56 protein-coding genes (2 of these 56 running past the window's edge) are annotated in these 55,036 nt (G+C 71.4%); 32 read left to right on the top strand and 24 right to left on the bottom strand.

What is annotated here, in order from left to right:
* Positions 1-11, top strand: partial view of a 16S rRNA (adenine(1518)-N(6)/adenine(1519)-N(6))-dimethyltransferase RsmA gene (rsmA, locus tag ACLBYG_RS03165; protein WP_056522390.1) — the final stretch only. 868 nt of this gene lie to the left of the window's left edge; 11 of the gene's 879 nt are visible here — the last part of the coding sequence; its start codon lies beyond the left edge, outside the window; its stop codon occupies positions 9-11.
* Between the two features lie 43 nt (positions 12-54).
* Here the strand turns inward: rsmA and ACLBYG_RS03160 are convergent, their stop codons facing one another.
* The 3 genes from ACLBYG_RS03160 to ACLBYG_RS03150 form a co-directional block, all read right to left on the bottom strand.
* Positions 55-1,029, bottom strand: coding sequence for a TIM44-like domain-containing protein (locus tag ACLBYG_RS03160; RefSeq protein WP_447680567.1), 975 nt, complete (start codon positions 1,027-1,029; stop codon positions 55-57).
* A gap of 172 nt (positions 1,030-1,201) precedes the next feature.
* Complete coding sequence (locus ACLBYG_RS03155; RefSeq protein WP_447680566.1) at positions 1,202-2,299, bottom strand: two-component system sensor histidine kinase NtrB; 1,098 nt, start codon at positions 2,297-2,299, stop codon at positions 1,202-1,204.
* A 132-nt stretch (positions 2,300-2,431) separates the two neighbouring features.
* Positions 2,432-3,064, bottom strand: coding sequence for a S24 family peptidase (locus tag ACLBYG_RS03150; protein WP_012317556.1), 633 nt, complete (start codon positions 3,062-3,064; stop codon positions 2,432-2,434).
* Positions 3,065-3,380: 316 nt separating this feature from the next.
* On the opposite strand from ACLBYG_RS03150, the gene ACLBYG_RS03145 reads away from it, so the two are divergent.
* From ACLBYG_RS03145 to ACLBYG_RS03130, 4 genes are all read left to right on the top strand, one after another.
* Entirely contained in the window at positions 3,381-3,731 is a 351-nt protein-coding gene (locus ACLBYG_RS03145; RefSeq protein WP_020093554.1) for a DUF952 domain-containing protein, read from the top strand.
* Entirely contained in the window at positions 3,728-4,804 is a 1,077-nt protein-coding gene (locus ACLBYG_RS03140; RefSeq protein ID WP_447680565.1) for a quinone-dependent dihydroorotate dehydrogenase, read from the top strand. The genes ACLBYG_RS03145 and ACLBYG_RS03140 overlap by 4 nt, the downstream gene beginning before the upstream one ends.
* Before the next feature lie 199 nt (positions 4,805-5,003).
* Positions 5,004-7,301, top strand: coding sequence for an FdhF/YdeP family oxidoreductase (locus ACLBYG_RS03135; RefSeq protein WP_447680564.1), 2,298 nt, complete (start codon positions 5,004-5,006; stop codon positions 7,299-7,301).
* Positions 7,298-7,594 carry a hypothetical protein gene (locus ACLBYG_RS03130; protein WP_056522370.1) on the top strand — a complete coding sequence of 99 codons (297 nt, stop codon included), beginning with the start codon at positions 7,298-7,300 and terminating at the stop codon, positions 7,592-7,594. Before ACLBYG_RS03135 ends, ACLBYG_RS03130 begins: the two co-directional genes overlap by 4 nt.
* A 78-nt stretch (positions 7,595-7,672) precedes the next feature.
* Here the strand turns inward: ACLBYG_RS03130 and ACLBYG_RS03125 are convergent, their stop codons facing one another.
* Positions 7,673-8,566, bottom strand: coding sequence for an HpcH/HpaI aldolase/citrate lyase family protein (locus ACLBYG_RS03125; RefSeq protein WP_020093558.1), 894 nt, complete (start codon positions 8,564-8,566; stop codon positions 7,673-7,675).
* Between the two features lie 215 nt (positions 8,567-8,781).
* Between ACLBYG_RS03125 and ACLBYG_RS03120 the strand changes: the two genes are divergently transcribed.
* Positions 8,782-9,123, top strand: a complete 342-nt coding sequence (locus ACLBYG_RS03120) for a YMGG-like glycine zipper-containing protein (RefSeq protein ID WP_026604994.1) — start codon at positions 8,782-8,784, stop codon at positions 9,121-9,123.
* A gap of 27 nt (positions 9,124-9,150) precedes the next feature.
* On the opposite strand, the gene ACLBYG_RS03115 is transcribed toward ACLBYG_RS03120, so the two are convergent.
* Together ACLBYG_RS03115 and ACLBYG_RS03110 are read right to left on the bottom strand one after the other, a co-directional pair.
* Complete coding sequence (locus ACLBYG_RS03115; protein WP_447680563.1) at positions 9,151-10,515, bottom strand: MATE family efflux transporter; 1,365 nt, start codon at positions 10,513-10,515, stop codon at positions 9,151-9,153.
* Positions 10,516-10,657: 142 nt separating this feature from the next.
* Positions 10,658-11,011, bottom strand: a complete 354-nt coding sequence (locus tag ACLBYG_RS03110; RefSeq protein ID WP_020093561.1) for a DUF6460 domain-containing protein — start codon at positions 11,009-11,011, stop codon at positions 10,658-10,660.
* Positions 11,012-11,286: 275 nt separating this feature from the next.
* On the opposite strand from ACLBYG_RS03110, the gene ACLBYG_RS03105 reads away from it, so the two are divergent.
* The 3 genes from ACLBYG_RS03105 to pdeM are packed head-to-tail and all read left to right on the top strand — an operon-like array spanning position 11,287 to position 15,592.
* A complete protein-coding gene (locus tag ACLBYG_RS03105; RefSeq protein ID WP_056522365.1) occupies positions 11,287-12,243 on the top strand; it encodes an alpha/beta hydrolase in 957 nt (318 codons plus the stop codon).
* Positions 12,240-14,837, top strand: coding sequence for a ligase-associated DNA damage response DEXH box helicase (locus ACLBYG_RS03100; protein ID WP_447680685.1), 2,598 nt, complete (start codon positions 12,240-12,242; stop codon positions 14,835-14,837). Before ACLBYG_RS03105 ends, ACLBYG_RS03100 begins: the two co-directional genes overlap by 4 nt.
* Positions 14,838-14,878: 41 nt before the next feature.
* A complete protein-coding gene (gene pdeM, locus ACLBYG_RS03095; RefSeq protein WP_091680165.1) occupies positions 14,879-15,592 on the top strand; it encodes a ligase-associated DNA damage response endonuclease PdeM in 714 nt (237 codons plus the stop codon).
* Positions 15,593-15,601: 9 nt separating this feature from the next.
* Here pdeM and ACLBYG_RS03090 read toward each other — a convergent pair whose 3' ends face one another.
* Positions 15,602-17,062, bottom strand: a complete 1,461-nt coding sequence (locus ACLBYG_RS03090) for a methyl-accepting chemotaxis protein (RefSeq protein ID WP_091680166.1) — start codon at positions 17,060-17,062, stop codon at positions 15,602-15,604.
* A 208-nt stretch (positions 17,063-17,270) separates the two neighbouring features.
* On the bottom strand, positions 17,271-18,257 hold the full coding sequence (locus ACLBYG_RS03085) for a CorA family divalent cation transporter (protein WP_447680562.1): 987 nt from the start codon (positions 18,255-18,257) through the stop codon (positions 17,271-17,273).
* Between the two features lie 211 nt (positions 18,258-18,468).
* Here ACLBYG_RS03085 and groES point away from each other — a divergent pair, with 211 nt between their 5' ends.
* Entirely contained in the window at positions 18,469-18,759 is a 291-nt protein-coding gene (gene groES, locus ACLBYG_RS03080) for a co-chaperone GroES (RefSeq protein ID WP_012317542.1), read from the top strand.
* A gap of 71 nt (positions 18,760-18,830) precedes the next feature.
* Positions 18,831-20,471, top strand: coding sequence for a chaperonin GroEL (gene groL, locus ACLBYG_RS03075; RefSeq protein WP_447680561.1), 1,641 nt, complete (start codon positions 18,831-18,833; stop codon positions 20,469-20,471).
* Between the two features lie 100 nt (positions 20,472-20,571).
* On the opposite strand, the gene ACLBYG_RS03070 is transcribed toward groL, so the two are convergent.
* The 8 genes from ACLBYG_RS03070 to ACLBYG_RS03035 all read right to left on the bottom strand — a co-directional run bounded on the left by ACLBYG_RS03070 (position 20,572) and on the right by ACLBYG_RS03035 (position 27,877).
* Complete coding sequence (locus ACLBYG_RS03070) at positions 20,572-20,862, bottom strand: hypothetical protein (RefSeq protein ID WP_447680560.1); 291 nt, start codon at positions 20,860-20,862, stop codon at positions 20,572-20,574.
* A gap of 295 nt (positions 20,863-21,157) precedes the next feature.
* Positions 21,158-21,670 (bottom strand): 5,6,7,8-tetrahydromethanopterin hydro-lyase, encoded by a 513-nt coding sequence (gene fae, locus ACLBYG_RS03065; protein WP_012317540.1) that lies wholly within the window; start codon positions 21,668-21,670, stop codon positions 21,158-21,160.
* Positions 21,671-21,908: 238 nt separating this feature from the next.
* Positions 21,909-22,748: a triphosphoribosyl-dephospho-CoA synthase gene (locus ACLBYG_RS03060; RefSeq protein WP_447680559.1), complete on the bottom strand. Its 840-nt coding sequence runs from the start codon at positions 22,746-22,748 to the stop codon at positions 21,909-21,911.
* Positions 22,745-23,653 (bottom strand): ATP-grasp domain-containing protein, encoded by a 909-nt coding sequence (locus ACLBYG_RS03055; RefSeq protein ID WP_447680558.1) that lies wholly within the window; start codon positions 23,651-23,653, stop codon positions 22,745-22,747. Before ACLBYG_RS03055 ends, ACLBYG_RS03060 begins: the two co-directional genes overlap by 4 nt.
* Before the next feature lie 121 nt (positions 23,654-23,774).
* Positions 23,775-24,749, bottom strand: coding sequence for a methenyltetrahydromethanopterin cyclohydrolase (gene mch, locus ACLBYG_RS03050; protein WP_020091841.1), 975 nt, complete (start codon positions 24,747-24,749; stop codon positions 23,775-23,777).
* On the bottom strand, positions 24,746-25,897 hold the full coding sequence (locus tag ACLBYG_RS03045; RefSeq protein WP_447680557.1) for an ATP-grasp domain-containing protein: 1,152 nt from the start codon (positions 25,895-25,897) through the stop codon (positions 24,746-24,748). The genes mch and ACLBYG_RS03045 overlap by 4 nt, the downstream gene beginning before the upstream one ends.
* A gap of 22 nt (positions 25,898-25,919) precedes the next feature.
* Complete coding sequence (locus ACLBYG_RS03040; protein ID WP_447680556.1) at positions 25,920-26,813, bottom strand: NAD(P)-dependent methylenetetrahydromethanopterin dehydrogenase; 894 nt, start codon at positions 26,811-26,813, stop codon at positions 25,920-25,922.
* Positions 26,814-26,899: 86 nt separating this feature from the next.
* Positions 26,900-27,877, bottom strand: coding sequence for a beta-ribofuranosylaminobenzene 5'-phosphate synthase family protein (locus tag ACLBYG_RS03035; protein ID WP_447680555.1), 978 nt, complete (start codon positions 27,875-27,877; stop codon positions 26,900-26,902).
* Between the two features lie 398 nt (positions 27,878-28,275).
* Here ACLBYG_RS03035 and ACLBYG_RS03030 point away from each other — a divergent pair, with 398 nt between their 5' ends.
* The 16 genes from ACLBYG_RS03030 to folK all read left to right on the top strand — a co-directional run bounded on the left by ACLBYG_RS03030 (position 28,276) and on the right by folK (position 41,995).
* Entirely contained in the window at positions 28,276-29,346 is a 1,071-nt protein-coding gene (locus tag ACLBYG_RS03030; RefSeq protein WP_447680554.1) for a formyltransferase, read from the top strand.
* On the top strand, positions 29,340-30,986 hold the full coding sequence (locus tag ACLBYG_RS03025; RefSeq protein WP_447680553.1) for a formylmethanofuran dehydrogenase subunit A: 1,647 nt from the start codon (positions 29,340-29,342) through the stop codon (positions 30,984-30,986). The genes ACLBYG_RS03030 and ACLBYG_RS03025 overlap by 7 nt, the downstream gene beginning before the upstream one ends.
* 27 nt (positions 30,987-31,013) lie before the next feature.
* The gene (gene fhcD / locus ACLBYG_RS03020; protein ID WP_020091835.1) at positions 31,014-31,961 is read left to right on the top strand and encodes a formylmethanofuran--tetrahydromethanopterin N-formyltransferase; all 948 of its coding nucleotides are present in this window, start codon (positions 31,014-31,016) and stop codon (positions 31,959-31,961) included.
* Between the two features lie 3 nt (positions 31,962-31,964).
* Entirely contained in the window at positions 31,965-32,759 is a 795-nt protein-coding gene (locus tag ACLBYG_RS03015; RefSeq protein ID WP_056521171.1) for a formylmethanofuran dehydrogenase subunit C, read from the top strand.
* Between the two features lie 84 nt (positions 32,760-32,843).
* Complete coding sequence (locus ACLBYG_RS03010; RefSeq protein ID WP_020091833.1) at positions 32,844-33,050, top strand: hypothetical protein; 207 nt, start codon at positions 32,844-32,846, stop codon at positions 33,048-33,050.
* A gap of 78 nt (positions 33,051-33,128) precedes the next feature.
* A complete protein-coding gene (locus tag ACLBYG_RS03005) occupies positions 33,129-34,787 on the top strand; it encodes an ATP-binding protein (RefSeq protein ID WP_447680552.1) in 1,659 nt (552 codons plus the stop codon).
* On the top strand, positions 34,784-35,488 hold the full coding sequence (locus ACLBYG_RS03000) for a response regulator transcription factor (protein ID WP_020091831.1): 705 nt from the start codon (positions 34,784-34,786) through the stop codon (positions 35,486-35,488). The genes ACLBYG_RS03005 and ACLBYG_RS03000 overlap by 4 nt, the downstream gene beginning before the upstream one ends.
* A gap of 224 nt (positions 35,489-35,712) precedes the next feature.
* The gene (gene pqqA, locus ACLBYG_RS02995) at positions 35,713-35,802 is read left to right on the top strand and encodes a pyrroloquinoline quinone precursor peptide PqqA (RefSeq protein ID WP_012317526.1); all 90 of its coding nucleotides are present in this window, start codon (positions 35,713-35,715) and stop codon (positions 35,800-35,802) included.
* A 33-nt stretch (positions 35,803-35,835) separates the two neighbouring features.
* On the top strand, positions 35,836-36,735 hold the full coding sequence (pqqB, locus tag ACLBYG_RS02990; RefSeq protein ID WP_447680551.1) for a pyrroloquinoline quinone biosynthesis protein PqqB: 900 nt from the start codon (positions 35,836-35,838) through the stop codon (positions 36,733-36,735).
* A gap of 186 nt (positions 36,736-36,921) precedes the next feature.
* Positions 36,922-38,007, top strand: coding sequence for a pyrroloquinoline-quinone synthase PqqC (pqqC, locus tag ACLBYG_RS02985; RefSeq protein ID WP_020091829.1), 1,086 nt, complete (start codon positions 36,922-36,924; stop codon positions 38,005-38,007).
* Entirely contained in the window at positions 38,004-39,149 is a 1,146-nt protein-coding gene (gene pqqE, locus ACLBYG_RS02980) for a pyrroloquinoline quinone biosynthesis protein PqqE (protein WP_447680550.1), read from the top strand. The genes pqqC and pqqE overlap by 4 nt, the downstream gene beginning before the upstream one ends.
* Entirely contained in the window at positions 39,146-39,871 is a 726-nt protein-coding gene (locus tag ACLBYG_RS02975; protein WP_447680549.1) for a hypothetical protein, read from the top strand. Before pqqE ends, ACLBYG_RS02975 begins: the two co-directional genes overlap by 4 nt.
* Complete coding sequence (locus ACLBYG_RS02970) at positions 39,852-40,214, top strand: hypothetical protein (protein ID WP_091678351.1); 363 nt, start codon at positions 39,852-39,854, stop codon at positions 40,212-40,214. Before ACLBYG_RS02975 ends, ACLBYG_RS02970 begins: the two co-directional genes overlap by 20 nt.
* A gap of 97 nt (positions 40,215-40,311) precedes the next feature.
* Positions 40,312-41,148, top strand: coding sequence for a dihydropteroate synthase (folP, locus tag ACLBYG_RS02965; protein ID WP_331297458.1), 837 nt, complete (start codon positions 40,312-40,314; stop codon positions 41,146-41,148).
* 2 nt (positions 41,149-41,150) lie between these two features.
* Positions 41,151-41,528 (top strand): dihydroneopterin aldolase, encoded by a 378-nt coding sequence (folB, locus tag ACLBYG_RS02960; protein WP_020091824.1) that lies wholly within the window; start codon positions 41,151-41,153, stop codon positions 41,526-41,528.
* Positions 41,525-41,995 carry a 2-amino-4-hydroxy-6-hydroxymethyldihydropteridine diphosphokinase gene (folK, locus tag ACLBYG_RS02955; protein WP_132366958.1) on the top strand — a complete coding sequence of 157 codons (471 nt, stop codon included), beginning with the start codon at positions 41,525-41,527 and terminating at the stop codon, positions 41,993-41,995. Before folB ends, folK begins: the two co-directional genes overlap by 4 nt.
* A 27-nt stretch (positions 41,996-42,022) precedes the next feature.
* Here folK and xoxJ read toward each other — a convergent pair whose 3' ends face one another.
* From xoxJ to ACLBYG_RS02925, 6 genes are all read right to left on the bottom strand, one after another.
* Positions 42,023-42,868, bottom strand: coding sequence for a rare earth element methanol dehydrogenase accessory protein XoxJ (xoxJ, locus tag ACLBYG_RS02950; RefSeq protein ID WP_244526844.1), 846 nt, complete (start codon positions 42,866-42,868; stop codon positions 42,023-42,025).
* A complete protein-coding gene (locus ACLBYG_RS02945; protein WP_020091821.1) occupies positions 42,868-43,479 on the bottom strand; it encodes a c-type cytochrome, methanol metabolism-related in 612 nt (203 codons plus the stop codon). Before ACLBYG_RS02945 ends, xoxJ begins: the two co-directional genes overlap by 1 nt.
* Before the next feature lie 133 nt (positions 43,480-43,612).
* Complete coding sequence (gene xoxF1 / locus ACLBYG_RS02940) at positions 43,613-45,418, bottom strand: lanthanide-dependent methanol dehydrogenase XoxF1 (RefSeq protein WP_026604740.1); 1,806 nt, start codon at positions 45,416-45,418, stop codon at positions 43,613-43,615.
* Positions 45,419-46,121: 703 nt separating this feature from the next.
* Positions 46,122-46,409 (bottom strand): hypothetical protein, encoded by a 288-nt coding sequence (locus ACLBYG_RS02935; RefSeq protein ID WP_447680548.1) that lies wholly within the window; start codon positions 46,407-46,409, stop codon positions 46,122-46,124.
* Positions 46,410-46,519: 110 nt separating this feature from the next.
* The gene (gene rnd / locus ACLBYG_RS02930) at positions 46,520-47,707 is read right to left on the bottom strand and encodes a ribonuclease D (protein WP_447680547.1); all 1,188 of its coding nucleotides are present in this window, start codon (positions 47,705-47,707) and stop codon (positions 46,520-46,522) included.
* A gap of 93 nt (positions 47,708-47,800) precedes the next feature.
* Positions 47,801-48,199, bottom strand: coding sequence for a hypothetical protein (locus tag ACLBYG_RS02925; RefSeq protein ID WP_170855122.1), 399 nt, complete (start codon positions 48,197-48,199; stop codon positions 47,801-47,803).
* A 144-nt stretch (positions 48,200-48,343) separates the two neighbouring features.
* Here ACLBYG_RS02925 and aspS point away from each other — a divergent pair, with 144 nt between their 5' ends.
* Genes aspS through ACLBYG_RS02905 form a run of 4 tightly spaced genes read left to right on the top strand, consistent with a single transcriptional unit; the run spans position 48,344 to position 52,483 of the window.
* Positions 48,344-50,188, top strand: a complete 1,845-nt coding sequence (gene aspS, locus ACLBYG_RS02920) for an aspartate--tRNA ligase (RefSeq protein ID WP_091978105.1) — start codon at positions 48,344-48,346, stop codon at positions 50,186-50,188.
* 20 nt (positions 50,189-50,208) lie between these two features.
* Positions 50,209-51,081, top strand: a complete 873-nt coding sequence (locus tag ACLBYG_RS02915) for a glycosyltransferase family 2 protein (RefSeq protein ID WP_447680546.1) — start codon at positions 50,209-50,211, stop codon at positions 51,079-51,081.
* Positions 51,078-52,154 carry an acyltransferase family protein gene (locus ACLBYG_RS02910; RefSeq protein WP_447680545.1) on the top strand — a complete coding sequence of 359 codons (1,077 nt, stop codon included), beginning with the start codon at positions 51,078-51,080 and terminating at the stop codon, positions 52,152-52,154. Before ACLBYG_RS02915 ends, ACLBYG_RS02910 begins: the two co-directional genes overlap by 4 nt.
* Entirely contained in the window at positions 52,151-52,483 is a 333-nt protein-coding gene (locus tag ACLBYG_RS02905) for a hypothetical protein (RefSeq protein WP_447680544.1), read from the top strand. The genes ACLBYG_RS02910 and ACLBYG_RS02905 overlap by 4 nt, the downstream gene beginning before the upstream one ends.
* Here the strand turns inward: ACLBYG_RS02905 and ACLBYG_RS02900 are convergent.
* Together ACLBYG_RS02900 and ACLBYG_RS02895 are read right to left on the bottom strand one after the other, a co-directional pair.
* Positions 52,453-52,704 (bottom strand): DUF3297 family protein, encoded by a 252-nt coding sequence (locus tag ACLBYG_RS02900; RefSeq protein WP_020091812.1) that lies wholly within the window; start codon positions 52,702-52,704, stop codon positions 52,453-52,455. The two genes, ACLBYG_RS02905 and ACLBYG_RS02900, sit on opposite strands and share 31 nt — an antisense overlap.
* Positions 52,701-53,363, bottom strand: a complete 663-nt coding sequence (locus ACLBYG_RS02895) for a CatB-related O-acetyltransferase (RefSeq protein ID WP_447680543.1) — start codon at positions 53,361-53,363, stop codon at positions 52,701-52,703. Before ACLBYG_RS02895 ends, ACLBYG_RS02900 begins: the two co-directional genes overlap by 4 nt.
* 66 nt (positions 53,364-53,429) lie before the next feature.
* Between ACLBYG_RS02895 and ACLBYG_RS02890 the strand changes: the two genes are divergently transcribed.
* On the top strand, positions 53,430-55,036 hold the 5' portion of the coding sequence (locus ACLBYG_RS02890; protein WP_447680542.1) for an NADP-dependent malic enzyme. The gene runs 721 nt beyond the window's last position; 1,607 of the gene's 2,328 nt are visible here — the first part of the coding sequence; its start codon is at positions 53,430-53,432; its stop codon lies off the right edge, out of view.

The following is a 55,036-nucleotide window of genomic DNA, read 5'->3' as shown; positions in this document are numbered from 1 at the left end:
CGCCGGCCTGACGGAGAGCCGTGGCTCCGGCCCGGAGGCCGGAGCGCTGCCGGGTCAGCGGGTCTGCTGGATCGCCGAGAGCACCCAGCCGCGGCCGGGCTGGCGCAGGAAGGTCCAGAGCTCCGTCGCCTCGGACGAGTCCGTGGAGACGACGCGGCCGCTCGCCCGCTCGATCATCACGTCCTTGAGGGCGTAGCGCATGGCCACGGTCGCGTAGTCGGTACGGTCCTCGCCCCAGGCCTCCGCGAGGTCGCCCTGCAGCAGCTTCACGTCCGAGATCTTGTTCACCACGCCGCGGGCCGCGTTGCCGCGCAGCTCCTCGTCGAAGTAGCTGACCATCTCGGGCGTCGACAGGTTGCCCAGCGTCACCCGATCCTCGCGCGAGTAGGCGTCCTGGATGTCGCCGAGCAGGCGCTCGAAGGCCTGGTAATCGGCCGGGCCGATCTGCACCGGACGCGTCTGCGGCGGGCGCTGCCCACCGCCGAACATGCCGCCGGGAGCCGGGCCGCCCGGAGCGCCGCCCATCGGGCCGCGGGCGCCCGGCTGATCGTCGAGCGACGAGCGGGCGTAGGGCGCGCCGGCGCCGGCCGGCTCGTTCCGGCGGCGGAAGAACCGCAGGGCCAGCATCACCACGAGCACGACGAGACCGACCTGGAACAGGAGTCCGATCATCGAGGCGAGGCCACCGAGACCGCCGAAGAAGCCGCCGCCGAGCAGCGCGCCGATCAGGCCGGCGCCGAGCAGGCCCGCGAAGAACCCGCCGCCGAAGCGGCGACCGGGCGCGGCCGGGGCCTGCATGCCGGGGCTGCCCATGCCGGGCGAAGGCGCGGTCTGCGAGCGCTGCATCGTCGTGCCGCCGCCCGGAGCGGTCGGCGTGGCGGAGGGCGCCGTGTAGGTGCGCGAGCCGCGGGACCCGACAGACCCGCCGCCGCCCGGACGGGCTTCCACGACGGGTGCCGCGACGGTCAGCGCAGCGGCCAGCGCCAGGAGGGCGGCCACACGCCGGCGGCGCGAAATCTCAGTAAACATGTACACGCCTCAGAGGACGAGAACCGGGTGGCGCGGAGCGCCAGTGACGATATGGGAACGGTCGGGCAGCGGTTTTAGTCCTGGCCGCCGTCGCCCGGGCGACGTTTTCCACCGGATCGCAGCGGCGCATTCCGAGCCCGCCCGTCGCGGCCATCGCGTGAATGGCACGGCGCTAGTGGAGCGTGCGCTCCGGGGCGGCCGGGAAGGAGAGGCGCACCTGCGTCCCCTCCCCGCTGCGGCTGTCGAGGGTGATGGTCCCGTTCTGCCGCTTCATGAGGCCGTGCACGATCGCGAGGCCCGCGCCCCGCCCCGCTTCGTGGCTGGTCTGGAACGGCGCCAGTGCTCGGGTGAGCATCTCGGGCGACATGCCCTGCCCGGTGTCGCTGACCGCGATCCCGACGCTCCCCTGGCCCGGCTGCTGCAGGGAGCGGTCGCCGGGATCCACCCGGAAGGTCGACAGGGTCAGCGTCCCGCCCGACGGCATCGCCTCGCAGGCATTAGCGACGAGATGCCGCAGGGCGAACTCGATCTGCGTGGGATTGCTGATCGCCCGCGGCAGGCCCGGCGTCGCCGCCACGGTGAGGCGGATCCCGGGCGGCAGGTCGGGCTCGAGGCGGGCGGCGAGGTCGGCCACGATGGCGTCGAGGTCGACCGACCGGACGTCCGGCGCGATGCGGCGCGAATAGGCGAGCAGGTGCCGGGTCAGGATCGCCGCGCGCTCGGTGGCGTCGGCCGAGCGGGCGATCGCCCGCTGGACGAACGGCTCCTGCCGGTCCCCGAGCCGCCGCTTGAGTCCGTCGATGTAGCCGATCAGGATCTGCAGGAAGTTGTTGAACTCGTGGGCGACGCTGTTGGTCAGGAGTCCCAGCGCCTCGCGCTGGCGGGAGAGCGCGAGTGCGCCCTCGGCCTCGCGCCGGGCCGTCTCGTCGCGGATCTGGCCGATGCGGAACGGGGTTCCGGGCAGGGGCGCCGTCTCCAGGCGGGCCCAGAAGCTCGTCCCGTCCGCGCGCGTGGCCAGGAATTCCTGAGGCTCGGCGCCGGCGGGATCGAGGGGGCCCGTGCGCTGCGCCAGGATCAGATCGAGTCCTTGCGCGACGAGCCGCTCCGCCGGGTAGCCGGCGATCCGCTCCAGGGCGGGATTGGCGTGGCGGACACGGCCCTGCGGATCGAGCACCAGGCTGGGCGTCGGCAGCGCGTCGAGGAGCGCGCGGGCCTCGTCCGCCAGCGACCCGCCTTCGGCCGCGCTGTGATCCGTCCCGGGCTGCGCCATGCTGCGTTCGCGCTCAGCGGATGCGGAAGGTCCGCGACGGGCCAGCGATAGCGATGAACGGCCTCACGGCCAAGCGTGGATCCGCGGGTGGATCCGCGCGTCGATCGGCGTGCCGACCCGTCCGGGCACCGCCTACTGGCGCACCCACATCACCCGGGCCATCCAGGCCACCTCGCCGAGATTAAGGACCCGGTCCTCGTGCTCGGGGTTCAGGGAGGCCAGTTCCACGGTCCGGGCGGTGCGCCGCCGCAGCTCCTTGGCCAGGACCTCGCCGCCGTGCAGGCGGACCACGACGCGGTCGCCCTTGCGCACGCTGGCCGTCGGCGACACGATCAGGACGTCGCCGTCCCGGAACAGCGGCAGCATGGAATCGCCCTGGATCTCCAGCGCGAAGGCCCGCTCCTCGCCGAGATCCGGAAACTCGATCTCCTCCCAGCCGGCGCCCCCGGTGGGCATGCCCTCGTCGGTGAACAGGCGGCCGGCCCCGGCCTGGGTCAGGCCGATCAGCGGCACCATCGTGCGGGCGGGGATCTCGCGGGCCTCGATGAGCCTCAGGAACTCGTCGAGGCTCGAGCCGGTGGCGGCCAGGACCTTCGACACGGATTCGGTGGACGGCCAGCGCTTGCGGCCGTCGGCGCCCACGCGCTTCGACCGGTTGAAGCTGGTCGCGTCGAGGCCGGCGCGGCGGGCGAGGCCCGAGGCCGAGTAGCCGTGGCGCTCGGCGAGCCGGTCGATGGCGTTCCAGATCTGCTCGTGCGACAGCATAGCGGGCTCGGAAGCTCAGCCTGAGCGGGCCGGCACCCCCGTCTCACCAGCCGGGATCCGGCTGCCTCGGAGGCACGGAGACGGTTCGCCCGCCGGGTCCGTTCGACACCCGCCGGGTACGCGCGGAGATACTTGACAATCTGCTTTCCGGATCCGCTCTGCCGGTCCGGACGGGGCTGTGTGACGTCCAGCCTAGTCGTAGGAAAGTAGAACTACGGGCGGCAGATTGCAATCGCTCCTCGAATCGGGCGGGGCGCGGCGCGGTTGCCGCCGCGGCCCCGCGCCTCTATCGCAGCGTCGTCTCCGAGGAGCTTCGATGCCGCTCATCTACAAGATCTGTCCGCGCCCTCTGTGGCGCGAGGCCGAGGCCGCGGGCCGGTTCACGGGCGCCCCGATCGATCATCAGGACGGCTTCATCCACTTCTCGACGGCCGCACAAGTCGCCGAGACGGCGGCCCGGCACTTCGCCGGGCAGGACGACCTGCTCCTCGTCGCGGTCGAGGCCGACGCCCTCGGCGACGGCCTGCGCTACGAGCCTTCTCGCGGCGGCGACCTGTTCCCGCATCTCTACGGCCCGCTACCGCTGTCCGCCGTGGTCGCGGTGGACGATATGCCGCTGGGCGCCGACGGCCGGCACGCCTTCCCGGCCGGGATCCTGCCGGCATGATCGCGGCCGCCTTCCCCCTCGTCAGACCGCTGCTGCACCGCCTCGACGCGGAGCGCGCGCACGACCTGACCCTCGCCGCCCTGGCGCTCCTGCCCGCGGGGCCGCGGCCGGCGGACGACCCGCGCCTCGCCGTCGACCTGCTCGGCCGCCGCTTCCCCAACCCGGTCGGCCTCGCGGCCGGCTTCGACAAGGGCGCGCGCGTTCCCGACGCGCTGCTGGGCCTCGGCTTCGGCTTCGTCGAGGTCGGCGGGGTCGTGCCGCGGCCCCAGCCCGGCAACCCGCGGCCGCGGGTCTTCCGCCTCCCCGACGACCGCGCCGTGATCAACCGCTTCGGCCTCAACAGCGAGGGGCTGGAGGTGGTGGCCGACCGTCTGCGCGCCCGGAGGGGGCGAGCCGGTATCGTCGGCGTCAACATCGGCGCGAACAAGGAATCCGCCGACCGCCTCGCCGACTACGCCGCCTGCACCGCAGCCCTCGCGCCGCTCGTCGACTTCGTCACGGTCAACGTCTCCTCGCCCAACACGCCGGGACTGCGCGACCTCCAGGGTGAGGCCTTCCTCGACGAGTTGCTCGCCCGCACGGTCGAGGCCCGGGACGCGGCAGGCGCCGGCGCGGCGATCCTCCTCAAGATCGCCCCCGACATGGCGCTCGACGCCCTCGACGCGGTCTGCGCGACGGCGCAGCGGCGCGGGGTCCAGGCCCTCGTCGTGTCCAACACCACGGTGGCCCGCCCGGCGAGCCTGCGCGAGCAGGGTCTCGCGCGGCAGACGGGCGGCCTCTCGGGGCGGCCGCTCTTCGGCCCGGCGACGCGGATGCTCGCCCAGACGCGCCTGCGCGTCGGGGACGCGCTGCCGCTCATCGGGGTCGGCGGCGTGGATTCGGCCGAGGCGGCCTGGACCAAGATCCGGGCCGGGGCGAGCCTCGTGCAGCTCTACTCGGCGCTGGTCTACGAGGGGCCGGGCCTCGTCGGGCGCATCAAGGACGGGCTCCTGCGGCGCATGAGCGAGGCCGGCATCGCCTCGCTCCGGCAGGTCGTCGGGCGCGACGCCGCCGACCTCGCCCGCGGGGACTGAGCCGGCGCGGGCGAGCCGTTCGCGGCGCCGCGCCGGACAATTTTTTTGGGGCCGCAGTTTAGAAAGGCTTTGCACAGCCGGAGCTTAGCCTGTGCCCCGTGCATGAGGGGCCTGCGCCGGCACGCCATTGTGAGGGGGTCGGAGAGGCGCTTATCTCGCGGTTGCGAGACACATCGCGTCAGCCAATCCAGGACGGTTCATGGCCCAGTCTGAAGGGTCCACCAAGCGCTCCTCCGCCGCCGGCGGCTGGGGTGCTCTGAAGAGCTGCGGCAAGCACCTGCTCGGCAGCCGCGCACCCCTCACCGGCGCCCGCGCGCTGCTGAAGGCGAACCAGCCCGACGGGTTCGACTGCCCCGGCTGCGCCTGGGGCGACCCGGAGCACGGCTCGTCCTTCGAGTTCTGCGAGAACGGCGTGAAGGCGGTCTCCTGGGAGGCGACCGACAAGCGCACGAAGCCGTCCTTCTTCGCCAAGCACACCCTGACCGAGCTGCGCACCTGGAGCGACTACGCCCTGGAGGGCCAGGGCCGCCTGACGCACCCGATGCGCTACGACGCGGCGAGCGACCGCTACCTGCCGGTGAGCTGGGACGAGGCCTTCGCGGAGATCGGCGCGACCCTGCGCGGGCTCGACCATCCGGACCAGGCCGAGTTCTATACCTCGGGCCGCGCCTCCAACGAGGCGGCGTACCTGTACCAGCTCTTCGCCCGCGCCTACGGGACCAACAACTTCCCCGACTGCTCGAACATGTGCCACGAGGCGAGCGGCGTCGCCCTGATCGACGCGATCGGTATCGGCAAGGGCACGGTCCTGCTGGAGGATTTCGAGAAGGCGGACGCGATCTTCTGCGTCGGCCAGAATCCCGGCACCAACCACCCGCGGATGCTCGGCGACCTGCGCCGGGCGGCCGAGCGCGGCGCCAAGGTCGTGGTTCTGAACCCGGTCCGGGAGCGCGGCCTAGAGCGCTTCGCCGACCCGCAGAACACCGTCGAGATGCTGCGCGGCGCCAGCCGCCCCATCGCCAGCCACTACCTGCAGCCGCGCTCGGGCGGCGACATGGCGGCCTTCCGGGGCATCGCCAAGGTCGTGTTCGCCCGCGACGCCGAGGCGCTGGCGGCCGGCCGGCCCTCGCTCCTCGACCGCGCCTTCCTCGAGCACCACACCGCCGGGCTCGAGGCCTACCGCGCCGCCGTCGAGGCGACGTCCTGGGACGCGATCCTCGACCAGTCGGGCCTGACCATGGACGAGATCGCCGCGATGGCGGACGTCTACCTCGGCGCCCAGCGGGTCATCGCGACCTGGGCCATGGGCGTGACCCAGCACCGCCACTCGGTGGCGACGATCCGGGAGATCGCCAACCTGCTGTTCCTGCGCGGCCATATCGGCCGGGCCGGCGCGGGCCTCTGCCCGGTCCGCGGCCATTCCAACGTGCAGGGCGACCGCACGGTCGGCATCAACGAGCGCCCGTCCGCCGCCTTCCTGGATTCCCTGGAGCAGCATTTCGGTCTCGCCATGCCGCGCCGGCACGGCCACAACGTCCTGGCGGCGATCCGGGCCATGCGGGACGGCACCGCGAAGGCCTTCATCGGGCTCGGCGGCAACTTCCTGCGGGCGACGCCCGACACGCCGGTCGTGGCGCAGGCGCTGGCCTCGTGCCGGCTCACCGTGCACATCGCCACCAAGCTCAACCACGCCCACCTCGTGCCGGGCGCGGTCGGCTACCTGCTGCCCTGCCTGGGCCGCACCGAGATCGACCGGGGCGCCGAGGGCAAGATCCAGATCGTGACCGTCGAGGATTCGATGAGCATGGTCCACGGGTCGGGCGGCATCAACAAGCCGGCCTCGAAGGAACTGCGCTCCGAGATCGCCATCATCGCCGGCATGGCGCAGGCGACCGTCGGCTCCGCCGCCATCGACTGGGCCGGCTTCGCCGCGGATTACGACCGGATCCGCGAGGCGATCGCCGCCACGATCCCGGGCTTCACCGGCTACAACACCCGTGTGCGCAAGCCGCGCGGCTTCATGCTGCGCAACCTCGCCGCCGAGCGGGTGTTCGAGACCGCCACCGGCCGGGCCACCTTCTCGGCCGACGCCCTGCCGGTCGAGACCGAGCACCAGGCCGCCCGGAAGACGCGCGACACGTTCGTGCTGCAGACCTTCCGCAGTCACGACCAGTACAACACGACGATCTACGGCCTGGATGACCGCTACCGCGGCGTCTACGGTGAGCGCCGCGTGATCTTCGCCCACCCGGACGACCTCGCGGAGATCCGCGACCGGCTCGGCGACCGGGTCGACGTCGTCGGCACGCACGACGACGGCATCACCCGCCGGGCGGAGGATTTCCGCCTCGTGCCCTTCGACATGCCGCGGGGGGCGCTGGCCGGCTACTATCCGGAGCTGAACGTGCTCGTGCCGCTCTCGACCTACGGCGAGAAGAGCGACACGCCGACCTCCAAGTCGGTGCTGGTCACCCTGCAGGCGCGCGCGGCCGCGTGAGCGCGGAGCCCGACGAGGCGGCGTTCGTCGCCGCCCTCGACCGGGTTTCGGCCGCCCGCCCGGATCTCGACCCGCTGGCGGCGGGCCTCCTGGCGGCGCTCGACCTCGGCCTGCCGGGCGACAGCCGCGCCTTCGCCCGCACCTTCGGGGTGGAGCACGCCCTGGTGCTGCGCGCCCTCTCGGGCCTGGACGAGGCGGGCCTCGTCGCCGTCACGGCCCGCGACGGGCGCACCCAGCGGACGCGCTACACGACCGCCGATTCAGGGCCGTCGGTGCCGTCATCACGCGCGTAGCGAAGTGAGCCAGGGACCGCGACAGTCTCGGGCGCGGCGCTGCCCTGGATCGCTTCGCTCCGGCGAGGACGGACGCGCTCAGAACCCCTTCGCCTTGATCGCCTCGGCCCAGGTGACCGCCCGCCGGTTCACGCCGAGATGCTGCCGCTCGTAGAGCCGGCCCTCTAGCTTGATCGCGCCGCGCTTGGCGTATTCCGGGCGCTCGAACGCCTCGATCACCAGCTTGGCGCGGCGCACCTCCTCCTCGGTCGGAGCGAAGGACGTGTTGGCCGGCTCCAGCTGCGTCGGATGGATCAGGGTCTTGCCGTCGAAGCCCAGGTCCCGGGCCTGCCGGCACTCGTCGCGGCAGCCCTCTGTGTCGGCGATGTCGTTGTAGACGCCGTCGAGGATCGCGAGCCCCTCCGCCCGCGCGGCGGCCAGCGCCATCATCATCCAGGGCAGCATCGGCACGCGGCCGGGGACGATCTTGGCCCAGGTGTCCTTGGCGAGGTCGTTGGTGCCGAGCACGAGGCAGGTCAGCCGGTTGCGCGGGTCGCGCTTCGCCCGGGCGATCTCCTGGATGTTGAGGATCGAGGCCGGGGTCTCGATCATCGCCCAGATCGCGATGCCGTCCGGCGCGTCGAGGGATTCGAGCCGGTCGGCGATGCTCTCCAGCACGGCGGGGGACGAGACCTTCGGCATCAGGATCGCGTCGGGCTCGGCCTCGATGGCGGCGTGGAGATCCGCCTCGCCCCACGGGGTCTGCGGGGCGTTGACCCGGATGACTAGCTCGCGGCTGCCGTAGGCGCCGCTCTTCACCGCGGCGCAGACCTGATCGCGGGCGAGCTCCTTCTCCTCCGGGCCGACGGCGTCCTCGAGGTCGAGGATGATGCTGTCCACCGGCAGGGACTTGGCCTTGTCGAGCGCCCGCTGGTTCGAGCCGGGCATGTAGAGCACGCTGCGGCGCAGGCGCAGATCGGTGGTCGTGGCCATCGGCTTCTCCCTCCTGGGCCGTCGCGCGGCCTCCCGTCGTTGCGCTGCACCCTAAAGCACGAACCCGGCCGCGCCACACCCTAAAGGTCGGGGCGGGTGAGTCCCCGCGCGGTTTGATACCGCGCCGTCTCTCCGCAGATCGAAGCCGCGGTTTGGTCATGTTCCGCCGCTTAAAGGCCGGACGAAACCAATTCTCGAAGTCCGGGATCTCTACGATGCGCAAAGTCTTGGTCACCCTCGCCTTGCTCGGAACATTGGCGGCACCCGAGGCGGCCAGGGCCCAGAGCCGGACCACCCTCGGCGTCGGCTCCGGCGCGGTCGCGGGGGCGCTGGTCGGCGGCCCGATCGGCGCCGTCGCGGGGGCCGTGGTCGGCGGCTTCGTGGGGAACTCGTCGGAGCGCGGGCGCCGGCACGTCCGCCGGGGACGCCGCTACGGCTACGCGGCCCCGCGCCGGTCCTACCCGCGGCGGGCGGAGGCCGCCGTACCGCGGACCACCGGCTCCGTGGCCCGCGCCGCGCCGCCGGCCCAGCCCACCACCTGGAAGGATCCGCGCTAGCGCACCTCCGGCCGCGCGGGGCTGCCGCTAGGCCGCGGTTTCGAGGGCGGCCGCCGCCGGCGTCCGGAACGTGTCCCGGGCGAGGCGCGGGAACGCGATCGCCTGTCCGAGGCCCCGGGCGCCCAGGAAGCTCACGAACGCCAGCCACAGCCCGGTATTGCCGAAGCCCAGGCTCTCGACGAGCGCGAGAATCGCGCAGTAGGCGACCAGCGCGCACACCATCAGGTTGCGCATCGCCCGCGTCCAGGTCGCGCCGATATAGATCCCGTCATACGCGAAGGGCGCCGCGGCGGCGAGCGGCGCCAGGGCGGCGAGGACGAGGTAGGACCGGGCCGCCTCGCGCACCGGTCCGTTCGTGGTCACGGCATCGATGAAGGCCGGGCCGCCCGCCAGAGACATCAGGCTGACCGCGAGGCCGAAGCCGAGGCACCAGCGCAGGCTCAGGGCGGCGGCCGCGTCGAACGCCTCCCGGTCCCGGGCGCCGACGGCTTGGCCGCACAGGGTCTCGGCCGCCGTGGCGAAGCCGTCGAGGAAGAAACCGCCGATCAGGAAGAGATTCCACAGGACCGAGTTCGCGGCCAGGACCACGTCGCCCTGCCGGGCGCCGAGCGCCGAGAACAGCACGATGCCGGTGATCAGCGCGAGCGTCCGCAGGATGACGTCGCCGTTGACGCTGAGCGTCCGGCGGAGCGCCGCGGCGTCGCGGAGGTCGCGCAGCGGCACCCGGAACGGTCGGGAGCCGAGCCGCGCCAGGAGGATCAGCCCGAGGCCGAGCCCGAGCGCCTCGGCGCCGAGGGTCGCCAGCGCCGCGCCGGCGAGGCCCAGGCCGAAGCCCAGGACCAGAATGAGCGTCAGCGCGACGTTGGTCAGGTTGATGGCGATCTGCAGCAGCAGGCCGAGATCGGTGCGCCCGCGCCCCAGGACCGAGCCGAGCACGCCGTAGCTCGCCAGCACGAAGGGCGCGGACAGGATGCGGATGTGGAAGTAGGTCGCGAGACCGGCGACCACCGCCGCGCTCGCCCCGCTGATCGCGAAGGCGAGCTGCGCGAGGGGACCCTGCAGGACCACCAGGACGAGCCCGATCAGCGCGCCCGCCGCCAGCGCCCGCGCCAGGATGCGGTCGACCTCGGCGTCGTCGCGTCCGCCGACCGCCTGCGCGGTCAGGCCGGCGGTCGCCATGCGGAGCGCCCCGAACGACCAGAAGATCGCGTCGAAGATCACCGCGCCGAGGGCGATGGCGCCGAGCAGCGCCGCGTCGCCGAGCCGCCCGATCACCGCCGCGCCGACGAAGCCGAGCATCGGCGTCGTCACGTTGGCGATCGTCATGGGCAGCGCCAGGGCCAGGACGCGGCGGTTCGTCGGGCGGGCGGAGCTGGCGACGGTGTGCATCATGCCGCACGCTAAGAAGCCGCGCCCTCCGCGCAAAGCGGGGTGATCGCATCGGCGGGTTGCGATGGCGGGCTGCCGAACTGCCCGAACCCCCGGCGCGCCGGGCCGTCGGGGCGCGACCGGACCGGATCGGCCCCGGACCCTCTCAGCGGGAGACGGCGAACAGGCGCGCGATCAGCCAGAGCGGCACGACGACGATCGCCCCGGCGACGATCCAGCCGCCGAAATCGTGGAGCGAGGCGAGCCCGACCTCCACCAGCGCCCGCGCCGAATCGTAGACGTGCCAGAACAGCCGCCCCGGCGTCAGGCCGAGCATCGACATGAAGGCGCCGACCAGCACCGACAGGAAAAGGAGCCGCAGGAACACGCCGGCCGGCGAGCCGCCGAGGAACCGCCGCAGGGCGGAGGGGCGCGACCGGTAGCTGTCCGCGCCGTAGGGGGCGTTCGGCGGGGCGCCCTGCTGATAGCCTTGCCGGCGCCGGTCGTGATCGACGAGCATTGCGTCCTCGTGAAGCCTCAGGGCCCTCGGATCGGCGACGAAGCGGGCGGAACCGTGACCGGCACACCACACCGCGTCGAAACCCGAGCGCGGATCAGGCGTTGGCGGGTTTCTCGCGCGCCGTGCAGATGGCAAGCGGCGTCGCGCGCGCCAAGATGCCGGACGGGGTGGACTACGCCGCGGGACTCTCGCGGCGCGGCCTCGGCCAAAGGGAGAACTCCCGGGAACCGGGATTGGTGTGAGAGGCTCTGAGTGCCGACGGGACCATACGCACGATGATCGACCACGCCCTGTTCGACCCGGCGACGATCGATCCCGAGACGCTCCGGCTCAACGCCGAGATCGTCGCGGCGCACGCCGCGCTGCCCGATCCCTGGTCGCTGCCGATCGCCGAGGTGCGCGAGCGGCGCCGTCTGGGCACCAAGGCGGCGCCCGCCATGCCGCACAGCGCCCGGGCCGAGTGGCTGACGATCGACGGGCCCGGCGGCCCGCTCAAGCTCCGCGTGGTCCGGCCCAAGCCCGGCACGAAGCTGCGCGGCGCCTACCTGCACATCCACCGCGGCGGCTGGGTCTGGGGCTCCGCGGACGAGCAGGATCCCTGGCTGGAGCGCATCGCCGACACCTGCGGCTTCGTCGCGCTGTCGGTCGAGTACCGCCTCGCCCCCGAGCACCCCTATCCGGCGGCGCTGCTCGACTGCGAGGCCGCGGCCCTGTGGCTGGCCGGTCCGGGCAAGACCGAGCTCGGCATCCACGCGCTGACCATCGGCGGCGAGTCGGTGGGGGCGCACCTCGCCGTGATGGTGCTCCTGCGGCTGCGCGACAAGCACAACCTGCCGCGGGCCTTCCGGGGGGCCAACCTCAACGCCGGCTTCTTCGATCTCGGCCTCACACCGTCCGTGCGGAACTGGGGCGAGGAGCGGCTGGTCGTGAACACCCGCGACCTGACCAAGTTCGCCGACGGCTACGTCCGGGAGGGCATCGACCGGCGCCGGCCGGACGTGTCGCCGATCTACGCCGACCTGAAGGGTCTGCCGCCGGCCCTGTTCACCATCGGCACCGCCGACCCTCTTCTCGACGACACGCTGTACATGTCGGCGCGCTGGGCGGCGGCGGGCAATGGCGGCCACACGGCGATCTATCCCGGCGGCTGCCACGTCTTCGCCCGCTACCCGAGCCCGATGAGCGAGCGGGCGCTGGAGCTGATCGACCGCTTCCTGATGGCGCTCGCCTGAGCGACCCGTCCGAGATCCTGCCGGAGCGGTTCCGCGCCTGGTTCGCCGGGCGCGGCTGGGCGCCCCGATCGCACCAGCTCGATCTCCTGCGGATCGCCGGCGCCGGCCGCTCTGCCCTGCTGGTGGCGCCGACCGGGGCCGGCAAGACGCTGGCCGGCTTCCTGCCGAGCCTCGTGGCCCTCGCCGAGCGTGGCCCCCAGCGGAAGGCGGCGGGCCTCCACACCCTCTACGTCTCGCCCCTGAAGGCGCTCGCGGTCGACATCGCCCGCAACCTGGACGCGCCGATCGCCGAGATGGCGCTGCCGGTGCGCGTCGAGACCCGCACCGGCGACACCCCCGCCCACAAGCGCACCCGCCAGATCAGCCGGCCGCCGGACATCCTGCTGACCACGCCCGAGCAGCTGGCGCTGCTGATCGCCCATCGCGAGGCGGCGGAATTCTTCTCCGGATTGCGCTGCGTGGTGCTCGACGAGCTGCACGCGCTGGTGACCTCGAAGCGCGGCGACCTGCTGTCCCTGGCGCTGGCGCGGTTGCACCGGCTGAGCCCCGGCCTCGCGGCGATCGGGCTGTCCGCCACGGTGCGGGAGCCGGACGAGCTGCGGAAATACCTGGTGCCGCAGGGGCCGCTTCCCCCTCCTCCCGCCGCGCGCGGGGACGGCGCGGCCGATCCTGACGCGTCTCCTCCCCCACCCCGGCCCTCTCCCGGACGGGACGGGGAGCCCGTCGTGCCGCCCATGGCCGATCTCGTGACCGTCGCCGGCGGCGCGAAGGCGGACCTGCGCATGCTCGATCTCGGCCGGGCGCTGCCGATCTCCGGCCACACCGCGTGGCACTCGATGCCGGCGATCTACGACCTCATCCGGGAGCACCGGACCACGCTGGTCTTCGTGAACACCCGCCTCCAGGCCGAGTACACGTTCCAGGAGCTGTGGCGGCTCAACGACGACGCCCTGCCGATCGCGATCCACCACGGCTCGCTCGACGCCCAGCAGCGCCGCCGGGTCGAGGCCGCGATGGCGGCGGGCCAGCTCCGGGCGATCGTCTGCACCGCGACCCTCGACCTCGGGATCGACTGGGGCGACGTCGACCTCGTGGTCAATGTCGGCGCGCCGAAGGGGGCGAGCCGGATCATGCAGCGGATCGGCCGGGCCAACCACCGCATGGACGAGCCCTCGAAGGCCTACCTCGTCCCCGGCAACCGCTTCGAGATGCTGGAGTGTCAGGCGGCCCTCGACGCCGTCGAGGAGGCCGCCCAGGACACGCCGGACGCCCGCCAGGGCGCCCTCGACGTCCTCGCCCAGCACGTCCTCGGAATGGCCTGCGCCGACGCCTTCGACCCCCTCGACCTCTACGACGAGATCGTCTCCGCCGGGCCCTACGCCGGCCTGACCTGGGAATCGTTCGAGCAGGTGGTCGATTACGTCGCCACCGGCGGCTACGCGCTGCGCGCCTACGAGCGCTTCGCCAAGATCCTGCGCGGGCCGGATGGGCTCTGGCGGGTGCGCGATGCCCGCACCGCGCAGGCCTATCGGATGAATGTCGGCACCATCGTGGAGGCGGCCCGGGTGAAGGTCCGCCTCGGCCGGACCCTGCGCGGCAAGCCCGGCACGGTGCTGCCGAAGACCGGCCGCGTGCTCGGGGAGATCGAGGACGAGTTCGCCGAGACGCTCACGGTCGGCGACACCTTCCTGTTCGCCGGCGAGACCCTGCGCTTCGAGGGACTCGCCGAGGACGAGTGCCTTGTCACCCGCGCGCCGGCCGGCACCGATCCTGCGATCCCGTCCTACGCGGGCGCGAAGTTCCCGCTCTCGACCTTCCTGGCCGCCCGGGTTCGCGCGCTGATCGCCGACCCGTTCGAGTGGGACCGCCTGCCCGAGCAGATCGGCGCCTACCTGCTCCAGCAGCGCCGCCGCTCGGTCCTGCCGGGCGAGCGCGACCTCCTCGTAGAGACCTTCCCGCGCGGCAAGCGCTACTATCTCACCGCCTTCCCGTTCGAGGGCCGCCTCGCCCACCAGACGCTGGGCATGCTGCTGACCCGGCGGCTGGAGCGTTCCGGCCTGCGCCCGCTCGGCTTCGCGGCCAACGATTACGGCATCGCCATCTGGTCGACCCGCGACGTCTCGGAGCGCGCCGCGATCGATCCGGACTTCATCGGCGACCTCTTCGCCGTCGACATGCTGGGCGATGATCTTGAGGCGTGGCTCGACGAATCCGCGATGATGAAGCGCACCTTCCGGCAATGCGCGGTGATCGCCGGCCTGATCGAGCGCCATCACCCGGGACAGAAGAAGTCCGGCCGGCAGGTCACGATCTCGACCGACCTGATCTACGACGTGCTGCGCAAGCACCAGCCCGACCACCTGCTGCTGCGGGCCGCGCGGCAGGATGCGGCAACCGGACTCCTCGACGTGAGGCGCCTCGGCATGATGCTAGAGCGCATCCAGGGGCGAATCATCCACAGGTCTCTCGACCGGGTCTCGCCGCTCTCCGTGTCCGTGATGCTCGAGATCGGGCGCGAGCGGGTCTATGGCGAGGGCGCCGACGAGATCCTGGCCGAGGCCGAGGCGGAGCTTCTCCAAGAGGCTCTGTCCTGACCGTCGATCCGCCCTCCCCCGACGACACCGAGGATGCGATCTTGGCGGCCGGCCTGAGACTCGAGAAGACTCCCAAGCACCCCACCCTGCAGCTCGCGGGGGAGACCCTGGTGCTCGACCTCTGCGGCGGCCTCTGGCTGCCGGAGCACCGGACGCTGATCGTGTCCGATCTCCACCTGGAGAAGGGCTCGTCCTACGCGGCCCGCTCCGGCCAGTTCCTGCCGCCCTACGACACCCGGGAGACGCTCGCCTGCCTGCACGAGGCGGTGGTGCGGCACGATCCGGCCCGGGTGGTGGCGCTGGGCGATTCCTTCCACGACGCGCGCGGTCCCGAGCGCATGGAGCCGGGCGACCGCGCCTTGGTGGCGGCCCTGCAGGAGGGCCGGGACTGGGTCTGGATCGCCGGCAACCACGACGCGGCCGTGAACGAAGGCGTCGGCGGCCGCTACGCGGACGCGCTGACGCTCGGCGGCCTCGTCCTGCGCCACGAGCCGAGCCCGGAGCCCGTGCCCGGCGAGATCGCCGGCCATCTCCATCCCTGCGGGAAGGTGGCGATGCGCGGGCGGGCGGTGCGCCGCCGCTGCTTCGTCACGGACGGTACCCGCCTCGTCATGCCGGCCTTCGGCGCCTACGCCGGCGGCCTGAACGTCCGCGACCGGGCGATCGAGAGCCTGTTCCCCGACGGCTTCACCGCCCATCTCCTCGGGGACGGGCGGGTCTTCGCCATCGGCCGAGCGCAGCTCGCCCGGGACTGAGTCGCCCGATCAGGCCGTCTTCATGAACCGGATCACGCTCTCCGACAGGCTCGTCGAGTGGCCGGCGAGGCTCTCGGCGATGCCCTGGACCGTCTGGGCGAGCTGACCGGTGGCGTTGGCGGCCTCGGAGACGCCGCCGATATTACCCGCCATCTCGTGGGTCGAGACCGCCTGCTCCTCGACGGCGCTCGCCATCGCCAGGGTGAGCTTGGACAGTTCGTCCACCGCGGCCGTGATCATCTCGATGGCGCCGACCGCCTCGCCGGTCGCGCTCTGGATCGCCGAGACCTGCTGCGTGATCTCGCCGGTCGCCTTGGCGGTCTGCTCGGCGAGCGCCTTCACCTCGGAGGCCACCACGGCGAAGCCGCGCCCGGCGGCGCCCGCGCGGGCCGCCTCGATCGTGGCGTTCAGGGCGAGCAGGTTGGTCTGGTCGGCGATCGACTTGATCATGCCCACCACCGCATCGACCTTGCGGGCGTTCTCGGCGAGCTGGCGCATGGTCGCGTCGGTGGTCCCCGCCTGGGCGGCGATCTGCTGCGCGCGCTCCGAGACCCGCCCGACCTGGCCGGAGATCTCCTGGATCGCGCCGTTCATCTGCTCGGAGTTCGACGCGACCGACGACGCCTTGTGGCGCGCGGATTCGGCCGACTGCATCAGGCCCACGGCCGAGCTCTGCATTTCCTGGATGGCGGAGCCGACGGCCTCGACGACCCGCTTGACGTCGGTCTCCATGTTCACCTGCGCGGTGACGACCGCCCAGGTCAGCATCGGGCCGAGGTACTGCCCCTTCTCGTCGTTCACGGCCGTGACCCGCAGGTTGAGGGTCTCGGGCCCGACCTTGATCTTGGTGCTGTGCGGCAGCCGGCTCGCGTCGGCCAGCATGGTGCGCTGGTGGCTGGGGTTCTTGTGGAAGATGTCGAACGAGCGGCCGAGCATGTCGTCGACCTTCACCGGCAGGTGCTGGTCGATCGTGCCGAGCGTCTTGCGCGACGTAGCGTTCATGTAGTCGATCTTGAAGTTGTCCTTCAGATCGGCCGTCATGACCGCCACCGGAACGTTGTCGATCATCGTCAGGAGCCGGTTGATCTCCTTCTTCTTCGCCGAGATGTCCGCGGCGAACTTGACGACCTTGATCGGCTTGCCGCGCGCGTCGAGGACAGGATTGTACGTCGCCTCGAGCCAGACCGAGTCGCCCTCCTTGTCGAGGCGCAGGAACTCGCCCGTGACGTACTGGCCGTCCTTCAGCTTGCTCCAGAACGCCGCGTAGTCGGCGGACTCGGCGTAGCTCTTGTCCACGAAGATGCGGTGATGGCGGTTCTGGACGTCGCTGAGGCCGTATTTCATCAATCGCAGGAAGTTCTCGTTCGCGTGAAGGACCGTTCCGTCCATCGAGAACTCGATGATCGCCAGCGAGCGGTCGAGCGCGTCGATCTTGGCCTGGGCTTCATTGAAAACAGTGCGATTGAACATGGTACGGCTCGCGTTCCCCCGGCGTGGGGTGTAGCCTCACAGCGTTAATGAATCCCTTATTCTGGCATTCGTCCAGTTTAAGAGTTGCCTGACGGAAATCGAATGCTTGGAGCGCCGCGCCGTCTGTGCGTCCGTAACCGGATCGATGCCATCGTCGAGATTGCATCTAGATGTAAACTTAGTCAGTGCCGAACCGTACTTGCGAATATCAGAACCAGCCGCGCATGCGAAAGTATACGATCGGCGCGACCGCGCTGATGAGGATCAGGCCGAGCGCGTAGGGATATCCGAGCGCCCAATCCAGCTCGGGCATGTGCTTGAAATTCATGCCGTAGATCGACGCGATCAGCGTCGGCGGGACGCCGACCACCGAGACGACGGTGAGGACGCGGAAGACGTTGTTCTGCTCGATGGTGATCAGGCCGAGGGCCGCGTCGAGCAGGAACTGCACGTTCTCGGCGAGCCGCGTCTCGAACTCGTCGAGGGATTCGATGTCCCGCTTGATCGTCTCGAAGCGCGCATCCTCCGGCAGGCCGAGGCTGTCGCAGGCCGCGGCGACGAACGGGATGATCCGTTCGAGCCCGAGCAGGCTCGACCGGATCTTGCCCAGAACCTTCCCGCGGTTGCTGATGCCGCGCAGGATCCGGCGCAGGGCGAGGTCGCGGCGCCGGGGCGGCGGGCTCTCCAGGCGCCGCCGCTCGGCACCGCGGACGTCGAAGTCGAAGATGCGGGTCGAGAGCGTGTCGAGTTCGGAGCCCATATCCTCGAGGGCGTCGGCGAGGCTGTCGACCAGTTCCTCCAGCACGACGAGGAAGATCTCGCTCGGCGTCGTGCTGCCGTCGCCGTCGGCGATACGCTTCGCGGATGCCTCGAAGGCGCGCAGGTCGTGGAAGCGGATCGTGACGAGGTGATCCTTGGTCAGCAGGAAGCCCAGCGGCTTCAGCTGCGACGCGCTCTGCTCGAACGTGATCATCGGGGTCGAGAGCGAGAGGCCGCCCTTCACCCGGCGCAGGCGGCTCGACGTCTCGACTTCCGAGAGCGCCGCCCGCGACGGCACCCGCAGTCCAGTCGCGGCCTCGACCGCCGCGGCCTCCTCCGGCGTGGGGTCGTTCAGGTCGAGCCACACGGTGTCGCGCGCGATCGGGCTGCCGGGTCGCAGCGCCACCGGGCCTTCGGGTCCGTGCAGGCTCAGCATGAGAGCGCGTTATCCATGAGGGGGAACGGGGCCGCCGGCGCGTCATCGCACCGTCGCGCGGGGGTGCGACAGCCTTGACTCGGAACCCGCCCGCGCCTATCTCGCGGCCGTCTTTGGCACTCGCCGAGACAGAGTGCTAACAGTCGAGTTTGCGAGCGGTCCCGCCGGCCGCATCAACGCCAACTCAAGACCTGAAGCAAGAGGGCAGCTCATGAAGTTCCGTCCGCTGCACGACCGCGTGGTCGTCCGTCGCATCGAGAGCGAAGAGAAGACCAAGGGCGGCATCATCATCCCGGACACCGCCAAGGAGAAGCCGCAGGAGGGCGAGGTCGTCGCCGTCGGGCCCGGCGCCCGCGACGAGCAGGGCCGCGTCAACGCGCTCGACGTCAAGGCCGGCGACCGCGTCCTGTTCGGCAAGTGGTCCGGCACCGAGGTCAAGATCGACGGTCAGGACCTCCTGATCATGAAGGAATCCGACATCATGGGCGTCGTCGCCCTCTGATCGGATCACCCGTCACCGCCCTTTGAGGCCGTCCCGGACTCGGGGTTCAATCACTAGCTAAGAGGCACACAATGGCAGCGAAAGACGTTCGTTTCTCCGCCGACGCCCGCGATAAGATGCTGCGCGGCGTCGACATCCTCGCCGACGCGGTGAAGGTGACGCTCGGCCCGAAGGGCCGCAACGTCGTGATCGAGAAGAGCTTCGGCGCCCCGCGCATCACCAAGGACGGTGTGACGGTCGCCAAGGAGATCGAGCTCGCCGACAAGTTCGAGAACATGGGCGCCCAGATGGTGCGCGAAGTGGCCTCGAAGACCAACGACATCGCGGGTGACGGCACCACCACCGCGACCGTGCTGGCCCAGGCCATCGTCCGCGAGGGCGCCAAGTACGTCGCCGCCGGCATCAACCCGATGGACCTGAAGCGCGGCATCGACCTCGCCACCCAGGCGGCCGTCAAGGACATCACCTCGCGCGCCAAGAAGGTCTCGACCTCCGACGAGGTCGCCCAGGTCGGCACGATCTCCGCCAACGGCGACAAGGAGATCGGCGAGATGATCGCCCACGCCATGCAGAAGGTGGGCAACGAGGGCGTGATCACGGTCGAGGAGGCCAAGACGGCCGAGACCGAGCTCGACGTTGTCGAGGGCATGCAGTTCGACCGCGGCTACCTCTCCCCGTACTTCATCACGAACGCGGAGAAGATGGTCGCCGAGCTCGAGGACCCCTACATCCTCATCCACGAGAAGAAGCTCTCGTCGCTCCAGGCCATGCTGCCGGTGCTCGAGGCCGTCGTTCAGACCGGCAAGCCGCTCCTGATCATCGCCGAGGACATCGAGGGCGAGGCTCTGGCCACCCTCGTCGTCAACAAGCTCCGCGGCGGCCTCAAGGTCGCGGCCGTCAAGGCGCCGGGCTTCGGTGACCGCCGGAAGGCGATGCTCGAGGACATCGCGATCCTGACCAAGGGCCAGATGATCGCCGAGGACCTCGGCATCAAGCTCGAGAACGTGACGCTCCCCATGCTCGGCCGCGCCAAGCGCGTGCGCATCGAGAAGGAGAACACCACGATCATCGACGGCGTCGGCGAGAAGTCCGACATCGAGGGCCGCATCTCGCAGATCAAGGCGCAGATCGAGGAGACCACCTCGGACTACGACCGTGAGAAGCTGCAGGAGCGCCTGGCCAAGCTCGCGGGCGGCGTCGCGGTGATCCGCGTCGGCGGCGCGACCGAGGTCGAGGTGAAGGAGAAGAAGGACCGCGTCGACGACGCCCTCAACGCCACCCGCGCGGCGGTCGAGGAAGGCATCGTCCCGGGCGGCGGCACCGCGCTGCTGCGCGCCAAGAAGGCGGTCGCCGAGCTGAAGTCCGAGATCCCGGACGTGCAGGCCGGCATCAAGATCGTCCTGAAGGCGCTCGAGGCCCCGCTCCGCCAGATCGCCCAGAACGCGGGCGTGGAAGGCTCGATCGTGGTCGGCAAGATCACCGACAACACCTCCTCGGAGACCTTCGGCTTCAACGCCCAGACCGAAGAGTACGTCGACATGATCCAGTCGGGCATCGTCGACCCGGCCAAGGTGGTGCGCACCGCCCTGCAGGACGCGGCCTCGGTCGCCGGCCTGCTGGTGACCACTGAGGCGATGGTCGCCGACGCGCCGAAGAAGGACAGCCCTGCTCCGGCCATGCCGGGCGGCGGCATGGGCGGCATGGACTTCTAAGTCCGAGCCATCCGCTGAGACGAAGGAAGGGGGTCGCCGCGAGGCGGCCCCTTTTCTCTTGGCGCCGGCCTGCCGCGGTGGCCCGCGGGGCGCGGGCCGGTCAGAGGCCGCGACGCGACGCTTCGGCCGCGAGACGCGCCCGCACGGTGGCGATCAAGGAGTGCCGGACGCGCTCCGTCGCCTGGAACGGGATATCGAAGTTCAGGCTGTGGTAGATCAGGGACCGGATGCTGTCCTGATCGGGATCGTCCGCGCCTGACTCGATGAAGTCGAGGATCCAGGCATGGATCGCCGCGTGATCGGACGTGTCGGGATCCGTGGCGAGGACCAAGTGGCCGCCGTGAATCCAGTCATCGCGCAGGGTCGCGGACACATCGTCCGATGCAGGCATGACCTCACCTCGCGGCTCTGCCCGGTGCGGCCGGGACGATAGAGTATCCGCGCGCGCCGATCCCGTTCTCCATCAGCGGCCGCGGAGCTTCGACGCCGCGTCACCCGTACGTCGGCGCCGCGCCCGGCCGCGATGTGGCGCGGCGGTCCGGGCGGTGGGCGATCAACAAAAAACGGGACGGCTCGCGCCGTCCCGTTCAGGGGCCTAATTATCGGCCAAGGAAGATCGAAGCCAGTCGCTGGAGCAGGCCCCGCGGTGCGGGCGGAGGCTCGCTCTGCCCAGGACCGTCCCCGATCTAAGCGTTGGCGGCGAAGGGGTGCTGCGCCGAGTTGCGCTGCTCGGTGACCGTCGAAGCCTTCGGCTCGCCGTTCACGGCGCGCTGGATCGACAGCTTGGTGGCCTCGTAGTTGTACTTCTGGATCTTGGCGTCGTCGGCCGCCTCCCAGTGGATGAACACGCCGACCAGGATGTACAGGTCGTCGGCCTCGTCCGCCGGGATGATGCCCTCGGCCACCGCGTCCTGCACGGCCTTGGCAACGCCGTGCTGGGCCGGGCCGAACATCTGGACGGCCTGACGGGCGTCGTTGATGGTGACCTTGTTGAACATCAGGGTGTTCGGCTTGCACGGCAGGTTCGGCGCGATGACCGCGAGCAGGCTGGTGAAGCCGTGCTTGTTGTTCACGAGGCCGTTGCAGAAAGCCGTCTCGGCCGGCGAACCGCGCGGTCCGATGATGAGGTCGATGTGGGCGACCTCGTTGCCGTCGCCGACGAGCGCTTCGCCGACCTGAACCTTGGTGATCTTCGCCATTCGGTGTCTCTCCCTGGATTCCGAAATAGAGCCGCGCGCCGGGCGGTGCCGCGGCCGGGAAGCCATCCTTGTTATCGGCGCCCGACCATGCCGGCCGAGCCGGTTGGGCCGAGCCGGTTGGGCCGGACAGCGCGGCGGACCCTACAGCGGGCCCCTGCGGCTCACAACCCGCGCAAGGCCCTGACACGAAGGAATTTCCATCCGCCCGGCGCTATGGACACCGGATCGTGCACGCGGCTCAGGCCAGCCGGGCGCCGGCGCCCGCGAGCGCGTCCCAGAACAGCGTCGCGACGGTGAAATCCGCGCTCGTGCCGGGATTGATCGACCGCGCCTTCAGCGACGCGTCGAGGGCCAGCAGCGCGTCGACCGGCCGCGCGGCGAGATCGATCCCGGCGAGTGCCGCCTCGACGTCCCGGCGGACGCCCTCGGCCGCGGCCGCGCCGTGCTTGCGCGCGACGTGGCTGTCCGGGACGGCGCGCAGGAAGGCGAGGTGGATCGCGGTCGTGCACCAGGTCGGGTCGAGCCCGGCGGCGCGGGCCTCGCGCAGGGCGGCGAGCCCGATCGCCGGCACGTCCGCGAAACCCGTGACGTAGGCGCGGGCGATCCGGTCCCGGTCGGCGGCCTCCGCCATGGCGTCGCGCAGGGCGCCGGGCGCCGCCTCGGCGACGTCGTGCCGAGGAGCTTGGCCGAGGCCGCCCGGATTCGCGCGGCGGATGCCCGCGAAGACGGCCTCCGAATCCGCGCCGTCCAGCGTGTCGAGCACCGCCGCGACGGTCCGGTCCTCCTCGGCCGCGACCGCGAGCGGCGCGCAGAGCAGCAGGATGCCGAGATTGGTGTTCTGGCCCACCGCCGCCACCGTGGCGGCGACGCCGTCGCGGACCCGCGCTCCGACGCCCGCGCCCGGGCGGGCCAGGGGCGGGGCCGAGACGTCGGCGCTCGTGACGAAATCCGCCAGCACCATGCGGTGGCCGGGCGCGTAGGCGTGGACGTTGCCGGGCTTGAGGGCGTCGAGCTCCGCGAGGCAGGCCGCCCGGTAGAGCGTGCCGATCAGCGCCGCGTCGAGGCCGGTCCCGCTCATGCCACCACGAGCCGGGGGCGGCTGGCGCCGCGGGCCGCGGCGAGGAAGCCGCGCACCACCGCGGCGGCGATGTCGGCCTCGCACACGGTCTGGAGCCCCGACCAGGCCGGCATGGAATTGACCTCGAGGACCGAGAACCCGCCCTCCCCGTCCTCGACGAGGTCGACGCCGGAATAGTCGACGCCGACCGCGGCGGCCGCCGCCTCGGCCAGCTCGGCGGCGGCGCGCGGCATCGCCCAGGGCAGCGGCCGGCCGCCCCTGTGGACATTGGTGATCCAGCCGTCGCCCTCGCGGATCATGCCGGCGATCGCCCGTCCGTCGCAGACGAACACCCGGTAGTCGCGCCACAGGCCGTCCCTGCGCGGCACGTAGCGCTGGAGGTAGTAGACCCGGGCCACCGTCTCCTCGTCGGGCAGGTCCTCCGGGCGCTCGATCAGGGCGAGCCCCTCCCCCTGCGAGCCGAACAGCGGCTTCAGGACCAGCGGCGCGCCCGGCCGCGCCTCGGCGGCGACCAGGGCCGCGGCCGCCTCGCGCTTCGAGAACACCCAGGTCGCCGGGGTCGGCAGGCCGGCCCGGTCGATCAGCAGCGAGGTCGCCGCCTTGTCGACCGAGCGCTCGATCGCGGTCGGCGCGTTCCAGACGGTGACCCCCGCGGCGACCAGGGCGTGCAGAACGCCGAGCCGCATCGTCGTCGCCTCGAAGGTGCCGCCCGCGATGGTCCGCATCAGCACGCCGTCCGGCAGCGCGTCAGCGAAGCCCGGCACGCGCAGCGGCTCGCCGCCGCCCGTGACCACGGCCACGTCGGCGAGGGAGAACAGCACCGGCTCCACGCCGCTCGCGCGCAGGGCCGCGAGCAGGCGGTTCTTGTGCCAGGTGCCGTTATCGGCCGCGAGCCCGATGCGCATGGGGGTCCTGATGGGGTCCTGATCGTCACGGGGCCGCCCGCCTCCGGGGCGGCCCGAGGTTCTGTCGCTCGGTGGAGCGGACTGGGGACCCCGCCGCGCGGGAGGGGCGCCCCGCATGCCCTCAGGCGAAGGACGCGTCGACCAGCGTCGGCTCCAGGCGGCCGCCGCGGTAGGTCGCGCCGGAGCGCACCGACGTGACGATCGCCTCGGCCGGCGAGAACAGGGCGCCGTCGATCTTGTAGAAGTCGCCGTTCACCCGCGCGAAGATGTCGGCGAAGGGCGCGCCGTGGTCGCTCGAGGTCGTGGAGGGCAATTGCTCGGCGAGCTGCTTCGCGTCGGCATCGTCGGCGTCCACGAAGAGCTGGACCCGGCCGCCGTAGATGATCGCGTCGTTGGTCCGGCCCATCGCCTTGATGAAGTCCGGGTGCGGCGGCGACAGCGGCGCCGAGCCGATCCCGTCCACGATGGCGTGCAGGTCGAAGCCGACCGTGTGGGCCTTGTGGAGGGCGACTTCCAGGACGCGGGCCACGACCTGCGTGGAGCCGGCGAGGCTCTGGGTCGGCGCGAAGATGAAGGTCAGGTCTTCGGGCTTGAGGCCGGAGGCCTCCGCGACCTTGGCGACGACGCTCTCGGGCGGTCCGCCGGCCGCTTCCAGCACGAGGGCGGTCTTGGTGGCGGAATCGCGGAAGCCGAGTTCCTGGTACAGCTCCTCGACGGCCGCAACCGCGCGGCCCGGGCCCGAGCCGAGGGCGAAGAAGCCGGAATCTCCGGTCTCGTCGGCGAGGCTCCAGCCCGCGTACTGGCTGCCGAGGCAGGCGAGCACCGGGTCGGCGGAATGGACCGTCACCGAGTACGGCCAGGACGCGATCGGCCCGCTCGGCGCGATCGTGACGGTGCCGAGGCCGCCGAGGCAGATCTCGGCGATGCGCCGCCCGGCCTCGATCGAGCCCCGCGCCTGCGCGCCGGCATCGACCATGCGGGCGCCGCCGGCGGCCTGCGACACGGACAGCCGCAGGGTCGCGGCGTCGGCCACGAGCCGCTCGACCAGGGGGCCGGAGAGCGCGTTGATGCTGGGATAGGACGGGCTGGCACTCATGACGGGGCTTCCTCGGGGTGTGTTTTCTTCGCCGCGCAGACGGCCCGCAGGTGTGCCGTCCGCGTTTCCAACAGGGCGAGCACCTCCGCCCGGTCCGCGCCTTCGGCCAGCACCGTGCAGAGCGGCGCGTCGCGGCGGACCGCCGAGCCGGGGCACGGGCGGTCGCGCACGCAGTCCGGCCAATCGAGGTCCGGCACAGGCGCAAGCTCACGGTCCGCGTAACAGATCTGCGCGGCCGCCGCACCCGCCGGATGCGGGCCGGGCTCCGGCATCGTGCCGAGGCAGGCCGCGATGTGGGCCGCGAGCAGCGGCGTCCCGCGCCGGTCGAGGACGTCGAGGGTCGCGCCGGGCCTCGGGTTGATCTCCGTGAGCCACCACTCGGGCCCGTCGACCAGCAGGTCGGCGCTGGCGAGGCCGCGCAGGCCGGTCGCGGCGACGATCCGCTCGGTCCCGGCGGCGACGGCCTGCACGACGTGGGCGGGGAGCGCCGGGGATTCGCCGGCGCCGCGGGCGAGCGCCCCGGCGTAACGGAACGGCCGGATCGGCGACGGCGCGCACCATTGCTCGGTGACCGCGAGGACACGGATCGTTCGGCCGTCGGCGAGGACGTTCAGGGCGTGGGGCCGCCCCGGCACGCGCGCCTGGAGATAGTGGCCCGCCGGCGCGGGCGACCGGGTGGCCGGCCGGATGTGGCTGCCGCCGGAACCCCCGATCCGCTTGACCAGCCAGCCCGCGGGGTCCGCCGGCGGCGCGGCCGTCACGGCCGGATGCGGCACGCCGAGGCGCGCGCACAGGGCCGCGAAGGCCACGGGATCCTTCAGGGCGGCGACGGTCTCGGCCGAGGCGCCGATGAGCCGGTGCCGCGCGGAGAGGCGCGCGATCAGGTCGGGCGCGTCCTCGAAGCCGCTGCCCAGGATCAGGCCGACCGGGTTCCCGGCCAGCGCCGCGAGGTCGTCGAGCGCCGCCAGGGTGGCGTCGGCGGCGGGGCCGGTGCCGAAGCGGCCCGGCAGTTGCCGGTAGGCCTCGGCCAGCGCGCGGGTGTCGGAATCGCCGAACAGGTCGGCGACGTAGGGCCGAAGCCCCGCGCGCCGCGCCGCCTCGGCCAGGGTGCGCCCGGCCTGCGCGGCGATCAGGACCGCGTCCGCCATCGGCATCCGGTCCGGGAGCGGCCTAGCCGGCGATCTCCACGGCGAGCTCGTAGGCGTCGCGGAAGTCGAGGCACAGCGGCGTGTCGGAGGCGAGCATCCGGTCGAACAGGCGCCGCTGCGTCTTGTACTTCACGTCGCCGACGGCCAGCGCGCCGATACCGACCCCCTTGCCGGTGGGCAGCGTGACGTCCACCGCGTTGACGTCGATCCCCGCGATGCCGGCGGGCGGCACGGCGTTGACGTCGGACGCCACGAGCAGCTTCGGCGCGGATTTCAGATCCTCCGCGGTGAGGATCGGGATGCCCGCCGGGCCGGCCGAGAGGATGACGTCGGCGTCGCGGATGGCCGCGCGCCGGTCGTCGGGCGTCGTGCCGTCGACGGCGCCGACCTCGATGCCGAAGCGCCACTTCATCGTGAAGGCGATCTTCGAGACGCGCTCCTCGCCGTCGTGGCCGACCAGGACTGTGGTCGCGCCCTGCAGGGCGCCGATCACCGCGGCCACGTAGGCGACGACGCCCGCGCCGCCGAAGATCACGATGCGCTTGCCCTTGAGGTCGGTGTTGAACTTCTGCCGCAGGGCGCGGGAGACCTGCGCCACCATGGCGGCGCCGGTGGTGAACGAGCCCGCCGGGTCGGCGAAGACGTGGTTCACGAAGGGCGGCACGAAGGCCTTCTTGGCGCGGTCGACCATGTCGAGGGCGTCCTCGGCGTTCTTGCCGCCGATGAAGATGCCCGTCCGCGTCCCGTCGGCCGGCGACCGCGAGAAGATCGAATCCTGCGTCAGGGTGACGACGTCGGCGAGGCTGACCTCCGCGTAGGTCACCACCGTCTCGAAGCCGGCATCCACGGCCATGTTCACGTCGAACGGGCTCATGTGCCGGAGCGGCGTCAGCATGTGGAGGATCGAGCGGGCCATGGAATCCTCGTGCGGCGCGCGAGAGAGGCGCCTTCCCTCCGTCCAAACCCGGAGCGGCGCCCCGGGTCAAGCCCGGGGCGGCCAGCTCACGCCGGACCGGTTACCGAAGCGCCACCGTTGCGGCCCCGGGCGATGACGAACCGGAGGGGGCCGCCCCGGTCGAGGCCGGCCACCAGGGCGCGGGCCTCCGCCTCGGACGGGACCAGCGCGAAGCCGGTCGGCCCCCAGGAGGACTGGCCGTAGCCCGCGACGCCCCGCGCGGCGACGCTGGCGAGCGCCTCCGCCACCGCGGCGCTGGCGTAGCGGCCGCCCTGATGGGGCGCGAAATGGTCGCCGATCAGCGTCTGGATCCGGGTGATGCCCGCGCCGAAGCCCTGCGGCTCCGCCAGGGCGACGGCGGGCAGCACCTGCATCAGCGCGATCCGGCAGATCTCGGCAGCCTGGGCCTCGGGGAAGCGCGGCAGGTCGCGGAAGGCCTCGACCTCGCGCGTCCCGTGCACGCCGGCCATGCTCGGATCGAGGATCAGGACGATCCGCCAGGCCTCGGGATAGGGCAGGCGCGCGATCACCGGCGGCGGCCCGCCATCCGCGCCGCGGCCGCCGTCGACGATCAGGCCGCCCTCCGTGAAGGCGCACAGGCCGACGCCGGACCGGTTGCCCCGGTCCAGGGTCGCCGCGAAGGCCTCCGCCGCGAAGGGCTCGCCGTTGAGGCGCGCCATCGCGGCCGCCACCGCGAGGGCGAGCTGCGTGCCGGAGCCGAACCCGGTATGGGCCGGGATCACCCGCTCGACATCGATGGCGACGTCCCCGCCGCGCCCGAGATGGGCGGCGGCGGCCTCGACGTAGCCGCGCACCCGGTCGGATTCCGGGCCCGTGACAGTGGGCCGGGTCGCCCGGCGGGCGGTCAGGACCAGGGACGGCGCGTCGATGGCCAGCCCGATGCTGCCGAAGCGGCGGCCGAGCCCGCCATGCAGGTCCAGGAAGCCGAAATGCAGCCGCGCCGGCGCCTCGACCCGCACGGTACCGTCCGCCGTCGCCTCGTTCCGTTCGGGGACCTCGCCCAACGCTCTTCCCTCGAATCCCGTCTCGAATCCCGCAGGTCCGGCCCCTGCGCGGCGCGCTTGTCACACGCGGCCCGGAACCGGGCAACGTGGACGCGCGCGGATCGTGCCCGCCGACGGCGCAGGACTGATCGATCGCGGAGAGCGCGCGCGGCGGTGAACCGATACCCGCGATTCACTTCCCGACGCGCATCGCCGCCGGACCCCCTTGCCGCGGTGCGCGGATGAAGGCAAACCTAGGCCCGCGACGGCGCGCCGAGTTTGCCGCCTGCCCGGACATGCCGGGCGGATGAGCCATTCCGATTCGGTGGGGAACCCTCGGGCTCGAGGGGCACCCGCTTCGTCCGGTCTTACGGCCGTCGCCCGCTCCGAAACCAAGCAAGAACGTTGCGAGAGGGAGCATGGCAGCCTGGGTGAAGGGTGGCGCGACGGACGCGGGCACCGCCATCGAGGCGGCCGCATCCCTCCTCGCCAAAGCGCGCGCGCCGGTGATCGCCGGCCTCAGCGCCGACGTGGCCGCGATCCGCGCGGCCTACGATCTCGCGGGGCGCCTCGGCGCCTCCGTCGACACCGCCGGCGCGGCCGGCACCTACGCGGACCTCGGGGCGCTGAGCCGGGTCGGGGCGCTGACCTCGACACCCGCCGAGGCCGTCGGGCGCGCCGACGTGGTGCTGGTGGTGGGCGCCGCCCCCTGGCAGGCGCCGCTCCTGAAGCGCCTCGTCGACGGCAAGCCCGGCCGCGGTCGCGCCGCCGGGTCGGACCGCACCCTGCTGGCCGTCGGCGCCAACGCCACCGCGTCCCTGTCCTGGCCGGCCGAGGGCGGGCTGACCGAGGCGGTCGGCGTGCTGCGCGCCCACGCCCGCGGCCACCTCGCCGGCGATGATCTGCCCGGCCAGATCGCCGCCCGGCTCGCCGCCGCGCAGTACGGAATCCTCCTCTACGACGCCGCCGAACTCGGCGAGGTCGGCATCGAGATGCTCCAGGGCCTCGCCATGGAGCTCAGCGAGACGACCCGCTGCTTCACCCTCGCGGTCGGCGGCACCGGCCAGGACCGGGCGGTGGTGCCGGTCTCGGCCTGGCTCACCGGGCAGGCGCCGCGCAGCGGCTTCGGGCGCCGCGTGCCCGAGCACGATCCCTGGCGCTTCGACGCCGCCCGGCAGGTCGCCGCCGGCGAGGTCGACGCCGTTCTCTGGCTCGGCGCCGTCCCGGTGTCGCGCCCGGACTGGCTGTCGAACGTCCCCTCCGTCGCGCTGGTCGCGGACGGTGAGGCCGGAGCCGCCGAGGTGGTGATCGCGGTTGGCCAGCCCGGCCGCGACCACGGCGGCGTGTTGTGGAACGAGCAGCGCGCCGCGCTGACCTTCTGGCCGGCCTCGGCGCCGTCGGATCTGCCGTCGGCCGCGTCAGTGCTGGGCGCCCTGAAGGAGCGCCTGGTCACGGGCCCGGCCGCGTCGAGGAGTGAACCCGCATGCTGAGCGTGATCCGGGGCGGGCGCGTCGTCGATCCGACCGCGTCCCGCGATTCCGTGGGCGACGTCTGGATCGAGGACGGCCGCGTGATCGATCCGCCGGGCCGCGAGCCCGACGCCGTGATCGACGCCGCGGACTGCGTGGTGATGGCGGGCGGCGTCGAGGTGCACTCGCACATCGCCGGCGGCAACGTGATCACCTCGCGGCTGCTCCTGCCCGACCTCTACGTCAGCGAGGCGGCGCCCGACGGCCATCCCTTCGCCCACGCGGGCGGGGCGGCGGCCTGGATCGGCTCGACCTACGCGCGGATGGGCTACACCACGGCCGTCGAGCCGGCGATGCCGCCGACCCACGCGCTGGGCACGCAGCTCGAACTCGCCGACATCCCGCTGCTCGACCGCGGCGCCCTGACCGTGATGGGCAACGACGACCAGCTCCTGCAGCTCCTGCGCGAGGGCCAGGGCGGCAACGCCGTGCGCGACCTCGTCGCCCTGTCGGTCGCCCAGTCGCGCGGCCTCGGGGTCAAGTGCATCAACGCCGGCGGCGCCTCCGCCTTCAAGGACGGGGCCCTGCGCCTCTCCCTCGACGACGAGATCCCCTGCTACGGGCTCTCGACCCGGCAGATCCTGGGCTCGCTCCTCGACGCGGTCGAGGAGATCGGCGTGCCGCACCCGCTGCACGTCCACTGCAACAACCTCGGCCTGCCCGGGGCCGACGACAGCTTCATGGCGACGCTGGACGCGGCGGAGGGACGGCGCATCCACTTCGCCCACGCGCAGTTCTACGCCTACGGGGCGGTCGACCCGGCCAATCCCGGCACCGGCGGCTTCCGCTCGGCCGCCGAGCGGATCGCGCAGGCGATCACCGACAACCCGAACGCCACCCTCGATATCGGGCAGGTCGTGTTCGGCCAGACCGTGACGGTGTCCCTCGACATCCTCCGCCAGTTCGCCGGCCGGAAGGGCGCCAAGCCGAAGAAGTGGGTCCTGAACGCGGGCGATGCCGAGGGCGGCGGCGTGGTGCCGTTCCTGTACCGGCCCCGGGGCCCGACCAGCTCGCTGCAATGGGCGATCGGCCTGGAGATCATGCTGCTCTCCACCGACCCGGAGCGGACGATCCTGACCACCGACCACCCGAACGGCGGCCCGTTCACCCAGTACCCGCGCATCATCCACCTGCTGATGGACAAGTCGGAGCGCGACCGCGAGATCGCGACGCTGCCGAGCGTGGTCGGTGAGCGGTCGAGCCTCCCGGGGCTGGAGCGCGAGTACACGCTCTCGGAGATCGCGCAGCTGACCCGGTCCGGACCGGCGAAGCTCCTCGGCCTCGCCGACCGCGGCCACCTGCGGGCCGGCGCCCGGGCCGACGTCGCGGTCTACCGCGACGACGCGAACCGCACCGCGATGTTCACCGCCGCCAAGCTCGTCCTCAAGGACGGCGTGCCGATCGTCGAGGACGGCGAGGTCGTGGAGTGGCGCGCCGGCCGCACGCTGTCGCTGACCGTCGAGTCCGACAAGGCCATGGCGAAGCGCGCCGACACCTACCTCACGGAGCGGTTCGGCGAGGGCCTCGACAGCTTCGCCGTGCCCGACGCGGCCTTCGGCGAGGGCCGGGAGAACTTCGAGGCGGTGCCATGCCGGGCGTGATCAGCGGGGCGAGCCGCGGGAAGTACGATGTCTGACCTCACCCTCAACGGCATCCCGGTCGTCGACACCTTCGCGGAGGCGTTCGACGTGGCCGGCACGGCCATCATCGTCACGAACGACACCGCCAAGTGGGCGATGATCGCCGCGACCACGATGACCGGCTTCGCCACCTCGGTGATCGGCTGCGGCGCCGAGGCCGGCATCGACGCCGAGCTGTCGCCCGAGGAGACGCCGGACGGGCGGCCGGGCGTGCGCATCCTGCTGTTCGGCTTCGAGCCGAACGGCCTCAAGGACCAGCTGATCAAGCGCGTCGGGCAGTGCATCCTCACCTGCCCGGGCACCGCCTGCTACGCGGGCGTCGACGGGCCGACCAAGATCAAGCTCGGCGGCGCGATCCGGTACTTCGGCGACGGGTTCGCGGTGGCCAAGCGCCTGCCCGACGCCACCGGCAAGGCCCGGCGCTACTGGCGCATCCCGGTGATGGACGGCGAGTTCCTCTGCGAGGATTCGGTCCGAGCCGTCGACGGCGCAGTCGGCGGCGGCAACCTGCTGTTCCTCGGGCGGAACCACGCCGAGACGCTCAAGGTCGCCGAGATCGCCGTCGAGGCCGCCAAGGCGGTCCCGGGCGCGATCCTGCCGTTCCCGGGCGGCATCGTCCGCTCCGGCTCCAAGGTCGGCGGCCGGACCAAGGGCATGATGGCCTCGACGAACGACGCCTACTGTCCGACCCTGAAGGGCCGCGCCGGCTCGGCGCTCCCGGCCGAGTGCGGCGTGGTGCTGGAGATCGTGATCGACGCCCTCACCTCGCAGGGCGTGTCCGACTCGATGCGCGCCGGCCTGCACGCCGCCACCGAGATCGGCGGCAAGCACGGCCTGATCGCCGTCACGGCCGGCAATTACGGCGGCAATCTCGGCCGCCACCACTACCACCTGCGCGACCTGATCGCGCGCGACAGCGCCAAGCCGGAGGGCTGAGCCGTGAGCACCCTCACCCTGCGCGCGGCCCCGCCCGAGCGCCTGGACCTCCTGAACGTCAACCCGCGGGCGCTCAGCCGCCTGTCCCAGGGCGAGGCCGAGCGCCTCGAGATCGGGACGACCCGGACCGGCGTGCGCCTCGGCGACTGCTTCGCGGTCGCGCTTGACGGCTCCGACACCCTGACCATCGAGGGCGGCCACGAGCGCCTCGACCGGGTCGGGGCGTCGCTGTCCGAAGGTACGATCCGGGTGACCGGCGATGTCGGCCAGCGCCTCGGCGCCGGCATGGCGGGCGGCAGCCTGACCGTCACCGGCCATGCCGGACCCTACGCGGCCTCCGGTGCCACCGGCGGTACGATCACCGTCGAGGGCGATGCCGGGGACTATGCCGGTGGCGCGGTCTACGCCGCGAAGGCCGGCCTCGACGGCGCGACGCTGATCATCCGCGGCAGCGCCGGCGCCCATCTCGGCGACCGGATGCGGCGCGGGACGATCGTGGCCGGGCGCGCGGGCGCCTTCGCGGGCTCGCGCATGATCGCCGGCACCCTGGCGGCGCTCGCGGTGGGCGATCATCCCGGCTTCGGCATGCGCCGCGGGACGCTCCTCGTCGGCAGCCACGGCCGGATGTCGCCGACCTTCGTGGAGACCGGGACGCACGACCTCGTGTTCCTGCGGCTGCTGGCCAAGGCCCTGCGCGGCCTGAGCGCCGAGCACGCCGACCTCCTCGGCAAGCCGCTGCGCCGCTATTCCGGCGACCTCGCGACGATCGCCAAGGGCGAGATCTGGGTCGCGGCCTGACGCCGCCTGGGCAAGGGGCGTGGACGCGTCCTATGCTCCCCGCCAAGCCGGCCCGCACGAGGCCGGCAGCCCGGGGAGGCGTCCATGCTGCTTCTGCTGTCGATCTGTCTCGTCGCCCAGCCCTCGACCTGCCGCGAGGACCGGATCGAGATGTCCTTCGAGAGATCGAGCCCCTTCGTGTGCCTGCGCAACTCGCAGAGCGCGCTCGCGACCTGGCAGGCGGCGCATCCGGAATGGCACGTGGAGCGCTGGCGCTGCGCCGCGAAGGGCAGCCTGCCGAAGGACCTGTGACGGGTCCTTGGTTCGGCGCTCCGGCGGTGCCATGCTCGGGCCCGCCTGCACGGCGGGATTGAGGGCGGGACGGGGACGATGCGCTCGCTGAAGGTCCGCTTCGCGCTGCTGCTCGGCGGCACCGCCATCGTGGTGGTGCTGGCCGCCGCGGCCGCGTTGGCGGCCATCGGGGCGGCGGAGCGCACCGTCGACCGGACCCTCGAGGCCCAGCGGCGCCTGGAGCTGCTGGCCGAGCTGTCCGGCCGCCTCACGCAGTTCGGTCTCGCGGCGGTGGAGACCGTCGGCAATCCCGATGGCCAGCCCGAGGCGATGGCGATCGCCCGCGACAATGCCGACCGCGCCCTGACCACCGTGGACGAGGCGCTCGCCAAGAGCTTTCCGCCGAGCGACGACCCGGCCGACCGGATGCAGTACGCCGCCCGCACCCGCCCCATGGCGCAGCTGCGCGCGGCGCGCGCCGTGCTGGACCGGCAGGTGTCGCTGATCAGCCGCCAGACCGAGCCGGAGCGGCGTCAGGACGCGATCAAGGGCGCGCTCAACGGTTTCGGTGCCATGACCGGCCAGCCGCTCTCCTTCCTGATCGAGGCCGAGCGGCGCAGCATGGCGCTCGGCTCCGAGGAGGCCCGGGCGCTCTCGGAGCGCCTGCGGGTGGCGGCCGCCGCTGCGGTGGCCGCGGCCCTCGTGCTGCTGGCGATCCTCTACCGCGGCGTCACCCGGCCGACCCTGGCCCGCATCGAGGAGGTCCGCCGCGCCGCGAGCGCCATCGGCCACGGCGCCCTGGACACGCGCCTCTCCGTCGCCACGCGGGACGAGCTCGGCCTGCTCATGACCAACGTCAACCGCATGGCCGCCCGCCTCGCCCGGCGGGAATCGCGGGTCGCGGCCGACCGGGCGGCGCTGGAGGACACCGTGGCGGCCCGCACCGCCGATCTGCGCGCCGCCAACGCCCGGCTCGAGGCCGTCGATCAGTCCCGCCGCCGCTTCTTCGCCGATGTCAGCCACGAGCTGCGCACGCCGCTGACGGTGATCCTGGGCGAGTGCGACCTCGCCCTGCGCGGCGCGTCCCGGGGCGCCGATCCGGGACCGGTCTTCGCGACGATCAAGAAGCGGGCGCAGCGCCTCAAGCTGCGCGTCGAGGACCTGCTGCGCGTCGCGCGCTCGGAATCCGGCGAGATCGCGTTCGACAAGCGCCGCCTGGGGCTGGCCCAGGTCCTGGCGGAGGCCGTGGACAACATGAGCTCCGAGGCGGCGCGCCGCCGCGTCGGTCTCACCCTCGATCCCGGCACCCGGGACGTCGAGTGCCTCGCCGACCGCGAGTGGATGCGCCAGACCGTCGAGAGCCTCGTCGACAACGCGCTCCGCCACGCCGCCGGCCTCACCCGGGTCGAGGTCGCCCTGTCGGCAGGGCCCGGGCCGGTCGGACGGATCACCATCACGGATGACGGACCGGGCTTCGGCGCGTCGGAGGACGCGCTGTTCGAGCGCTTCAAGCGCGGCTCGGGCGCCGGACCGGACGAGACCGGGTTCGGCATCGGGCTCGCGCTCGCGCGGTGGATCGTGGAGCAGCACGGCGGCACGATCCGGCTCGGCCCCGGGCCGGACGGGCGCGGGGCCCGGGTCACCCTGGACATCCCGGCTTGCGATCCGGCATGGGAGACGGGCCCGGTCGACGGCGCTGCCGTTGGCGCCCAAGTGGGCGCTGAAGTGGGCGCGCAGGTGAAGGAGTCGGCCGCATGACGCGGATCCTGATCGTCGAGGACGATATCGACATCCGCGGCCTCCTCGCCCGGGGGCTCGAGGCCGAGGGTTTCGAGGTCGGGACGGCGGCCTGCGTCGACGAGGCCCTGAAGGCCGCCCACGACCCGGCCCCCGGCGCCGTGCTGCTCGACATCAACCTCCCGGACGGTTCGGGCCACGACGTCTGCCGGTCCCTGCGCGAGGGCGGCTTCCCGGGCGCGATCCTGTTCCTCTCGGCCCGCGACGAGATCCGCGACCGGGCCGAGGGCCTGGCGCTCGGCGCCGACGACTACATCATCAAGCCCTTCGAGTTCGACGAGCTGGTCGCGCGCCTGCGGACCCACCTGATGCGCCGGGAGCAGGCGGAGGCGCCGCGCTCGCGCATCACCGCCGGCAAGCTGATGCTCGACCTCGAGACCCGGCAGGCGAGCTGCGGCGAGGCGAGCGCCCGCCTCACGCCCCGCGAGGCCGACCTGCTGGCCATGCTGATGGAGAATATCGGCAAGCCGGTCTCGCGCGCCGACATCTTCGACCGGCTGTGGGCGAGCCAGGGCGGGCTCTCCCTCAACGTGGTCGATGTCTATATCGGCTACCTCCGCTCCAAGATGGCCGATTTCGTGCGCTACGGCGGGCCCGGCCTCGTCACCGTGCGGGGTAAAGGATTCATGCTGGAATTGCGCGGTCCCGACTTCCGCCAGTAGGCCCCTGTACTTTAGTCGCAGGCCCGCCCATTTCGTGATGGTTTCCGGACGCTTAGGAAGTCTCTCACGAAAAATTTGGGAGGATCCGGCAACTTAGTGCTTGAAGCCCGCGCGTGAATCGTCGATACCTCTCCGGCGCCGGAAATGAGAGCGCCATCAGTGTCTTAGGGTCCTCTTAGGAACCGCGTGACACTCGGTGTAGATGTTGCCTGAGGAGAAACACCATGAAGTGGGCTGCCCCGATCGTGTCCGAGATCTGCGTCGGCATGGAAGTGACGAGCTACGAGTCAGCCGAGATCGACACCTTCAACTGAGTTTCACGGGCCGGGGATCTCGGGAGCCGCACCATGCGCGTCGTGATCCTCGGTTCCGCGGCCGGCGGCGGCCTTCCCCAGTGGAATTGCCGCTGCCCCATCTGCACGCTGGCGCGGTCCGAGCCGGACCGGGTGCGGCCCCGGACCCAGTCGAGCATCGCGGTCTCCGCGGACGGGTCGGACTGGCTGCTGATCAACGCCTCGCCGGATATCCGGCAACAGCTCTTCGACAATGCACAGATGCATCCGCGCGAGGGTCTGCGCCACTCGCCGATCCGCGCCGTGCTCCTGACCAACGGCGACGTCGACCATGTCGCGGGTCTGCTGACCCTGCGCGAGGGTCAGCCCTACACGCTCTACGGCACGCGCGGGATCCTCGATTCGGTCAATGCCAACCGCGTCTTCGACGTGATGGCCGAGGGCGTGGTCGCCCGTCAGCCGATCGGCATGGACCAGCGCTTCGAGCCCCTCCCCGGCCTGTCGGTCACCCTCTTCCCGGTTCCCGGCAAGGTGCCGCTCTGGCTGGAGGACGAGACCATGCAGATCGGCGCCGAGACCGAGACCACGGTCGGCGCCCTGATCGAGGCCGGTGGCCGGCGCCTCGCCTACATTCCCGGATGTGCCCGGGTGACGGACGGTCTGCGCGCGCGGATCGCCGGCGTCGACGCGCTGCTGTTCGACGGGACCGTCCTGCACGACGACGACATGATCCGGGCCGGCGTCGGCACCAAGACCGGCTGGCGCATGGGTCACGTGCCGATGCGCGGCGAGAACGGCTCGATCGAGGCCCTGGCTTCGGTCGAGATCGGGCGCCGCGTCTTCGTGCACATCAACAACACGAACCCGGTCCTGGTCGAGGGCTCGCCGGAGCGGGCCGATGTCGAGGCGGCCGGCTGGACCGTGGCGCATGACGGGCTGGGTCTGACGCTCTAGGACGCCGCGCCGACGGCCTGCCGGATCCCCGCGCCGCGGCCTTATGCGCGACGGACGCTCGCCGGCGATGGTTGGGCGCCCGCGGGGACGGCACTATATCGTGGCTGAGCCCGGACAGTCGCCCCGCGCACGAGGGCGGGATCGGAACACAGGAAACGCGACCTGAGGACGGACGCCGGACACGCCATGAACGCCATTTTCCCGACCCCCGATGCCGCCGACAGCCAGCGTCTCCTGAGTCCCGAGGAACTGGAGGCGGCCCTGCGCGACATCGGCGCGCGCCGCTACCACAACCTGCACCCGTTCCATCGGCTGCTGCACGACGGCAAGCTGTCGAAGGACCAGGTCCGGGCCTGGGCGCTGAATCGCTACTACTACCAGGCGATGATTCCGGTGAAGGACGCCGCCGTGCTGGCGCGGATGACCGACGCGTCGCTGCGGCGGATCTGGCGCCAGCGGATCGTCGACCACGACGGCGACCACGAGGGTGACGGCGGCATCGAGCGCTGGCTCAAGCTGGCCGAGGGCGTCGGCTTCGACCGCGACTACGTGCTGTCGACCCGCGGCATCCTGTCGGCCACGAAGTTCTCGGTCGAGGCCTACGTCCACTTCGTTTCCGAGCGGACGCTCCTGGAGGCGATCGCCTCGTCGCTGACCGAGATGTTCTCGCCGACGATCATCTCCGAGCGCGTGGCCGGGATGCTGAAGAACTACGACTTCATCACCAAGGACACGCTGGCCTACTTCGACAAACGCCTGACCCAGGCGCCGCGGGACGCGGACTTCGCCCTGGACTACGTCAAGCAGCACGCCACGACGCCGGAGCTGCAGCGGCAGGCGATGGCGGCGCTGACGTTCAAGTGCACCGTGCTGTGGACGCAGCTCGACGCCCTGTACTTCGCCTACGTGGCCCCCGGCATGGTCCCGCCGGACGCGTGGCAGCCCGGCGAGGGTCTGGTGGCCGAGGCGTCTCAGGCCAAGCCGGGAGCGGCTGGCGGGAAGATGGCGGCCGGCGACCGACCGCGGCTGCCGCGCGGCGTCCGGCTGCGCAACGACGAGACCCGCGGCAAGTGGGTCCTGCTCGCCCCCGAGCGCACCTTCGACCTCGACGACAACGCCGTGGCGGTCCTGAAGCTCGTGGATGGCGCGCGGAGCGTCGCCGACATCGCGGACGAGCTGGGCAAGACCTACGCGGCCGATCCCCGCGCCATCGAGGCCGACATCCTGGTGATGCTCGACGGCCTCGCGGAGAAACGGGTTCTCGAGCGATGAACGCGCTGACGCCGAACCGCCCCGACGCGCCGGCCCCGGTCGGTCTGCTCGCCGAGCTGACCCATCGCTGCCCGCTGCGCTGCCCGTACTGCTCGAACCCGCTGGAGCTCGACCGGCGGTCGGGCGAGCTCGACACGCAGACGTGGCAGCGCGTGCTCGGGGAAGCGGCGGCGCTCGGCGTCCTGCACGTGCACCTGTCCGGCGGCGAGCCGACGGCGCGCAACGACATCGTCGAGATCACCAAGACCTGCGCCGATCTCGGCCTGTACTCCAACCTGATCACGTCCGGCGTCGGCGGGGCGCTGGGCAAGCTGCAGGCGCTCTACGACGTCGGGCTCGACCACGTGCAGCTGTCGGTGCAGGGCGTCGACGCGCAGAACGCCGAGAAGATCGGCGGCCTGAAGAACGCGCAGCCGCAGAAGTTCGAGTTCGCCGCCAAGGTGGTGGAGCTCGGCCTGCCCCTCACGCTGAATTCGGTGATCCACCGCGGCAACATCCACGAGGTGGCGGGCTTCATCGATCTCGCGGTGAAGATGGGCGCCAAGCGGCTCGAGGTGGCGCACACGCAGTATTACGGCTGGGCCTACGTCAATCGCGCCGCCCTGATGCCCGACAAGGCGCAGGTCGACGAGTCGATCCGGATGGTCGAGGCGGCCCGGGAGCGCCTGAAGGGCCAGCTCGTCATCGACCTCGTCGTGCCCGACTATTACGCGAAGTACCCGAAGGCCTGCGCGGGCGGCTGGGGCCGCAAGCTGATGAACGTGACGCCCCAGGGCAAGGTCCTGCCCTGCCACGCGGCCGAGACGATCCCGGGTCTGGAGTTCTGGAACGTCAACGACCGCTCGCTCGGGGAGATCTGGCGCGACTCGCCGGCCTTCACGGCCTATCGCGGCACCGACTGGATGAAGGAGCCCTGCCGCTCCTGCGACCGGCGCGAGAAGGACTGGGGCGGCTGCCGCTGCCAGGCGCTCGCGCTCGCCGGCGACGCGGCGGCCACGGACCCGGCCTGCTCGCTCTCGCCGCTCCACGCCAAGGTGCGGGCGCTCGCCACCGAGGAGGCGGCCGAGAACCCGCCCGACTACGTCTACCGGACGATCGGCAGCAACGTCCGGTCGCCGCTCAAGGAGGAAGTGAACTCGTGAGAAGTCTTGTCGTGAGGGGCCTCGCCGCGACGTCGGTCGCGCTGGCTCTGGCCGCGCTGCCGGCCCTCGCCGAGGACGCGCCGAAGCCCGCCACCGTCTCCCCGGCGAACGCCGCCGCCCCGCCCTCCGCGGCGGATCTGCTGTTCGACCAGCCGCACATGAAGAACACCGCGCCAGGCTCGACGCTGACCTACGATTACCTGCGCCGCTCGGGGATCTCCAAGGGGCCGTTCGGGGCGCCGCTCGAGGACACGATCCAGCTGAAGGTGACGCCCGGGAAGACCGCCGAGGGCCGCGACATCAGCGTCGTGATGTTCTCCGGGCTGAACCGGATGCCGGCCGGCCCGTTCGAGGACATGGCGGGCAACCCGGTCGTCTCGCTCTTCCTCGAGAACCATCTTCGGGCCGTCGCGAAGGTGCTGGAGGCGAACCCGCGCTACCTCAAGCTCGCGATCCGCAAGGGCCTGCGCGAGAAGGCGACGGTGACGCCGACCAAGGTGGATATCGGCGGCCGCGAGGTCGACGGCTGGCGCGTGGTCACGAAGCCGTTCGCAGGCGACGCGATGGCGCAGCGCATGCGCGGCATGGACGATATGACCTATACCTTCGTCACCGCGCCCTCGGTCCCGGGCGAGATCGTCTCGATCGAGGCGTCGTCGAAGAGCCCGGACGGCGGCGAGCTGCTTGAGGAGAAGCTGAGCTATGATCAGAAGGCTGGCTGAACGGGGCGCGCTGGCCGCCCTCGCCCTGACGCTGTCGGGCCTGGCCGGCTGGGCCGCCGAGGAGAACGACTACCCGACCGACGCGCGGGTCGACTACGTGTTCGGCTGCATGGCCGCCAACGGCCAGACCCGCGAGAGCCTGCAGAAATGCTCGTGCTCGCTTGACCAGCTCGCCGCGATCCTCCCCTACGACAAGTACGTTCAGGCGAGCACGGTGCTCTCGATGCGGCAGGGCATCGGCAACCGGGCGAACGAGTTCAAGTCGACCAAGATCTTCGACGACAAGGTCGCGGAGCTGCGCCGCGCCCAGGCCGAGGCCGAGATCCGCTGCTACCACGGCTGACGCGCAGGTCTGGGCCGCACGGTGAGGCCGGCGTTGCGCCGGCCTCCCGATTCGCGCACACCGGCTCCCGAACCGCGCTCGTGAACGGGACCCGCCTGTGACCCCCTCTTCCCGCCTGTCCGACCTGCTGCCGGCGCTCGGCGGCCGCACGCTGGTCATGGGCATCCTCAACGTCACGCCCGATTCCTTCTCCGACGGCGGGCTGTTCGCCGGGGAGGCCGAGGCCGTGGCCCAGGCCGAGCGGCTGGTCGCCGAGGGGGCGGCGATCCTCGACGTCGGCGGGGAATCGACGCGGCCCGGCCACGTTCCGGTCCCCGCCGAGGAGGAGCAGGCGCGCGTCGTGCCGGTTATCCGGGCCGTGGCGCCGCGGCTGCCGGTGCCGATCTCGATCGACACCTACAAGGCCTCGACGGCGCGCGCCGCGCTCGAGGCCGGCGCGCGGATCGTGAACGACGTCTGGGGCCTCCAGCGCGAGCCCGACATCGCCAACGTCGCGGCCGCCCACGGCGCGCCGGTCATCATCATGCACAACCGCGAGACTATCGAGCCGGAGCTCGACATCGTCGCCGACATGCTGGCCTTCTTCGAGCGGTCCCTCGCGATCGCCCACCGGGCGGGCCTCGCGGATTCCGAGATCGTGCTCGACCCGGGGGTCGGGTTCGGCAAGACCTGGAATCAGCATCTCGAGGCGCTGCGGCGGCTGCCCGAGATCCGCGCCCTCGGCTTTCCGGTCCTCGTCGGCGTCTCGCGCAAGTCGCTCCTCGGTCGCCTGCACGACCGCGAGACCCGTCCGGCGGACCGCCTGCACGGGTCCCTCGCCGCGCACGCCGTCGCGGCGACCCTCGGGGCCGACATCGTGCGCGTGCACGACGTGGCCGCGCATATCGACGCGATGCGCGTCGTCGACGCCGTGATGCGGCCGGAGGCGCGCTGAGCATGGCGGGCGACCTGATCCGCGTCACCCGGATCGCCGTGTTCGGCCGGCACGGCGTGCTGGCCGAGGAGGCGGTGCTCGGTCAGCGCTTCTACATCTCCCTGGAAGCGGAACTCGATCTCGGCCCGGCGGGCCGCTCCGACGACGTGGCCGGCACGGTGAGCTACGCGGATCTCACGGCGGTGGCGGTCGCGATCGCCACCGAGCGCCGGTTCAACCTGATCGAGGCCCTGGCCGAGACGGTGGCCGCGGAGATCCTCGCGCGCTTCGCGCAGGTCGACGCCATCACCGTTCAGGTCGACAAGCCGAGCGCGCCCGTCCCCGCCATTCTGGACAGCGTCGGCGTCGCGATCACGCGCCGCCGCGGAGCCGGTCGATGAGGGCGTACCTCGGAATCGGCAGCAATGTCGGCGACATGGCCGCGATGCTCGACCGCGCGGTCACCGGTCTCGCCGCGATCCCGGGCATCGACGTCGTGGCGCGCTCGGCCGACTACCGGACTCCGCCCTGGGGCAAGACCGATCAGCCGTGGTTCCTGAACGGGGCCGTGGCGGTCGAGACCGACCTCGATCCGCACGGGCTGCTCGACGCCTGCCTGCGGGTGGAGCACGACCTCGGCCGGATCCGCGAGGAGCGCTGGGGGCCCCGTGTGATCGACATCGACGTCCTGGCCTACGAGGGCGCCAGCATCGACGACGCGCGCCTCGTCCTGCCGCACCGCTACGTGCGCGAGCGGGCCTTCGTGCTCGTCCCGCTGGCGGAGATCGCGCCCGACCTCGTCATCGGCGGCGAGCGCGTGGTGGACGCCCTGGCGAAGCTCGACTCGACCGGTATCGCGCGCGCCTGATGGCGGCGCGCGCCGCGGCGCTGCGCGTCAGCGCTCGCCGGGGGCGACGAGCTTGTTCTCTTCCTCGTCGAGGAGCGGCACGTCGTAGTCGCGCAGGACCTTGTCGATGTCGGCCTTGCGCTTGCGCAGGATGGTGTTCAGCGAGCGCTTCCAGTCGTTCTCGCCGATCCGGACACCCATGGCGATCCGGTACGCCATCGGCGGACGCTCCGGCTCCTTCAGCAGCGGCACGACGCTCATGGGCGTGCCGGACTGCTTGGCGAGCCAGCCCGCCGCCGGGCCCCAGAGGACGGCCGCGTCGATCTCCTTCGCGGCCAGGGCCGCGACGATCTCGGCAGCGACCGTCTGGTGCTTGCGGGACGGGTCGAGCTGGTAGGGCGCGTAGGCCTTCATGGCCGAGACGAGGCCCAGTTCGCCCATCCGGTTGACCGGTGGCGTCCCGGCGATCACGCCGATGCTCTTGCCCTTCAGCCGCGGGTCGTCGAGGGCCGTCACACCGTCGAGTTCGCCCGCGCGGGTGACCAGCGTGTAGGCCGATCGATAATAGGGATTGGTGGTCTGGACGAGGTCGCTTCCGAAGGCCTGGCCCATGATGACGTCGCAGAGGCCGGTTCCGAGCGTGTTGCGCACGAAGCCCGGACCCTGCGTCAGCCAGTAGTAGCGGACCTTGATCTTCAGCTCGTCGGCGATGATCGCCGCGATCTTGTTCTCGAAGCCGTCCTCCTTGCGTTCGGAGAACGGCATGTTGCCCGGATCACCGCAGACGCGCAGCACGTCCGTGGTGACGGTATCCGGCAGATGCTGGGCGAGCGCGCCCTGCGCCCCGAAGACAGTCAGGGCGCAGAGAACGGCGATCCGGGCAGGAGACGACATCAGCCGCCCATGCATTCCTTCTCCGCCTTCTTGGCGGTCTCGGGCTTGCCCTCGTGCTCGGAGGGGCGGATACGCCCGATCGCGCCGGAGGCGCGCGCCTTGAGGTAGACGTAGAGGTCGTCCGAGTAGCACATGACGTTCTTGTTGTCGCCGAAGGCCGGCATGACCTTCTGCTCGGCGGCGTTCACTTCCTGCTTGCCGCCCGCCAGGATGCCGATGAACTCCTCGTAGGAGAGGTGCTTCAGCGAGTCCTTGAGGGCCGGCGCGTAGGTCGAGCCCATGCCGTCCGGGCCGTGGCAGACGTGGCACTCGGCGTGATAGCGGCGGTAGCCCGAGTAGGTGTACCAGTCGAGCATCTTGCCGTCCTGGGTCACGTGGAACGTCGGGTGGCCCTCGGCGTCGAAGTACTTGCCGTCGTCGACCTTCACGGCCGCGTCCTTCTTCAGGAGCTTGTCATCCTGCTCGGCGGTCTTGTCGTTCGCGTTCAGCGAATTCGCCAGCTTGGGGTCGGCGGGCTTGGCATCCTCAGCATGTACGGCAACCGTCGAGACGGTCGCTAGGGCGAGGGCGGCGATAACCGGCCGCGTTACGATCTTGCTGAGGTTGAGCAACGCATGTGTCTCCCTTGATCGAGGCTCTTGGTCTCCCTCCGAGACGCAGCCTCTTGCGAGAAAGTCTAATCACAAGGATGCCGGCGCGGGAACCCGCGCCGGCACCATTTTTCACTTCAAACCCTGCGGCCGATTAGTTCGGCAGGGCGAAGACCGTCAGCTGACCGCCGAGGTTGGTGTACTGCGACAGAGCCGCGTAGCCACCCACCGCGCCGAGGCCGGCGTTCGGGTCGGTCAGGCCGGCCGCGAGGCCGATGCCGGCCCAGCCGCCGACGCCCGAGAGGACGCCCACGTACTGCTTGCCCTTGTGCTGGTAGGTCATCACGTTGCCGATGATGCCCGACGGGGTCTTGAACTTGAACAGCTCCTTGCCGGTCTTGTCGTCGACCGCCTTCAGGTAGCCCTCAAGCGTGCCGTAGAACACGACGTCGCCAGCGGTGGCCAGAGCACCGGACCACACCGAGAACTGCTCGGGGTTCGTCCACTTGATCTTGCCGTTGACGCCGTCCCACGCGATGAAGTTGCCCATGCCGCCGTGCGAGTTCGGGGCCGGGTACATCGAGAGGGTCGCACCGACGTAGGGCTGGCCCGGGGTGTAGGTCACCCGGAACGGCTCGTAGTCCATGCAGACGTGGTTGGTGGGCACGTAGAACAGGTTGGTCTTCGGCGAGAAGGCCGCAGGCTGCTGATCCTTGGTGCCCAGCGCCGCCGGGCAGATGCCCTTGGAGTTGGTGTCCTCACCGTTCTGCTCGGTCGAGTACTTCGACACGACCAGCGGCCGGCCGTAGTTCTTCGAGCCCTTGTCCATGTCGACCTTGGTCGCCCAGTTGACGGCCGGGTCGAACTTCTCGGCGACGAGGAGGGTGCCGTCCGCGCGGTTCAGCGTGTAGCCGAAGCCGTTACGGTCGAAGTGGGTCAGGAGCGGCTGCTCCTTGCCGTCGATCTTCTGATCCGTGAGGATCATCTCGTTGATGCCGTCGTAGTCCCACTCGTCGTGGGGGGTCATCTGGTAGACCCACTTGGCCATGCCGGTGTCCGGGTTACGCGCCCAGATGGTCATGGACCACTTGTTGTCGCCCGGACGCTGCTTGGGGTTCCAGGTCGAGGGGTTGCCCGAGCCGTAATACATCAGGTCGAGCTTGGGGTCGTACGAGAACCAGCCCCAGGTGCAGCCGCCGCCGGTCTTCCACTGATCGCCTTCCCAGGTCTTCAGCGAGGAATCCTTGCCGATCGGCTTGCCGAGCGAGGTGGTCTTCTCCGGGTCGACGATCAGCTGATCGTCCGGGCCCTCGGAGTAGCCGCGCCACACCTTCTTGCCGGTCTTCAGGTCGTAGGCGGTGACGTGGCACTGCACGCCGAACTCGCCGCCCGAGATGCCGACGATGACCTTGTCCTTGACCGGCAGAACCGTCGCGGTGTTGGTCTCGCCCTTCTTCGGGTCGCCGTTCACGACCGACCAGTTGACCTTGCCGGTCTTGGCGTCGAGCGACACGAGGGTGGTGTCGGCCTGGTGCAGGAGGATGGCGCCGTCGGCGTAGGCCAGACCACGGTTGACCGTGTCACAGCACATGACCGGGATCACGGACGGATCCTGCTTCGGCTCGTACTTCCAGACGATCTTCGCGTCGTGGTCGAGGTCGAGGGCGTACACGATGTTCGGGAACGGCGTGTGCACGTACATCATGTTGCCGACGACGAGCGGCGAGCCCTCGTGGCCGCGCAGCACGCCGGTCGAGAACGTCCAGGCGACCTGCAGGTCCTTGACGTTCTTGGCGTTGATCTGGTCGAGCTTCGAGTAGCGCGTATTCGCGTAGTCTACCGTCTGAAGAACCTGTTCCGCCGGGTTGGCGATGCCCTTCATGACGCTTTCATTGGCCAGCGCCGGCGCGGCGACGGCCGCGACACCTGCGCCGAGCGCAAGGAGATGTACCGCTCTCATGGGTTCCTCCGACAAGTCTTGAGAGTTCTCACGGCGCGCGAAGAGAGTGGCGTCGCTCGGACTCCGACCTGACTGTTTGCGACAGGGATGGACGCCTCGGTAGCGGGCATAGTGGACTTCGAGGAGATCTACTGATCCCCTAGCCAGGAGCCGCCATCCCTGAGGCGTCTCCCTCGAAACCGAGGCTTGCCCGGACCTTAAGAGATTTTTGAGCGCCGTCAACTCGCTGTTCGAGGCCTGTGGGCACACGGTGAAAGCTTCTTTTCGGGTGACACAGGCACGACGGATGTCATGCGTTTGCGAAAAGAAATGTTGCGACGCACAAGAGATGGCGCCTGCTCTGGCCTCTGTCTCACGGGGTTGTGTCCGTTTCCCATGCAGACCTTGCAAACAGGCGAGCTTTGCTGCGCTTAAGCATGCGTCCTCCGCGCGGTGGGCGGGATTCAGGCGCGCCCGGGCGCGCGGCCGTTGCGGGTCCGCGGACTGCAGTGCAAGACGCTTCGGCGGCTATGAGTTGCCGAATTTTCCCGAAAGCCCGCTGTGCGCCCAGTCGCCGCATCCCGTTTTTCCGCGGATCCCCGCGTGATCGGTGGGGTTCGCGCGCGACAAATTGCCGAATCATCCCGATTTTGAGAATCGGAATGGGTCGCGCGCGCGGACCAGGAGGTCTCTTTCAGGATCTGCGGAACGGCTCTTGCCGGCGTCAGACCGCGCCGACCGGCCCGGTGCTCTCGAACTCGGCCGTGTCGCCGACCAAGTCGGTCACGGAGATGTTGAGGCGACGGCCGTTGGACAGGCGGAGCTGGGCATCCGGCTCGAGCCAGACCGGTCGCAGGCCCGCGTAGCTGCCGTGCAGATTGCCGTAGGCGACGACACCGCCTTCGCGCCGCTCGACCACAACCCGGTAGCGGACGCGGACGGCTTCGCACCCTTCGGCCGACACGAGACCGCGCCCGGTCAGCGTCTTGAGGATCTCGTTCGGCTCGAACATACGCGGGACGCAGGGGCGGGATTAAGCGGCAACCGAATTGCCATTTAATCCCGGACCCGCGGCGAGTCACGCCCGCCAGTAAGGATTGTGCGGTCAGTGCCGCTGCGGCGTCATCGGTCCGGGTCGGCGCCGCCGCCGACAGGTCCGGCTTCCAGGGGACGGACCACGATGCGACCGGACTCGACCGAGAGGGCCAGCCGTCCCTGCTTCAGCGCCAGCGCCTTCTCGCCGAACAGCGTCCGGCGCCAGCCCTGCAGCGCCGGGACCTCGGCATCGTCGTCGTCGGCGACCGCTTCCAGATCGTCGACCGTGGCGATGATCTTCGGCGCCACGCCCTCGGCCTCGCAGACCGCCTTCAGCAGGACCTTCAGGAGCTCGACGATCGCGCCGTTGCCGCCGCTCCGCCGCACGCGCTCGGGCATCCGGACGGCGCTCGTGTCGCGGGCGAGACCGCGCTCCACGGCGGCGACGATGTCGGCCCCGGTCCGGGAGCGCTCGAAGCCCGCGGGGATCGTCCGCAGCCGCCCGAGCGCCTCCGCGCTCCGCGGCGCCGCCGAGGCGATATCGATGACCGCCTCGTCCTTCAGGACGCGCCCGCGCGGCACGTTGCGCGTCTGCGCCTCGCTCTCGCGCCAGGCCGCGACCTCCATCAGCACGGCGATCTCCCGCGGCTTGCGCATGCGGCCGGAGAGGCGGCGCCACGCCTGCGCGGGATCGGCGCGGTAGGTCTCAGGGGACGTCAGCACCGCCATCTCCTCGTCGAGCCACGCGCCGCGGTCGGTCCGCAGCAGCTCGGCGACGAGGACTTCGTAGATCTTCACCAAGTGGGTGACGTCGGACAGCGCGTAGGTCAGCTGCGCCTCCGAGAGCGGGCGCCGCGACCAGTCGGTGAAGCGGGAGGACTTGTCGATCTTGGCCTTCGCGACGTCGTTGACGAGCTGCTCGTACGAGACGGAATCGCCGTAGCCGCAGACCATGGCGGCGACCTGCGTGTCGAAGAACGGGTGCGGCAGGATCCCGCCGATCAGCCAGATGATCTCCAGGTCCTGGCGGGCGGAGTGGAACACCTTGACGGTGCCCTCGTCGGCCATGAGGGCGATGAACGGCCCGAGGTCGATCCCCGGCGCCAGCGGATCCACCAGGACGCCGGTCCCGTCCGGTGCCGCCATCTGGATCAGGCACAGTTTCGGATAATACGTCGTCTCGCGCATGAACTCCGTGTCGACGGTCACGAAGGGCTGCTCGGCGAGACGTGTGCAGATCTGGCGCAGCGCGTCAGTGGTGGTGATAAGGTCCATGCACCGGCTATACGCAACCGCGGCGGACATGGGGAGACGCGGCTTCGCAGGTCCCCATCTTTCACGCGTTCACGCGCGGCCCGGCGACTGCGATCACGCCACGGCCGCGACCGCCGCCTTCCGGCGCGCCCGCGCCTGCCGGCGAATCCGCAGCGCGTCGGCCCGACGCTGCGCCTCGGCGCGCGCGAGCAGGCGGTCGAGGATGCCGGTCTCGATCCGCTCGCCGGTGGCCCCGTCGACGAGGCGGCGGATCCGGTCGACCCGGAACCCGCGATAGCCGCCGCGCCGGGCATCGATGCCGCCGAGCAGCGTCCGCCCCGGCCCGAGCCTGAGCTCGCGGGCGTCGAGGGAGCGGTTGCTCCAGGCCCCGGCCGCGTCCTCGTAGACGAGGTCGAAACGGCCCTCGAGGGGCAGCGTCCGCCACCCGGCCGCGGTGCGTTCGGGCGCCGCCTTCGCGGGGCGCTCCAGATCGAAAAAGAGGTTGTCGTTCATGGAGATGATATGGGGATTCGGGGTCTTCTGCGGTAGGCCAGCGGGCGAGTCGCGCGCGGCTTTCGGCGCCGTTCTGCGCGCCCCGCGCTTGACTTGGGGGGCCTCGCGTGAATGGTGCCGGCCTTCCCACAGAAGAAGCCCGTCATGCACCGTTACCGTTCCCACACCTGCGGGGCGCTCCGCCCGTCCGATGTCGGGCAGAGTGTCCGCCTCTCCGGCTGGTGCCACCGCATCCGCGACCACGGGGGCGTGCTGTTCGTCGATCTGCGGGACCATTACGGCCTGACCCAGTGCGTGATCGATTCCGATTCCCCGGCCTTCAAGGCCGCCGAGGCCGTGCGCTCGGAATGGGTCGTGCGGATCGACGGGCGCGTGCGCACGCGCCCGGCCGGCACCGAGAATGCCGAGCTGCCGACCGGCGCGGTCGAGGTCTACATTGACGACCTCGAGGTGCTGGGGCCGGCGGGCGAGCTGCCGCTGCCGGTCTTCGGCGACCTCGAGTATCCGGAGGAGACGCGGCTCCGGTACCGCTTCCTCGACCTGCGCCGGGAGAAGCTCCACGCCAACATCATGAAGCGCGGCGCGATCATCGACTCGCTCCGCCGCCGGATGCGGGACGGCGGCTTCTTCGAGTTCCAGACCCCGATCCTGACAGCCTCCTCGCCCGAGGGCGCCCGCGACTACCTCGTGCCGTCGCGGGTCCATCCCGGCAAGTTCTACGCGCTCCCGCAGGCGCCGCAGCAGTTCAAGCAGCTGACGATGATCGCGGGCTTCGACCGCTACTTCCAGATCGCCCCGTGCTTCCGCGACGAGGATGCCCGCGCCGACCGCTCGCCGGGCGAGTTCTACCAGCTCGACATCGAGATGAGCTTCGTCACCCAGGAGGACGTGTTCCAGGCGGTGGAGCCGGTGCTGCGCGGCGTGTTCGAGGAGTTCGCCGAGGGCAAGCGCGTCACCAAGGAATTCCCGCGGATCACCTACGCGGACTCGATGCTGAAATACGGCGTCGACAAGCCGGACCTGCGCAACCCACTGATCATCGCCGACGTCTCCGACCTGTTCGCCCGCGAGGACGTGGCGTTCAAGGCGTTCAAGGGCGTGGTCGCCTCGGGCGGCGTCGTCCGGGCGATCCCGGCGACCGGCGCGGCGAGCCAGCCGCGCTCGTTCTTCGACAAGCTCAACGACTGGGCCCGCTCCGAGGGCGCGCCCGGCCTCGGCTACGTCGTGTTCGAGGAGGAGAACGGCGCGCTCACCGGCAAGGGACCGATCGCCAAGTTCATCCCGGCGGAGGTTCAGGCCCTGATCGCCGAGCGCTCCGGCGCGAAGGCGGGCGACGCCGTGTTCTTCTCCGCCGGTCCGGAGGCCAAGGCGGCCGGGCTCGCCGGCAAGGCGCGCGTCCGGATCGGCGACGAGCTGGGCCTCTGCGACAAGGACCAGTACGCGTTCTGCTGGATCACCGACTTCCCGATGTACGAGTGGAGCGAGGAGGAGAAGCGGATCGACTTCTCCCACAATCCGTTCTCGATGCCGAACATCGACCGCGAGGAGTTCCTCGCGCTCGACCTCGACGCCCTCGCGAGCGAGGACGAGAACGGCGCGAACACCAAGCGGATCCTCGGGATCAAGGCGTTCCAGTACGACATCGTCTGCAACGGCGTGGAGCTGTCCTCGGGCGCGATCCGCAACCACCGTCCGGACGTGATGGAGAAGGCCTTCGCCATCGCGGGCTACGGCCACGAGGTGCTGGAGCAGAAGTTCGGCGGCATGCTCAACGCCCTGCGCATGGGCGCCCCGCCGCACGGCGGCATCGCGCCGGGCGTGGACCGCATCGTCATGCTCCTGTGCAACGAGCCGAACATCCGCGAGGTCGTGCTGTTCCCGATGAACCAGCGCGCCGAGGACCTGATGATGGGCGCGCCCTCCGAGGCGACCCCCAAGCAGCTGCGCGAGCTGCACATCCGCCTCAACCTGCCCGAGAAGAAGGCCTGAGGCGCCCATAGTCCCCCGCGGTGGCGAGCCTCGTCGCGATCGTCGTCGCCCACGACAGCGCCGACGTGCTGCCGGCCTGTCTCGCGGCGCTCGCCGCCGAGCATGTGCCGGCGATCGTCGTGGACAATGCCAGCCGGGACGCCTCCGCGTCGGTCGCGGAGGCGGCCGGCGTGCAGGTGATCCGCAACGCCCGCAACGAGGGCTACGGCCGCGCCAACAACCGGGGCGTCCGCGCGGCCGAGACGGCGGAGCACGTCCTCGTCGTCAACCCGGACGTCGTGCTGCGGCCGGGTACCGTGGACGCCCTGCTGGACGCGGCCCGCACCTGGCCGGATGCCGGGCTTATCGCCCCGCGCCTCGTCGAACCCGACGGGCGCTTCTTCTTCCAGGCGCGGTCCCTGCTCGCGCCCTACCTGACCAATCCCGCGGGCCGGCTCGCGCTGCCGCAGGGCGATGCCTGCGCGCCGTTCCTCTCCGGGGCCTGCCTGATGATGCCGCGCGCCCTGTTCCTAGACCTCGGCGGCTTCGACGAGAACATCTTCCTATTCTACGAGGACGACGACCTGTGCCGGCGCGTGGCCGACAGCGGCCGCGCCCTGATCCACGTCCACCGCGCCGAGGCGCTGCACGGTCGCGGCCGATCGTCGGCGCCGGAGCCGGGACGGGTGTTCCGCGCGCGCTGGCATCAGGCGTGGTCGCGCGCCTATGTCAGCCGGAAGTACGGCCTCCCGGACCCGAGCCTCGCCGTCCTGGGCGCCAACCTGCCGAAGACGCTGCTGTCGGGTCTGGTCCTCCGGCGGGCCGGGCTCGAGCGTTACGGCGGCTCGGCCGCGGGCGCCCTCGCCTTCCTGCGCGGCCGGACCGCGCTGGCCCGCGAGGGTCTGACCGGATGAGCGCGCCGACGATCGCGACCGCTCTGGCGCGCGGGCGCAACGGCTTCACCGGCCTGCGGCTGATGCTGGCTCTGGCCGTCGTTGTGTCCCACGCGTTCAGCGTCGCGACCGGCGCGGCCGGCGACGAGCCCCTCGCCCGGCTGACCGGCTACACGCTGGGCGAGCACGCGGTGAACGGCTTCTTCGCGGTGTCGGGCTTCCTGGTCACCATGAGCTGCGACCGCCGCGGCCTCCGGGACTACGCCCTCGCCCGGACCCTGCGGATCCTCCCGGGACTCGTGGCGGCGACGCTCGTCGTCGCGCTCGGGCTCGGCGCGGCCCTGACCCGCCTGCCCGTCACCGAGTACTGGCGCGATCCCGCCCTGTGGTCGTTCATCCGCGGGACGCTGACGACCTTCAAGAGCAACGCCGCCCTGCCCGGCGTCTTCGAATCCCACCCCTACCGGGCACCCCTCGGCACGGTCTGGACGCTCAAGTACGAGGTGCTGTGCTACCTCGGCGTCCTCGTCGCCGCCCTGTGCGGCCTGCTCCGGCGCCGGTGGTCGGCGCCCCTGATCGTGGCCGGCCTGGCGCTCGCCCTGACGATCGCCTGCGGCCTCCGCGGTCCGGACCTGCCCAAGGGCACCGAGACGGCGCTGCGCCTGCCGCTGATCTTCGCGGCCGGGGCGTGTCTCTACCTGTGGCGCGACCGCCTGCGTGTCTCGGCCGCGGCCCTCGCCTGCCTGGTCTTCGGCGCCTGCGTCCTCGCGCGGACGCCGGCCTACCCGGCCCTGCTGTTCCTCGCCGAGGCCTACGGCGCGGTCTGGCTCGCCCTCGGCCCCCTCGCGCGCGGCCTGTTCGACCCTGCGGCCGACCTCTCCTACGGGATCTATCTCTACGGCTGGCCGGTCCAGCAGACCCTGCACGCCCTGTGGCCGGCCGCCTCCGGGCCCGCGCTGCTGGTGCCGGCCCTCGCCCTCACGCTGCCGGTCGCGGCGCTGTCCTGGTACGGGGTCGAGCGGCCGGCCCTGTCGCTGAAGGCGCGCGCGCTCGGGCGGCGCCGCCTCGGCACGATCGAGCCGGCCGGGCCGTGACCGCCGACGCTCCGCTTCCGCCGCTCGAGGCGCTAGGTCTGGCGGCGCGGATGCTGGAGGCGGACGGCTTCGCGATCGTCGCCCGGAACGAGCGCGGCGACAGCCTCTACCTGCGGCGACCGGACTGCGCCTGGCACCTGCGCGTCTCGAACCACCGGCGCACCGCCAAGCAGCGCGCCCGGCGCTCCGATATCCTCGCGAGCCTCGTCATCGACGGGCCGCGCTCCTCGGATCAGATCGGGAACCTCGTCCGCGAGGCCGTCCGGAACTTCGAGGCCGCCCTGGCGCGGGTGGCGGATCAGGCGTCCGCGGCGGGGTCGCGGAAGTAGGGCTCCACGGTGCCCTTCAGCTTCACCGTCATCGGGTTGCCGGCCCGGTCGAGGGCCTTGCCGGCCGAGAGGCGGACCCAGCCCTCGCTCACGCAGTACTCCTCGACGTTCGTCTTCTCGACGCCCTTGAACCGGACACCGACCCCGCGCTCCAGCACCTTCTCGTCGTAGAACGGGCTGTTCGGGTTGGAAGCGAGGCGGTCGGGGGGCGTGTCGGTCATCGTCCGGATCTCGGATGGTCTTCGTATGGGGCCCCGCCGGTACGGGAATCCGCGCCCGCGCGCAACGCCGCGAGCAGGTCGGCGATCCGCCCACTCTGGAGCAGCGGCACCAGCCGCGTCACCGCGTCGTGCGGGAGGTCCCACCACGCCGCCGCGACGAGCGCCTCCACGGTCGCCGCGTCGAAGCGGTGGCGCACGACCTTGGCCGGGTTGCCCGCCACCACGGCGTAGGCCGGCACGTCGCGGGTCACCACGGCGCGGGCCGCCACCACGGCCCCGTGCCCGACGGTCACTCCCGAGAGGATCATGCAGCCCGATCCGAGCCAGACATCGTGCCCGATCACCACGTCGCCCCGGGAGGCGTGAAAATCCTCCGGCGCCGCGGCGTCCGGGAACAGCCCGCGCATCGCCGCGAACGGATAAGTCGACGCCCAGTCGAGGCGGTGATCGCCGCCGAGCAGGATCTCGACCTTGTCAGCGATGGAACAATAGCGGCCGATCGTCAGCCGCCGCCCGCTCTCCGGGAAGCGGACTTTTGGACGCCCGTACGAATAAGCGCCTATGGAGAACCCGTGGGTCCTCGCCAGCTTGGCGAGGTGGATCCGGGTCTCGTTGTGCGGGTTGCGCCCCCTGCGCAGCCGGTGCAACAGACCGGTCATGACGCGAGCCCGCGCGATGCGCGACCGCGTCGTCCTCGGTGAAAAAGGTGAGCGGGAGCGTGGGCGATGGCCGATAACATGTCCGAGGACCTCAAGGCCGGGGCGCTCGTCTACCACCGCCTGCCCAAGCCCGGGAAGCTAGAGATCCAGGCGACCAAGCCGCTCGGCAACCAGCGCGACCTCGCCCTGGCCTACTCGCCCGGCGTCGCCGCGGCCTGCATGGCGATCCACGACGACCCGCAGCAGGCCGCCGAACTCACGGTGCGCCAGAATCTCGTGGCGGTGCTGTCCAACGGTACGGCCGTGCTCGGCCTCGGCGATATCGGCCCGCTCGCCTCGAAGCCCGTGATGGAGGGCAAGGCCGTCCTGTTCAAGAAGTTCGCCGGCATCGACGTCTTCGACATCGAGGTCGACCAGAAGGACGTGTCGAAGCTCGTCGACGTCGTCTGCGCCCTCGAGCCGACCTTCGGCGGCATCAACCTCGAGGACATCAAGGCGCCCGAGTGCTTCGAGGTCGAGGAGCAGTGCCGGGCCCGGATGAACATCCCGGTCTTCCACGACGACCAGCACGGCACCGCCATCATCGTGGCCGCCGCCGTCCTCAACGGCCTGGAACTCGCCGGCAAGAACCTGTCCGACGTCCGGATCGTCACGTCCGGCGCCGGCGCGGCGGCTCTGGCCTGCCTCAACCTCCTCGTGTCGCTCGGGGCGACCCGCGAGAACATCACGGTCACCGACATCAAGGGCGTCGTCTACAAGGGCCGCGCCGAGCTGATGGACCGGTGGAAGGACATCTACGCCCAGGAGACCGACAAGCGGACGCTCGCCGAGGTGATCCCGGGGGCGGACGTGTTCATCGGCCTGTCGGCCGGCGGCGTGCTCAAGCCCGAGTACCTGAAGGAGATGGCCGAGAAGCCGCTGATCATGGCGCTCGCCAACCCCTACCCGGAGATCATGCCGGATCTGGCCGAGAAGGAGCGGCCGGACGCCATGATCTGCACCGGCCGGTCGGACTTCCCGAACCAGGTCAACAACGTCCTGTGCTTCCCCTACATCTTCCGCGGGGCGCTCGATGTCGGCGCCCACAAGATCAACGAGGAGATGAAGAAGGCCGCCGTCAAGGCGATCGCGGGCCTGGCCCACGAGACCACCTCGGACGTGGTCGCCCGCGCCTACGGCGGCGAGGCCCGGCCGTTCGGACCGAAATCCCTGATCCCGAGCCCCTTCGACCCGCGCCTGATCCTGCGCATCGCCCCGGCGGTGGCCAAGGCCGCGATGGATTCCGGCGTCGCCGGCCGGCCGCTCCCGGACCTCGACGCCTATGTCGAGAGCCTCGACCGGTTCGTGCACCGGTCCGGCCTGATCATGAAGCCGCTGTTCTCGAAGGCGAAGGCCGAGCCCAAGCGCGTGATCTACGCCGAGGGCGAGGACGAGCGCGTGCTCCGCGCCGTCCAGGCGATCGTCGAGGACAAGGTCGCCCTGCCGATCCTGGTCGGCCGGCCGCGGGTGGTCGAGACCCGCCTGAAGCGCTTCGGCCTGTCGATGGTGCACGGCCGCGACTTCGAGCTGATCGATCCCGAGGACGATCCCCGCTACCGCGCCTACGTCCAGACCTATCTGGAAGTCGCCGGTCGTCGCGGCATCACGCCGGACGCGGCCCGGACCCTGGTCCG

This window comes from Methylobacterium sp. D53M, from assembly GCF_053345625.1.
The sequence above is the reverse complement of the archived record's forward strand: the minus strand, read 5'-3'. Positions and strand labels throughout refer to the sequence as shown.

Excerpts from the sequence above, each read along its gene's own strand:
- ACLBYG_RS03125 (WP_020093558.1), bottom strand. The coding sequence starts at position 8,566 with ATGGCCACGACCACCGATCTGCGCCTGCGCCGCAGCGTGCTCTACATG.
- ACLBYG_RS03045 (WP_447680557.1), bottom strand. The coding sequence starts at position 25,897 with ATGGCGGACGCGGTCCTGATCGCCGCGCAGGCCGGGCGCACCCTGGCC.
- fhcD (WP_020091835.1), top strand. The coding sequence starts at position 31,014 with ATGTCTGACCTCACCCTCAACGGCATCCCGGTCGTCGACACCTTCGCG.
- ACLBYG_RS03115 (WP_447680563.1), bottom strand. The coding sequence starts at position 10,515 with ATGATGCACACCGTCGCCAGCTCCGCCCGCCCGACGAACCGCCGCGTC.
- ACLBYG_RS03120 (WP_026604994.1), top strand. The coding sequence starts at position 8,782 with ATGCGCAAAGTCTTGGTCACCCTCGCCTTGCTCGGAACATTGGCGGCA.
- folB (WP_020091824.1), top strand. The coding sequence starts at position 41,151 with ATGGCGGGCGACCTGATCCGCGTCACCCGGATCGCCGTGTTCGGCCGG.
- ACLBYG_RS03160 (WP_447680567.1), bottom strand. The coding sequence starts at position 1,029 with ATGTTTACTGAGATTTCGCGCCGCCGGCGTGTGGCCGCCCTCCTGGCG.
- ACLBYG_RS02900 (WP_020091812.1), bottom strand. The coding sequence starts at position 52,704 with ATGACCGACACGCCCCCCGACCGCCTCGCTTCCAACCCGAACAGCCCG.
- pqqC (WP_020091829.1), top strand. The coding sequence starts at position 36,922 with ATGAACGCCATTTTCCCGACCCCCGATGCCGCCGACAGCCAGCGTCTC.
- xoxJ (WP_244526844.1), bottom strand. The coding sequence starts at position 42,868 with ATGTCGTCTCCTGCCCGGATCGCCGTTCTCTGCGCCCTGACTGTCTTC.
- ACLBYG_RS02970 (WP_091678351.1), top strand. The coding sequence starts at position 39,852 with ATGATCAGAAGGCTGGCTGAACGGGGCGCGCTGGCCGCCCTCGCCCTG.
- folK (WP_132366958.1), top strand. The coding sequence starts at position 41,525 with ATGAGGGCGTACCTCGGAATCGGCAGCAATGTCGGCGACATGGCCGCG.
- ACLBYG_RS03025 (WP_447680553.1), top strand. The coding sequence starts at position 29,340 with ATGCTGAGCGTGATCCGGGGCGGGCGCGTCGTCGATCCGACCGCGTCC.
- pqqE (WP_447680550.1), top strand. The coding sequence starts at position 38,004 with ATGAACGCGCTGACGCCGAACCGCCCCGACGCGCCGGCCCCGGTCGGT.
- ACLBYG_RS03030 (WP_447680554.1), top strand. The coding sequence starts at position 28,276 with ATGGCAGCCTGGGTGAAGGGTGGCGCGACGGACGCGGGCACCGCCATC.
- ACLBYG_RS03085 (WP_447680562.1), bottom strand. The coding sequence starts at position 18,257 with ATGCTGAGCCTGCACGGACCCGAAGGCCCGGTGGCGCTGCGACCCGGC.
- ACLBYG_RS03110 (WP_020093561.1), bottom strand. The coding sequence starts at position 11,011 with ATGCTCGTCGATCACGACCGGCGCCGGCAAGGCTATCAGCAGGGCGCC.
- ACLBYG_RS03150 (WP_012317556.1), bottom strand. The coding sequence starts at position 3,064 with ATGCTGTCGCACGAGCAGATCTGGAACGCCATCGACCGGCTCGCCGAG.
- pqqB (WP_447680551.1), top strand. The coding sequence starts at position 35,836 with ATGCGCGTCGTGATCCTCGGTTCCGCGGCCGGCGGCGGCCTTCCCCAG.
- xoxF1 (WP_026604740.1), bottom strand. The coding sequence starts at position 45,418 with ATGAGAGCGGTACATCTCCTTGCGCTCGGCGCAGGTGTCGCGGCCGTC.
- ACLBYG_RS03135 (WP_447680564.1), top strand. The coding sequence starts at position 5,004 with ATGGCCCAGTCTGAAGGGTCCACCAAGCGCTCCTCCGCCGCCGGCGGC.
- mch (WP_020091841.1), bottom strand. The coding sequence starts at position 24,749 with ATGAGTGCCAGCCCGTCCTATCCCAGCATCAACGCGCTCTCCGGCCCC.
- ACLBYG_RS02925 (WP_170855122.1), bottom strand. The coding sequence starts at position 48,199 with ATGAACGACAACCTCTTTTTCGATCTGGAGCGCCCCGCGAAGGCGGCG.
- ACLBYG_RS03055 (WP_447680558.1), bottom strand. The coding sequence starts at position 23,653 with ATGCGCATCGGGCTCGCGGCCGATAACGGCACCTGGCACAAGAACCGC.
- ACLBYG_RS03005 (WP_447680552.1), top strand. The coding sequence starts at position 33,129 with ATGCGCTCGCTGAAGGTCCGCTTCGCGCTGCTGCTCGGCGGCACCGCC.
- ACLBYG_RS03090 (WP_091680166.1), bottom strand. The coding sequence starts at position 17,062 with ATGTTCAATCGCACTGTTTTCAATGAAGCCCAGGCCAAGATCGACGCG.
- ACLBYG_RS03140 (WP_447680565.1), top strand. The coding sequence starts at position 3,728 with ATGATCGCGGCCGCCTTCCCCCTCGTCAGACCGCTGCTGCACCGCCTC.
- ACLBYG_RS03060 (WP_447680559.1), bottom strand. The coding sequence starts at position 22,748 with ATGAGCGGGACCGGCCTCGACGCGGCGCTGATCGGCACGCTCTACCGG.
- ACLBYG_RS03000 (WP_020091831.1), top strand. The coding sequence starts at position 34,784 with ATGACGCGGATCCTGATCGTCGAGGACGATATCGACATCCGCGGCCTC.
- ACLBYG_RS02910 (WP_447680545.1), top strand. The coding sequence starts at position 51,078 with ATGAGCGCGCCGACGATCGCGACCGCTCTGGCGCGCGGGCGCAACGGC.
- ACLBYG_RS03105 (WP_056522365.1), top strand. The coding sequence starts at position 11,287 with ATGATCGACCACGCCCTGTTCGACCCGGCGACGATCGATCCCGAGACG.
- ACLBYG_RS03155 (WP_447680566.1), bottom strand. The coding sequence starts at position 2,299 with ATGGCGCAGCCCGGGACGGATCACAGCGCGGCCGAAGGCGGGTCGCTG.
- ACLBYG_RS02935 (WP_447680548.1), bottom strand. The coding sequence starts at position 46,409 with ATGTTCGAGCCGAACGAGATCCTCAAGACGCTGACCGGGCGCGGTCTC.
- groL (WP_447680561.1), top strand. The coding sequence starts at position 18,831 with ATGGCAGCGAAAGACGTTCGTTTCTCCGCCGACGCCCGCGATAAGATG.
- ACLBYG_RS03040 (WP_447680556.1), bottom strand. The coding sequence starts at position 26,813 with ATGGCCCGCTCGATCCTCCACATGCTGACGCCGCTCCGGCACATGAGC.
- ACLBYG_RS03145 (WP_020093554.1), top strand. The coding sequence starts at position 3,381 with ATGCCGCTCATCTACAAGATCTGTCCGCGCCCTCTGTGGCGCGAGGCC.
- ACLBYG_RS03070 (WP_447680560.1), bottom strand. The coding sequence starts at position 20,862 with ATGCCTGCATCGGACGATGTGTCCGCGACCCTGCGCGATGACTGGATT.
- pqqA (WP_012317526.1), top strand. The coding sequence starts at position 35,713 with ATGAAGTGGGCTGCCCCGATCGTGTCCGAGATCTGCGTCGGCATGGAA.
- aspS (WP_091978105.1), top strand. The coding sequence starts at position 48,344 with ATGCACCGTTACCGTTCCCACACCTGCGGGGCGCTCCGCCCGTCCGAT.
- ACLBYG_RS02895 (WP_447680543.1), bottom strand. The coding sequence starts at position 53,363 with ATGACCGGTCTGTTGCACCGGCTGCGCAGGGGGCGCAACCCGCACAAC.
- rnd (WP_447680547.1), bottom strand. The coding sequence starts at position 47,707 with ATGGACCTTATCACCACCACTGACGCGCTGCGCCAGATCTGCACACGT.
- fae (WP_012317540.1), bottom strand. The coding sequence starts at position 21,670 with ATGGCGAAGATCACCAAGGTTCAGGTCGGCGAAGCGCTCGTCGGCGAC.
- groES (WP_012317542.1), top strand. The coding sequence starts at position 18,469 with ATGAAGTTCCGTCCGCTGCACGACCGCGTGGTCGTCCGTCGCATCGAG.
- ACLBYG_RS03010 (WP_020091833.1), top strand. The coding sequence starts at position 32,844 with ATGCTGCTTCTGCTGTCGATCTGTCTCGTCGCCCAGCCCTCGACCTGC.